Annotated in this window: 51 protein-coding genes; 23 read left to right on the top strand and 28 right to left on the bottom strand. The window is 71.1% G+C overall.

Annotation, left to right across the window (positions count from 1 at the left end; genetic code table 11):
• Positions 1 to 487 precede the first annotated feature (487 nt).
• On the top strand, positions 488 to 1351 hold the full coding sequence (locus AC07AG_RS20685) for an alpha/beta fold hydrolase (protein WP_361049069.1): 864 nt from the start codon (positions 488 to 490) through the stop codon (positions 1349 to 1351).
• Between the two features lie 16 nt (positions 1352 to 1367).
• On the opposite strand, the gene pdxH is transcribed toward AC07AG_RS20685, so the two are convergent.
• Positions 1368 to 2105, bottom strand: a complete 738-nt coding sequence (pdxH, locus tag AC07AG_RS20680; RefSeq protein WP_478757052.1) for a pyridoxamine 5'-phosphate oxidase — start codon at positions 2103 to 2105, stop codon at positions 1368 to 1370.
• Positions 2106 to 2401: 296 nt separating this feature from the next.
• Between pdxH and AC07AG_RS20675 the strand changes: the two genes are divergently transcribed.
• Entirely contained in the window at positions 2402 to 3502 is a 1101-nt protein-coding gene (locus AC07AG_RS20675) for a citrate synthase 2 (protein ID WP_478756509.1), read from the top strand.
• A 124-nt stretch (positions 3503 to 3626) separates the two neighbouring features.
• On the opposite strand, the gene AC07AG_RS20670 is transcribed toward AC07AG_RS20675, so the two are convergent.
• From AC07AG_RS20670 to AC07AG_RS20630, 9 genes are all read right to left on the bottom strand, one after another.
• Positions 3627 to 4226, bottom strand: a complete 600-nt coding sequence (locus AC07AG_RS20670) for a TetR/AcrR family transcriptional regulator (protein WP_478756508.1) — start codon at positions 4224 to 4226, stop codon at positions 3627 to 3629.
• A complete protein-coding gene (locus tag AC07AG_RS20665; protein ID WP_478756507.1) occupies positions 4214 to 4948 on the bottom strand; it encodes an enoyl-CoA hydratase family protein in 735 nt (244 codons plus the stop codon). Before AC07AG_RS20665 ends, AC07AG_RS20670 begins: the two co-directional genes overlap by 13 nt.
• 33 nt (positions 4949 to 4981) lie before the next feature.
• Positions 4982 to 6148 carry an acyl-CoA dehydrogenase family protein gene (locus tag AC07AG_RS20660; RefSeq protein WP_478756506.1) on the bottom strand — a complete coding sequence of 389 codons (1167 nt, stop codon included), beginning with the start codon at positions 6146 to 6148 and terminating at the stop codon, positions 4982 to 4984.
• Between the two features lie 82 nt (positions 6149 to 6230).
• The gene (locus tag AC07AG_RS20655; protein ID WP_478756505.1) at positions 6231 to 8120 is read right to left on the bottom strand and encodes an acetyl/propionyl/methylcrotonyl-CoA carboxylase subunit alpha; all 1890 of its coding nucleotides are present in this window, start codon (positions 8118 to 8120) and stop codon (positions 6231 to 6233) included.
• A 10-nt stretch (positions 8121 to 8130) separates the two neighbouring features.
• Complete coding sequence (locus AC07AG_RS20650; protein ID WP_478756504.1) at positions 8131 to 9732, bottom strand: acyl-CoA carboxylase subunit beta; 1602 nt, start codon at positions 9730 to 9732, stop codon at positions 8131 to 8133.
• Positions 9729 to 11474, bottom strand: a complete 1746-nt coding sequence (locus AC07AG_RS20645; protein ID WP_478757050.1) for an acyclic terpene utilization AtuA family protein — start codon at positions 11472 to 11474, stop codon at positions 9729 to 9731. The genes AC07AG_RS20650 and AC07AG_RS20645 overlap by 4 nt, the downstream gene beginning before the upstream one ends.
• A 44-nt stretch (positions 11475 to 11518) precedes the next feature.
• Complete coding sequence (locus AC07AG_RS20640; protein WP_478756503.1) at positions 11519 to 12319, bottom strand: TIGR03084 family metal-binding protein; 801 nt, start codon at positions 12317 to 12319, stop codon at positions 11519 to 11521.
• A 76-nt stretch (positions 12320 to 12395) separates the two neighbouring features.
• The gene (locus AC07AG_RS20635; protein ID WP_478756502.1) at positions 12396 to 13433 is read right to left on the bottom strand and encodes an EamA family transporter; all 1038 of its coding nucleotides are present in this window, start codon (positions 13431 to 13433) and stop codon (positions 12396 to 12398) included.
• 1059 nt (positions 13434 to 14492) lie between these two features.
• On the bottom strand, positions 14493 to 17348 hold the full coding sequence (locus AC07AG_RS20630) for an FAD-binding and (Fe-S)-binding domain-containing protein (protein WP_478756501.1): 2856 nt from the start codon (positions 17346 to 17348) through the stop codon (positions 14493 to 14495).
• Positions 17349 to 17566: 218 nt separating this feature from the next.
• Here AC07AG_RS20630 and serC point away from each other — a divergent pair, with 218 nt between their 5' ends.
• The gene (gene serC / locus AC07AG_RS20625; RefSeq protein ID WP_478756500.1) at positions 17567 to 18685 is read left to right on the top strand and encodes a phosphoserine transaminase; all 1119 of its coding nucleotides are present in this window, start codon (positions 17567 to 17569) and stop codon (positions 18683 to 18685) included.
• A gap of 147 nt (positions 18686 to 18832) precedes the next feature.
• Here serC and AC07AG_RS20620 read toward each other — a convergent pair whose 3' ends face one another.
• Together AC07AG_RS20620 and AC07AG_RS20615 are read right to left on the bottom strand one after the other, a co-directional pair.
• A complete protein-coding gene (locus AC07AG_RS20620; protein ID WP_478756499.1) occupies positions 18833 to 19687 on the bottom strand; it encodes an ABC transporter permease in 855 nt (284 codons plus the stop codon).
• Entirely contained in the window at positions 19684 to 20703 is a 1020-nt protein-coding gene (locus tag AC07AG_RS20615) for an ATP-binding cassette domain-containing protein (RefSeq protein WP_478756498.1), read from the bottom strand. Before AC07AG_RS20615 ends, AC07AG_RS20620 begins: the two co-directional genes overlap by 4 nt.
• A 113-nt stretch (positions 20704 to 20816) precedes the next feature.
• Here AC07AG_RS20615 and AC07AG_RS20610 point away from each other — a divergent pair, with 113 nt between their 5' ends.
• A complete protein-coding gene (locus AC07AG_RS20610; protein WP_478756497.1) occupies positions 20817 to 21608 on the top strand; it encodes a TetR/AcrR family transcriptional regulator in 792 nt (263 codons plus the stop codon).
• A 46-nt stretch (positions 21609 to 21654) separates the two neighbouring features.
• Here AC07AG_RS20610 and AC07AG_RS20605 read toward each other — a convergent pair whose 3' ends face one another.
• On the bottom strand, positions 21655 to 22653 hold the full coding sequence (locus AC07AG_RS20605; RefSeq protein ID WP_478756496.1) for a TolB-like translocation protein: 999 nt from the start codon (positions 22651 to 22653) through the stop codon (positions 21655 to 21657).
• A gap of 96 nt (positions 22654 to 22749) precedes the next feature.
• On the opposite strand from AC07AG_RS20605, the gene AC07AG_RS20600 reads away from it, so the two are divergent.
• Complete coding sequence (locus tag AC07AG_RS20600) at positions 22750 to 23529, top strand: GDSL-type esterase/lipase family protein (RefSeq protein ID WP_478756495.1); 780 nt, start codon at positions 22750 to 22752, stop codon at positions 23527 to 23529.
• Here the strand turns inward: AC07AG_RS20600 and AC07AG_RS20595 are convergent.
• Positions 23519 to 24298 carry a zinc metalloprotease gene (locus tag AC07AG_RS20595; RefSeq protein ID WP_478756494.1) on the bottom strand — a complete coding sequence of 260 codons (780 nt, stop codon included), beginning with the start codon at positions 24296 to 24298 and terminating at the stop codon, positions 23519 to 23521. The two genes, AC07AG_RS20600 and AC07AG_RS20595, sit on opposite strands and share 11 nt — an antisense overlap.
• Between AC07AG_RS20595 and AC07AG_RS20590 the strand changes: the two genes are divergently transcribed.
• Positions 24297 to 24599 carry a hypothetical protein gene (locus AC07AG_RS20590; RefSeq protein ID WP_478756493.1) on the top strand — a complete coding sequence of 101 codons (303 nt, stop codon included), beginning with the start codon at positions 24297 to 24299 and terminating at the stop codon, positions 24597 to 24599. The two genes, AC07AG_RS20595 and AC07AG_RS20590, sit on opposite strands and share 2 nt — an antisense overlap.
• Positions 24600 to 24753: 154 nt before the next feature.
• On the top strand, positions 24754 to 26028 hold the full coding sequence (locus AC07AG_RS20585) for a DUF418 domain-containing protein (protein ID WP_478756492.1): 1275 nt from the start codon (positions 24754 to 24756) through the stop codon (positions 26026 to 26028).
• A 36-nt stretch (positions 26029 to 26064) separates the two neighbouring features.
• Here the strand turns inward: AC07AG_RS20585 and AC07AG_RS20580 are convergent, their stop codons facing one another.
• The gene (locus AC07AG_RS20580; RefSeq protein ID WP_478756491.1) at positions 26065 to 26571 is read right to left on the bottom strand and encodes a carboxymuconolactone decarboxylase family protein; all 507 of its coding nucleotides are present in this window, start codon (positions 26569 to 26571) and stop codon (positions 26065 to 26067) included.
• Between the two features lie 15 nt (positions 26572 to 26586).
• Here AC07AG_RS20580 and AC07AG_RS20575 point away from each other — a divergent pair, with 15 nt between their 5' ends.
• Both AC07AG_RS20575 and AC07AG_RS20570 read left to right on the top strand, forming a co-directional pair.
• The gene (locus AC07AG_RS20575; RefSeq protein ID WP_478756490.1) at positions 26587 to 27150 is read left to right on the top strand and encodes a MarR family winged helix-turn-helix transcriptional regulator; all 564 of its coding nucleotides are present in this window, start codon (positions 26587 to 26589) and stop codon (positions 27148 to 27150) included.
• A 187-nt stretch (positions 27151 to 27337) separates the two neighbouring features.
• A complete protein-coding gene (locus AC07AG_RS20570; protein WP_478756489.1) occupies positions 27338 to 28330 on the top strand; it encodes an aldo/keto reductase in 993 nt (330 codons plus the stop codon).
• A 178-nt stretch (positions 28331 to 28508) separates the two neighbouring features.
• On the opposite strand, the gene thpR is transcribed toward AC07AG_RS20570, so the two are convergent.
• Entirely contained in the window at positions 28509 to 29078 is a 570-nt protein-coding gene (thpR, locus tag AC07AG_RS20565) for an RNA 2',3'-cyclic phosphodiesterase (RefSeq protein WP_478756488.1), read from the bottom strand.
• Positions 29079 to 29233: 155 nt separating this feature from the next.
• Here thpR and AC07AG_RS20560 point away from each other — a divergent pair, with 155 nt between their 5' ends.
• On the top strand, positions 29234 to 29740 hold the full coding sequence (locus tag AC07AG_RS20560; RefSeq protein WP_478756487.1) for a GNAT family N-acetyltransferase: 507 nt from the start codon (positions 29234 to 29236) through the stop codon (positions 29738 to 29740).
• 13 nt (positions 29741 to 29753) lie between these two features.
• Here AC07AG_RS20560 and AC07AG_RS20555 read toward each other — a convergent pair whose 3' ends face one another.
• Together AC07AG_RS20555 and AC07AG_RS20550 are read right to left on the bottom strand one after the other, a co-directional pair.
• Positions 29754 to 31094: an MFS transporter gene (locus tag AC07AG_RS20555; protein WP_361049011.1), complete on the bottom strand. Its 1341-nt coding sequence runs from the start codon at positions 31092 to 31094 to the stop codon at positions 29754 to 29756.
• A 63-nt stretch (positions 31095 to 31157) separates the two neighbouring features.
• Entirely contained in the window at positions 31158 to 31595 is a 438-nt protein-coding gene (locus AC07AG_RS20550) for a MarR family winged helix-turn-helix transcriptional regulator (protein ID WP_249589249.1), read from the bottom strand.
• Between the two features lie 143 nt (positions 31596 to 31738).
• On the opposite strand from AC07AG_RS20550, the gene AC07AG_RS20545 reads away from it, so the two are divergent.
• Positions 31739 to 31921, top strand: coding sequence for a BrnA antitoxin family protein (locus AC07AG_RS20545; protein WP_249589248.1), 183 nt, complete (start codon positions 31739 to 31741; stop codon positions 31919 to 31921).
• Between the two features lie 59 nt (positions 31922 to 31980).
• Here AC07AG_RS20545 and AC07AG_RS20540 read toward each other — a convergent pair whose 3' ends face one another.
• The gene (locus tag AC07AG_RS20540; protein ID WP_478756486.1) at positions 31981 to 33423 is read right to left on the bottom strand and encodes an NCS2 family permease; all 1443 of its coding nucleotides are present in this window, start codon (positions 33421 to 33423) and stop codon (positions 31981 to 31983) included.
• A 211-nt stretch (positions 33424 to 33634) separates the two neighbouring features.
• On the opposite strand from AC07AG_RS20540, the gene AC07AG_RS20535 reads away from it, so the two are divergent.
• Both AC07AG_RS20535 and AC07AG_RS20530 read left to right on the top strand, forming a co-directional pair.
• Positions 33635 to 33904 (top strand): DUF2530 domain-containing protein, encoded by a 270-nt coding sequence (locus AC07AG_RS20535; protein WP_478756485.1) that lies wholly within the window; start codon positions 33635 to 33637, stop codon positions 33902 to 33904.
• Between the two features lie 114 nt (positions 33905 to 34018).
• Positions 34019 to 36421 carry a cation-translocating P-type ATPase gene (locus AC07AG_RS20530; RefSeq protein ID WP_478756484.1) on the top strand — a complete coding sequence of 801 codons (2403 nt, stop codon included), beginning with the start codon at positions 34019 to 34021 and terminating at the stop codon, positions 36419 to 36421.
• A 26-nt stretch (positions 36422 to 36447) separates the two neighbouring features.
• Here the strand turns inward: AC07AG_RS20530 and AC07AG_RS20525 are convergent, their stop codons facing one another.
• From AC07AG_RS20525 to AC07AG_RS20515, 3 genes are all read right to left on the bottom strand, one after another.
• Complete coding sequence (locus AC07AG_RS20525; RefSeq protein WP_478756483.1) at positions 36448 to 37281, bottom strand: DUF5707 domain-containing protein; 834 nt, start codon at positions 37279 to 37281, stop codon at positions 36448 to 36450.
• A gap of 214 nt (positions 37282 to 37495) precedes the next feature.
• Complete coding sequence (locus AC07AG_RS20520) at positions 37496 to 40681, bottom strand: sacsin N-terminal ATP-binding-like domain-containing protein (protein ID WP_478756482.1); 3186 nt, start codon at positions 40679 to 40681, stop codon at positions 37496 to 37498.
• 176 nt (positions 40682 to 40857) lie between these two features.
• Positions 40858 to 41796 carry a DUF3027 domain-containing protein gene (locus AC07AG_RS20515; protein ID WP_478756481.1) on the bottom strand — a complete coding sequence of 313 codons (939 nt, stop codon included), beginning with the start codon at positions 41794 to 41796 and terminating at the stop codon, positions 40858 to 40860.
• 389 nt (positions 41797 to 42185) lie between these two features.
• On the opposite strand from AC07AG_RS20515, the gene AC07AG_RS20510 reads away from it, so the two are divergent.
• From AC07AG_RS20510 to AC07AG_RS20495, 4 genes are all read left to right on the top strand, one after another.
• Entirely contained in the window at positions 42186 to 43601 is a 1416-nt protein-coding gene (locus AC07AG_RS20510; protein WP_478756480.1) for an MFS transporter, read from the top strand.
• 78 nt (positions 43602 to 43679) lie between these two features.
• Complete coding sequence (locus AC07AG_RS20505) at positions 43680 to 44189, top strand: DUF2771 domain-containing protein (protein ID WP_478756479.1); 510 nt, start codon at positions 43680 to 43682, stop codon at positions 44187 to 44189.
• Complete coding sequence (locus AC07AG_RS20500; RefSeq protein ID WP_478756478.1) at positions 44159 to 44833, top strand: futalosine hydrolase; 675 nt, start codon at positions 44159 to 44161, stop codon at positions 44831 to 44833. The genes AC07AG_RS20505 and AC07AG_RS20500 overlap by 31 nt, the downstream gene beginning before the upstream one ends.
• Positions 44826 to 45719 carry a 1,4-dihydroxy-6-naphthoate synthase gene (locus tag AC07AG_RS20495; RefSeq protein ID WP_478756477.1) on the top strand — a complete coding sequence of 298 codons (894 nt, stop codon included), beginning with the start codon at positions 44826 to 44828 and terminating at the stop codon, positions 45717 to 45719. The genes AC07AG_RS20500 and AC07AG_RS20495 overlap by 8 nt, the downstream gene beginning before the upstream one ends.
• Before the next feature lie 22 nt (positions 45720 to 45741).
• Here AC07AG_RS20495 and AC07AG_RS20490 read toward each other — a convergent pair whose 3' ends face one another.
• Positions 45742 to 46125, bottom strand: a complete 384-nt coding sequence (locus tag AC07AG_RS20490) for a cold-shock protein (RefSeq protein WP_055701393.1) — start codon at positions 46123 to 46125, stop codon at positions 45742 to 45744.
• A 171-nt stretch (positions 46126 to 46296) separates the two neighbouring features.
• Between AC07AG_RS20490 and AC07AG_RS20485 the strand changes: the two genes are divergently transcribed.
• Complete coding sequence (locus tag AC07AG_RS20485) at positions 46297 to 46548, top strand: hypothetical protein (protein ID WP_361048991.1); 252 nt, start codon at positions 46297 to 46299, stop codon at positions 46546 to 46548.
• Here AC07AG_RS20485 and AC07AG_RS20480 read toward each other — a convergent pair.
• Positions 46545 to 47171 (bottom strand): HAD family hydrolase, encoded by a 627-nt coding sequence (locus tag AC07AG_RS20480; RefSeq protein ID WP_478756476.1) that lies wholly within the window; start codon positions 47169 to 47171, stop codon positions 46545 to 46547. The two genes, AC07AG_RS20485 and AC07AG_RS20480, sit on opposite strands and share 4 nt — an antisense overlap.
• A gap of 147 nt (positions 47172 to 47318) precedes the next feature.
• Between AC07AG_RS20480 and AC07AG_RS20475 the strand changes: the two genes are divergently transcribed.
• From AC07AG_RS20475 to AC07AG_RS20460, 4 genes are read left to right on the top strand one after another with little or no spacing between them, the layout of a single operon-like run.
• Positions 47319 to 48287 carry a FecCD family ABC transporter permease gene (locus tag AC07AG_RS20475; RefSeq protein WP_478756475.1) on the top strand — a complete coding sequence of 323 codons (969 nt, stop codon included), beginning with the start codon at positions 47319 to 47321 and terminating at the stop codon, positions 48285 to 48287.
• A 26-nt stretch (positions 48288 to 48313) separates the two neighbouring features.
• Positions 48314 to 49366, top strand: coding sequence for a FecCD family ABC transporter permease (locus tag AC07AG_RS20470; protein ID WP_478757048.1), 1053 nt, complete (start codon positions 48314 to 48316; stop codon positions 49364 to 49366).
• Positions 49363 to 50223 carry an ABC transporter ATP-binding protein gene (locus AC07AG_RS20465; protein ID WP_478756474.1) on the top strand — a complete coding sequence of 287 codons (861 nt, stop codon included), beginning with the start codon at positions 49363 to 49365 and terminating at the stop codon, positions 50221 to 50223. Before AC07AG_RS20470 ends, AC07AG_RS20465 begins: the two co-directional genes overlap by 4 nt.
• A 5-nt stretch (positions 50224 to 50228) precedes the next feature.
• Positions 50229 to 51239 carry an ABC transporter substrate-binding protein gene (locus tag AC07AG_RS20460; RefSeq protein WP_478757046.1) on the top strand — a complete coding sequence of 337 codons (1011 nt, stop codon included), beginning with the start codon at positions 50229 to 50231 and terminating at the stop codon, positions 51237 to 51239.
• 143 nt (positions 51240 to 51382) lie between these two features.
• On the opposite strand, the gene AC07AG_RS20455 is transcribed toward AC07AG_RS20460, so the two are convergent.
• The 3 genes from AC07AG_RS20455 to AC07AG_RS20445 all read right to left on the bottom strand — a co-directional run bounded on the left by AC07AG_RS20455 (position 51383) and on the right by AC07AG_RS20445 (position 53862).
• Positions 51383 to 52168, bottom strand: coding sequence for an ABC transporter permease (locus AC07AG_RS20455; RefSeq protein WP_478756473.1), 786 nt, complete (start codon positions 52166 to 52168; stop codon positions 51383 to 51385).
• On the bottom strand, positions 52165 to 53121 hold the full coding sequence (locus AC07AG_RS20450; RefSeq protein WP_478756472.1) for an ATP-binding cassette domain-containing protein: 957 nt from the start codon (positions 53119 to 53121) through the stop codon (positions 52165 to 52167). The genes AC07AG_RS20455 and AC07AG_RS20450 overlap by 4 nt, the downstream gene beginning before the upstream one ends.
• 66 nt (positions 53122 to 53187) lie before the next feature.
• On the bottom strand, positions 53188 to 53862 hold the full coding sequence (locus AC07AG_RS20445) for a DUF4097 family beta strand repeat-containing protein (RefSeq protein ID WP_478757044.1): 675 nt from the start codon (positions 53860 to 53862) through the stop codon (positions 53188 to 53190).
• Between the two features lie 232 nt (positions 53863 to 54094).
• Here AC07AG_RS20445 and AC07AG_RS20440 point away from each other — a divergent pair, with 232 nt between their 5' ends.
• A complete protein-coding gene (locus AC07AG_RS20440) occupies positions 54095 to 54835 on the top strand; it encodes a GbsR/MarR family transcriptional regulator (protein WP_478756471.1) in 741 nt (246 codons plus the stop codon).
• Between the two features lies 1 nt (position 54836).
• On the opposite strand, the gene AC07AG_RS20435 is transcribed toward AC07AG_RS20440, so the two are convergent.
• Positions 54837 to 55904 carry a hypothetical protein gene (locus tag AC07AG_RS20435; protein WP_478756470.1) on the bottom strand — a complete coding sequence of 356 codons (1068 nt, stop codon included), beginning with the start codon at positions 55902 to 55904 and terminating at the stop codon, positions 54837 to 54839.
• Positions 55905 to 56647: the final 743 nt, after the last annotated feature.

The following is a 56647-nucleotide window of genomic DNA, read 5'->3' as shown; positions in this document are numbered from 1 at the left end:
CTGTCGCGAGAGGCATATGACCTGAGGGCTCTTGACCGTGTCGGCGCCGGGTCTGGCTGCCACGGCCGTGGGAGGGGGCAGGAGGATGTGCCCATCTGGTGAGCGGGAGCGCGTGGGCGAGCGGTGCGTATCGGCACGTCCTGCGCGTGCGTACACATCGGCACGTCCTCTGCGCGCGTGCGCATCAGCACGCCTTGTGCGTACAGAGGGCCCCGGCGCCCTTGAGCGCCGGGGCCTGTCCTCCCCTGTTCTGACCCGGAGCCCCGAGCTCCCAGGGTCATCCCCCTCGGACCGTTTTCCCCGAGCGGCCCGCCTCCCGATGAAGATCTCCCCTCGGCAGCGGCGGCCAATCCTTGAGCGTGGTCACTCGAATGAGGGGTGTTGCCGGCGATCCGGCCGCTTTCGAAAAAGAGTTCGATAGCGTGCGGGGGTGCGTGACAGAACCAGGCGTTCAGCCCGAGAGGATTCAAGGGGGGTGCCAGGAACCATGGTGCGGCGCATTGACGTGACGGGCGCGGGTGGCGTACGCCTTGCCGCCTGGGAGTTCGCCGATCCTCCCAAGTCCAGGGAGACCGACGGATCGCCCGGAGGCGTCCTGTTACTGCACGGCCTGATGGGCCGTGCATCGCACTGGGCGGGCACCGCCCGCTGGCTCGCCGAGCGGCATCGCGCGGTCGCACTCGACCAGCGCGCGCACGGGCAGAGCGACAAGCCCCCCGAGGGCCCCTTCACCCGCGACGCCTACGTGGACGACGCCGAGGCCGCGCTCGTCCAGCTCGGCCTCGCCCCCGCCGTTCTCATCGGCCACTCCATGGGCGCGCTCACCGCCTGGCAGCTCGCCGCGAAGCGCCCCGATCTCGTCCGCGCCCTGATCATCACCGACATGCGGGCCTCCGCACTCGGCGCTGCGTCGCAGCGCGAGTGGGAGGACTGGTTCAGGGCCTGGCCCGTGCCCTTCGCCACGCTCGCCGACGTACGCAAGTGGTTCGGCGAGGACGATCCCTGGGTCGAGCGGCCCAATCCGTCGCGCGGCGAGTTCTTCGCCGAGGTGATGACCGAGGGCCCGGACGGCTGGCGCCCCGTCTTCGACCGCGACCAGATGCTGAAGTCCCGCGAGACATGGGTGTACGACGCGCACTGGGAGGACCTGACCCAGGTCCAGTGCCCCGCCCTGGTCGTCCGCGGCCTGGACGGCGAGCTGGGCCGCGCCGAGTCCCAGGAAATGGTCCGTGTGCTGCCCCGCGGCGCGTATGCGGAAGTGGCCGACGCGGGCCACCTGGTGCACTACGACCAGCCGGAGGCCTGGCGCGAGGCGATCCAGCCGTTCCTGGACGGGGTCCTGACGGGGTAGGACCCCGCAGCCGCGCTCACGGACTGAGGCGCTCCACGGTCCAGCCGTCCCGCTCTGCGGGTACGTACCGCAGGCGGTCGTGCAGGCGGTTCGCCCTGCCCTGCCAGAACTCGACGCTCTGCGGCTCGACGCGGAAGCCGCCCCAGTGCGGAGGCGCGGGCACCTGCTCGCCCTCCGGGTAGCGCGCCTCCAAGTCGGCGTAACTGCGGTCCAGTTCATCGCGCGTGGCGATGACCGAGGACTGGGCGCTGGCCCAGGCGCCGAGCTGGGAGCCGTGCGGGCGGGTGCGGAAGTACGCCACCGTCTCCTCGCGGGCGACACGCCGCGCCGTGCCCGTGACGATGACCTGGCGGGCCATCGGGTGCCAGGGGAAGAGCAGCGCGATGTTCGGGTTCTCGGCCAGTTCGCGGGCCTTGCGGGACTCGTAGTTGGTGAAGAAGACGAAGCCTCGCTCGTCAAAGCCCTTCAGCAGGACCGTGCGCGAGCTGGGGCGGCCCGCGGTGTCCACCGTCGAGACGACCATGGCGTTCGGCTCGTGGAGCAGGCCCGCCTCGGCCGCGGCGAGAGCCTGCGTGAACCAGAGGGCGAAGAGCTCGACGGGCGTGGCGGGCAGCTCCGTCTCGACGAGTCCGTCCAGGCCGTAATGGGCCCGTATGGCGGCGGGATCGGACACGGAGGAGGCAGCGGACGAGGCTCCTGCTGCGTCTGCTGCGGAGGCGGCGGCTCGATCGGTCACGCCGTCATCTTGCCGTATACGAAGAGTCAGCCGCGGGCCGTCGTGCACCACGGGGAGGTGACGTGTGGCACTGAGTGCCGTATGCCATCGCCAAGGGTGGCACCAAGGGATATCGTTCCGCTGCCGAATCGGTTGGGTGACCACCAGCCGGGCGGGGCATCACCGGGGTGACCGATCCGGACCGCGAGTCGAAAGCCGGAAGCCATCGACGTACCGGCATACCGCGGAACCGGACCGCGAATGCCCACTTCTGACACATGGTCACGAGCTGTCTGTCACCACCATCTGTCGTACACATCACGAGGAGCCGCCTGATGTCCGACTTCGTACCCGGACTTGAGGGAGTCATCGCGTTCGAGACGGAGATCGCCGAACCGGATAAGGAAGGCGGCGCGCTTCGCTATCGCGGCGTCGACATCGAGGATCTGGTCGGCCACGTCTCCTTCGGCAACGTCTGGGGCCTGCTGGTCGACGGCGCGTTCAACCCGGGCCTGCCGCCCGCCGAGCCGTTCCCGATCCCGGTGCACTCCGGTGACATCCGCGTCGACGTCCAGTCCGCCCTTGCGATGCTCGCCCCCGTGTGGGGCCTGAAGCCGCTCCTGGACATCAGCGAGCAGGAAGCCCGCGACGACCTGGCACGAGCCGCCGTCATGGCCCTCTCGTACGTCGCCCAGTCCGCCCGCGGCCAGGGCCTGCCGATGGTGCCGCAGCGCGAGATCGACAAGGCCGACACGGTCGTCGAGCGCTTCATGAAGCGCTGGCGCGGCGAGCCCGACCCCAAGCACGTCCAGGCCGTCGACGCGTACTGGACGTCGGCCGCCGAGCACGGCATGAACGCCTCCACGTTCACCGCCCGCGTCATCGCGTCGACGGGCGCGGACGTGGCGGCGGCGCTGAGCGGGGCCGTGGGCGCGATGTCCGGGCCGCTGCACGGCGGCGCCCCCTCCCGTGTCCTCGGCATGATCGAGGAGATCGAGCGGACGGGGGACGCGGTCGCGTACGTGAAGCAGGCGCTGGACAAGGGCGAGCGCCTGATGGGCTTCGGGCACCGGGTGTACCGGGCCGAGGACCCGCGTGCGCGCGTCCTGCGCCGTACGGCGCAGGAGCTGGGCGCTCCTCGCTACGAGGTGGCCCAGGCCCTGGAGAAGGCGGCCCTCGACGAGCTGCACGCCCGGCGCCCCGACCGCGTCCTCGCCACCAACGTGGAGTTCTGGGCGGCGATCGTCCTGGACTTCGCCGAGGTGCCGGCGCACATGTTCACGTCGATGTTCACGTGCGCGAGGACCGCCGGGTGGTCGGCGCACATCCTTGAGCAGAAGCGGACGGGGCGGCTTGTCCGTCCTTCGGCCCGCTACATCGGGCCCGGGTCGCGTGACCCGCGTGCGGTCGAGGGGTACGGGGACATCGCAAGGTAGGGAATCTTCCCCGAACGCCGGACAGGCCGGTTCTTTCAGCCTTTTCGGCGTTCGGGAGCGGGGGTCTGGCGCTCAGCCCCAGTTCCGGGAAGGAGTTGGGGGAAGGGGCGGGACGGGGGAAAGCTCAGCGCAGCGCCCCCTCCACCAGCACCGTCCACTGCGCCACCACCTTCTCCCGCCGGGCCCCGTCATCCGTCAGGAGATTCGCGAGCCCGAGGCCCCGGGCCATGTCCAGGAGGCCCTGGATGGTCTCCCGGACCCCGGGGCGGGACTCGTCGGCGCCCAGCAACTGCACCGCTATCCGGTGCGTCTCGCGGCCCACCCGCGCCTCCAGCTCCGTCACCCGATCCCCCAGTTGGGGTTCGTTCGACGCCGCGACCCACAGATGCAGCGCCGCACGGAAGAGCGGGCCCGTGTACAGGTCCACCAGAGCGGCCACCACCGACGCCCGGTCCTGCGCCGGAAGCTCCCGCAAGGCCGTGGACCGCTGCTCGGCCACGTACTCCACCGCCGCCGTGAAGAGGTCCTCCCGTGTCGGGAAGTGATGCTGGGCCGCCCCTCGCGAGACACCGGCCCGCTCGGCGACCACGGACACCGTGGACCCCGCCCAGCCGCTCTCGGCGAGGCACGCCACCGCCGCCTCCAGGAGCCGCTGCCGCGTCACACGGCTGCGGTCCTGCTTGGGCGAGCGATCGGAGCGATCGGCCGCGGTCACAGCACCCATGGGCACTCCCGTCGTTCAAGGAACGCCCCCATCCCCTCCCGCGCCTCCGCCGAGGCGAAGAGCCGCGCGGACAGGGCGATGAGGGAGTCCGTGTGGTGGTCGAATGCGTCGAGCACCCTAGCCGTGAGCAGCTTCTTCGTCTCGGCCAGGGCCTGCGGAGCCGCCTTCCGCAACCCTTCGAGCAGGGGCGAGAGCTCCCCGTCCACGTCATCCCCCGCCACCGTCACCAGACCCACCCGCGCCGCCTCCGCCCCGCCGAAACGCTCCCCGGTGAGGAAGTAGCGGGACGCCGCGCCCGGGTCGATCCTGGCGAGCAGCGGCATGGAGATGACCGCGGGCGCCACCCCGATCCGTACCTCCGTCAGCGCGAACGAGGCGCCCGGTCCCGCGACCGCCATGTCGCACGCGCCGAGCAGACCGAGCCCACCCGCACGCACATGCCCGTCCACCCGCGCCACCACCGGCTTCGGCAACTCCACGATCTGCCGGAGCAGCGCCACGAAGACGGCCGGGTCCGGCGGCTCCCGCAGGTCGGCGCCGGAGCAGAACGTCGAGCCGGTGTGCGTGAGGACGACCGCGCGTACGTCCGGGTCCTTGGCGCAGTCGTCCAGCAGCTCCGCGAGCCCGGTCAGGAGACCCGCCGAGAGCGCGTTGCGGTTGGCGGGTGTGTCCAGGGTGAGCGTGACGATGCCGCGCTCCGGGGGCGCGTGCACAAGGCCCATGGGTCCTCCAGGAGTTCAGGGGCGAGCAGGGACTCAGTACGACTTGGGCAGGCCAAGCGTCTGGTGCGACACGTAGTTGAGGATCATCTCCCTGCTCACCGGGGCGATCCGCGCCACCCGCGACGCCACGATCAGCGAGGCGAGACCGAACTCCTTCGTCAGGCCGTTGCCGCCCAGCGTGTGCACCGACTGGTCGACGGTCCTCACGCACGCGTCGGCCGCCGCGAGCTTGGCCATGTTGGCGGCCTCACCCGCGCCCATGTCGTCTCCGTCGTCGTAGAGCCGGGCGGCCTTCTGCATCATCAGGCGGGCCAGTTCGATGTCGATGTGGGACTGCGCGAGGGGGTGCGCGATCGCCTGGTGGGCGCCGATCGGGCTCTTCCACACGCTGCGTTCCTTGGCGTACCCGACGGCCCGGGAGAGCGCGTAGCGTGCCATGCCGATCGAGAACGCCGCCGTCATGATCCGCTCGGGGTTGAGGCCCGCGAAGAGCTGGAGCAGACCGGCGTCCTCGTCGCCCACCAGGGCGTCGGCGGGCAGCCGTACGTCGTCGAGGGTCAGCTCGAACTGCTTCTCCGGGGCCTGGAGTTCCATCTCGATCTGGCGCCGCTGGAAGCCCTCCGTCTCGCGCGGGACGATGAAGAGGCAGGGCTTGAGACTGCCGGTCCTCGCGTCCTCCGTACGGCCCACGATCAGCGTCGCGTCCGCGATGTCGACACCCGAGATGAACACCTTGCGGCCGGTCAGGAGCCAGTCGCCGCTCGCCTCGTCCTTGCGCGCGGTCGTCGTGATCCGGTGGGAGTTGGAGCCCGCGTCGGGCTCGGTGATGCCGAACGCCATGGTGCGGGTGCCGTCGGCGAGACCGGGCAGCCAGGCCTGCTTCTGCTCGTCGGTGCCGAAGCGGGCGATGACGGTGCCGCAGATCGCGGGTGACACGACCATCATGAGCAGGGGGCAGCCCGCCGCCCCCAACTCCTCCAGGACTATGGAGAGTTCGGCTATGCCGCCGCCCCCTCCGCCGTACTCCTCGGGCAGGTTCACGCCCAGATAGCCGAGCTTGGCGGCGTCGGCCCACAGTTCGTCGGGGTGGCCCTCGCTCCGGACGACGCGGGTGAGGTAGTCGCGGCCGTAACGCTTGCCGAGTGCGGCGACGGCTGCGCGCAGGGCCTGGTGCTCTTCGGTTTCGAGGACGGTGCTCATACGGACTGTTCCTCCTGTACGACGGCTCAAGCGACTTCAGGCGAGTTCAGGCGGCTTCGGGGGCTTAGAGGGCTTAGGCGGCTTAGGGGACTTCCACACCGTGTACGACATCTGCGGCATCGACGACATCTACGACTGCGAGCAGTGCGCCGACCTCGACCTGGCGGCCGGGCGCGGTGTGCAGGGCGGTGAGCGTGCCGGACGCGGGAGCGGAGATGCGGTGCTCCATCTTCATCGCCTCCAGCCAGATGAGGGGCTGACCCGCGGTGACCCGCGCCCCCTCCGCGAGCCCCTCGGCCAGGCGCACGACGGTGCCGGGCATCGGGGCGAGCAGGGAGCCGGGCTCCTGACGGGTGGTGGGTTCGGGGAGCAGCGGGAGCGAGGTGAGGGCGGTGTTGCCGACGTACACGCGATCGCCGCCGTAGCGACTGACCTCGAACTGGCGCCGCACACCGTCGACTTCGAGCACGACGAGCTCACCGGACACGGAGAGCACCCGCACACCCTCCGCGCTCAGACCTTCCCGCGTGTGCCGGTAGCGCACCTCGTGCTCGGTGCCGTCCGGCTCGCTCCGGAAGAGCTTGATCTGCGGCTGCGACGCGAGGTTGCGCCAGCCGCCGAACCGCGAGCGCCCGTGCGCGTCGGCGAGCGCTGCGGCCAGCGGGGCGTACGGGTCCGGGGCGGGGGCGGCGAGTTCGGCGACGTACCGGTCGTAGAACCCCGTGTCCATGCGGGCCTCGACGAACTCCGAGTGCCGCAGGGACCGGACGAGCAACTCCCGGTTGGTGACGGGACCGTGGACCACCGCACGCTCCAACGCGCCCGCCAGTGCCCGCACGGCCGCCGTACGCGTGGGGGCGTACGCGATGGCCTTGGCCAGCATCGGGTCGTAGTGCACGCCGATCGCGTCGCCGTCCACGTACCCCGTGTCGAGCCGCACGCCCGGCACGGAGAGCCGGTGCAGGGTGCCGGTCTGCGGGGCCCACTGCGCCGCCGGGTCCTCGGCGTAGAGGCGGGCCTCGACGGCGTGCCCGCGCGCGGTGGGCTGCTCTTCCGGGAGGCGTGCGCCCTCCGCGACCTGGATCTGCAGCGCCACCAGATCGACGCCGAACACGGCCTCCGTGACGGGGTGTTCGACCTGGAGCCGGGTGTTCATCTCCAGGAACTGCGCCCGGTCGCCCGCGACCAGGAACTCCACCGTGCCCGCACCGCGATACCCGGTCACGCGCGCCGCACGCACGGCCTGCGCGTGCAACTCCTCGACCAGCTCAGGGGCAAGGCCCGGCGCCGGGGACTCCTCGATGACCTTCTGATGCCTGCGCTGGAGCGTGCAGTCCCGGGTGCCGAGCGCCCAGACGGTGTCGTACGCGTCGGCCATGATCTGCACCTCGACGTGCCGGCCGCCCTCCAGATAGGGCTCGACGAAGACCTCGCCGTCCCCGAAGGCGCTGGCCGCCTCCGCACTCGCGGCGGCCAACTCGCCCTTCAGAGCGTCGAGTTCCCTCACGACCCGCATGCCGCGCCCGCCACCGCCTGCCGCCGCCTTCACCAGGACCGGCAGATCGGCATCGGTGACGTCGTCCACGCCCATCGGCGCGATGCCCATGAGCTCCTTGGCGCGCGTCTTGGAGGCCATGGACTCGATCGCCTCGGGCGGCGGCCCGATCCACGCGAGTCCCGCGTCGATGACGGCGCGCGCGAAGTCCGCGTTCTCGGACAGGAAGCCGTAGCCGGGGTGGACGGCGTCCGCGCCGGCCGCCTGCGCGGCCTTCACGACGAGGTCGCCGCGCAGATACGTGTCGGCGGGCGCCGCACCAGGCAGGCGTACGGCCGAGTCGGCCTCACGGACGTGCAGGGCGTCCGCGTCGGCGTCCGAATACACCGCCACCGTGGCGATGCCCAGGTCGCGGCAGGTGCGGAAGACGCGGCAGGTGATCTCGCCGCGGTTGGCGACAAGGATGCTGCTGATCATGGTGAGTTCCTCACATCCGGAAGACGCCGAAGCCACCGCGCGCGCCCTCGTAAGGGGCGGTGTGGATCGCGGACAGGCACAGGCCGAGGACGGTGCGGGTGTCGCGGGGGTCGATCACCCCGTCGTCGTAGAGGCGGCCCGAAAGGAACATCGGCAGCGACTCCGACTCGATCTGCTGCTCCACCATGGCGCGCAGTCCGGCGTCGGCCTCGTCGTCGTAGGGCTGCCCCTTGGCGGCGGCGGAGGCACGGGCGACGATCGACAGGACACCCGCCAGCTGCTGCGGCCCCATGACGGCGGACTTGGAGCTCGGCCAGGCGAAGAGGAAGCGCGGGTCGAAGGCGCGCCCGCACATGCCGTAGTGCCCGGCTCCGTACGAGGCCCCCATGAGCACGCTGAGATGCGGCACCCGCGAGTTCGACACGGCGTTGATCATCATCGCGCCGTGCTTGATGATGCCGCCCTGCTCGTACTCCTTGCCGACCATGTAGCCGGTGGTGTTGTGCAGGAAGAGCAGCGGGATGTCCCGCTGGTTGGCCAACTGGATGAACTGGGCGGCCTTCTGGGACTCCTCGCTGAAGAGCACGCCCTGCGCGTTGGCCAGGATGCCGATGGGATGGCCGTGCAGCGAGGCCCACCCGGTGGTGAGACTCGACCCGTAGAGCGGCTTGAACTCGTCGAAGTCGGAGCCGTCGACGATGCGGGCGATGACCTCGCGCGGGTCGAAGGGCACCTTGAGATCGCCGGGCACGATGCCCAGCAGCTCGTCCTGCGCGTACTTGGGCGGCTCGACGGCTCCGGCCGGATCGGCGTACGCCTTGCGCCAGTTGAGCCGTTTGACGACCCGCCGGGCCTGCCTGAGCGCGTCCCGCTCGTCCTCGGCTAGATAGTCCGCGAGGCCGGAGGTGCGGGCGTGCATCTCGGCGCCGCCGAGCGACTCGTCGTCGCTCTCCTCGCCGGTGGCCATCTTCACCAGCGGCGGCCCGCCGAGGAAGACCTTGGCCCGCTCCTTGACCATGATCACGTGGTCGCTCATGCCGGGGACGTAGGCGCCTCCGGCCGTGGAGTTGCCGAAGACGACGGCGACCGTGGGAATTCCGGCGGCCGACGACTGGGTGAGGTGCTTGAAGAGCGCACCGCCCGGAATGAAGATCTCCTTCTGGGACGGGAGGTCCGCGCCCCCCGACTCCACGAGATGGATGGACGGCAGCCGGTTGGCGTGCCCGATCTCGTGCGCGCGGAAGGCCTTCTTCAGGGTCCACGGGTTGCTGGCACCGCCGCGCACGGTCGGGTCGTTGGCGGTGATCAGGCACTCCACGCCTTCGACGACACCGATGCCGGTGACCATCGAGGCGCCGACGGGGTAGTCGCTCCCCCAGGCGGCGAGCGGCGACAGCTCCAGGAACGGCGTATCGGGGTCGAGGAGCAGCTCGATCCGCTCCCGGGCGAGCAGCTTGCCGCGCTTTCGATGGCGGGCGACGTACTTCTCGCCGCCGCCCTCAAGGGCCTTGGCCTGCTCGGCGTCGAGCTCGGCGACCTTGGCGAGCATGGCCTCGCGGTGCTCGGTGTACTCGGCGCTCGCGGGGTCGAGCGCGGAGGCGAGGACGGTCACGGTTGTACCTCCGTCGGTTCGACCAACTCAGTTCGTGGTTGGGTCGGTTCAAGGAGCGCGGCCGGTACGTCGAGGTGGCGGGCGCGCAGCCACTCGCCGAGGCCCTTGGCCTGCGGATCGAAGCGGGCCTGGGAGGCGACGCCGGCGCCGAGGATCCCCTCGACGACGAAGTTCAGCGCCCGCAGGTTCGGCAGGACATGGCGTACGACGGTCAATTCGGCGGCCTCGGGGATGAGTTCACAGAACCGCTCGACGGTCAGCTCATGGGCGAGCCAGCGCCAGGCGTCATCCGTGCGCACCCACACCCCGACGTTCGCGTCCCCGCCCTTGTCACCGCTGCGGGCCCCGGCGACGAGGCCGAGGGGGGCGCGGCGCGTGGGGCCCTGCGGGAGCGGCGCGGGCAGGGGCGGCGGGGCGAGGTCTTCGAGGACGCGGGTGCCGCCGGGGGCCAGGACGGCGGTGCGCTCACCGCCGGGCAGTACGGCCACGTGGTCGACGGTGCCGCGCTCGGCGTACGCGGCTTCGAAGACTCCGTAGGGCGCGCCCTTGCCCGGGGGTGCCGTCACGTGGAATCCGGGGTAGCTGCCGAGGGCGAGCTCGATCGCGGCGCCGCTCAGGGCGCGGCCGACGGGGTCCTGCTGCGGGTCGCGCACGACGAGCCGCAGATGGGCGGACGCGGCCTCTTCGCTCGGCGCGTCCGGCCGATCAGTACGAACGAGTTCCCAACGCACCTCACTCGGGCGCGGCTTGGCGCGACCCAGCGCATCCTCGACCTGAGCCCGCACAAGTTCTGCCTTCGCCTCCACATCGAGCCCGGTGAGGACGAAGACGACTTCGTTGCGGAAGCCGCCGAGGCGGTTGAGGCCGACCTTCAGGGTCGGCGGCGGGGCCTCCCCGCGCACGCCCGCGACGCGCACCCGGTCGGGCCCCTCCTGGGTGAGGGTGACCGTGTCGAGCCGGGCGGTGACGTCGGGCCCCGCGTACCGGGCGCCGGAGGTCTCGTACAGGAGCTGCGCGGTGACCGTGCCGACGTCGACGAACCCGCCCGTGCCGTCGTGCTTGGTGATGACGCTGGACCCGTCCTCGTGGATCTCGGCGAGCGGGAAGCCGGGCCGGAGCAGTTCGTGCGGCGAATGCCCGCCGAAGAAGGCGTAGTTGCCCCCGGTGGCCTGTGTCCCGCATTCGAGGATGTGCCCGGCGACGACGGCTCCGGCGAGCCGGTCGTGGTCACCGTCCTCCCACCCGAAGTGCGCGGCGGCCGGCCCGCTGACGAGGGCGGCGTCGGTCACGCGCCCGGTGACGACGACGTCGGCACCGGCGCGCAGGCAGGCGGCGATTCCGGCGCCGCCGAGATAGGCGTTGGCGGTGAGGGCGTCCGGGAAGCGCGCGCCCAGGTCGTCGCCTTCGACATGCGCGACCCGCACTCCGACCCCGAGCCGTCCGGCCAACTCCCTCACAGCATCGGCGAGTCCGGCCGGATTGAGCCCACCGGCATTGGCGACGATCTTCACGCCCCGCTCCCGGGCGAGCCCCAGGCACTCCTCCAGCTGCCGCAGGAAGGTCTTCGCATAGCCGCGTGAGGGGTCCTTGAGCCGGTCGCGCCCGAGGATGAGCATGGTCAGCTCGGCGAGGTAGTCGCCGGTGAGGACGTCGAGCGGGCCGCCGGTGAGCATGTCGCGCATGGCGTCGAAGCGGTCGCCGTAGAACCCGGAGGCGTTGCCGATACGCAGCGGACGGGGCACTTCCCGCTCCCCCCGGCCGATCACCGTCCGCTCTCCTTGGCCGGTCACGGCAGCTCCCCGCTCTCCTTGGCTGGCCGTCCGGGACCCGGGGGCCCGGCGAAGGCCTGCGCGATGCCGAGCCACCGATCGGCGTCGGCGCCTTCCGCGTGGACGGCGAGGTCGTCACGGTGCGCGCGCTGCGTGACGAGGAGACAGAAGTCGAGGGCGGGCCCGGTCACGCGCTGATCGGCTTCCTCAGGCCCGCTGACCCACAACTCCCCACTGGGAAGCACCAGTTCGACGCGGAAGGCGGCTTCCGGCGCCGTCAGCTCTCGTACGCCGAACGAGAAGTCCCGGGCCCGGACACCGATATGGGCCACGTGCCGCAGCCGGTCCGTCGGCACCCTCACCACACCCAGGGCGTCGGCGACGTCCTGGCCATGGGCCCAGGTCTCCATCAGCCGGGCGGTCGCCATGGAGGTGGCCGACATGGGCGGCCCGTACCAGGGAAACCGGGTGCCGCGCGGGGCGGCCGTCAGGGCTTCCCGCAAGGCATCGCGTCCGGCGCGCCACCGGGAGAGCAACTCGGCGGGCGGCAGCGCGGCGCCTTCCTCGGCCCCGTCGTCGACGAACGAATCGGGAGCCGCGAGGGCCTCCTCGACGAGCCGCCCGAAGGCGTCGCCGTCGGTGACGGCGATGAGCGCGGCCCGGTCGGTCCAGGCGAGATGGGCGATCTGATGGGCGACGGTCCAGCCGTCGGCGGGGGTGGGAAGCGCCCAGCGCTTCTCGCTCAACCCCTCGACCAGCTGGTCGAGTTCCTCACTCTCACGGCGCAGATCGTCGAGTACGGGCACAGCTTCGGACACGGAGCGCTCCCCTCGGGGCACGGCGGTGTGCCCCGGAGCATGGCAGCGTCCAGAGAAACAAGCAAGCGTGCTTGCATTACTTTCCGGACGTCTCCGGAACGGGCTCCTCGGCATCAGTGATGTCGGCGACGTCCTCAACGCCCTTGGCGTGCCCGGCGGCCCCATCGGCGGGGAGCAGCACGGCATCCGGAGTGGCCCCGGAGACGACATCCCCGGGCTTACGGGCCTTCCCACGCCCGACCTGGGTCCGGACGGCACCCATGCTGGCGGCGATGACCAGCGAGATCGCCAGGGCCTCGTTCACGGAGAGGGCCTGGTTCAGGACGAGGAACCCGGCGATGGCCGCGATGGCCGGTTCCAGACTCATCATGATCGCGAAGGTGGAGGCGGGAAGCCTGCGCAGGGCGAGCAGTTCGAGGGTGTACGGCAGCACGGAGGACATGACGGCGACGGCCGCACCGAGCGCGAGGACCTCGGGCCGGACGAGCTTGTCCCCCGACTCGATGAGGCCGAGCGGCAGGAAGAGGACGGCCGCGACGACCATCGCGAGGGCGAGCCCGTCGGCCTGCGGGAAGCGACGCCCCGTACGGGCACTGAAGAGGATGTACGTGGCCCACATGACACCGGCGCCAAGGGCATACGCGACACCGACGGGATCGAGCCCGCTGAAGCCGCCGCCACCCCCCAGCAGAAAGACGCCACAGAGGGCGAGCCCGGCCCACACCAGGTTCACGGCGCGGCGCGAGGCGAAGACGGACAGGGCGAGCGGCCCGAGCACTTCCAGCGTCACGGCGGGCCCCATGGGAATCCGGGCGACGGACTGATAGAAGAGCCCGTTCATCCCGGCCATGGCGACCCCAAAAGCGACAACGGTCCCCCAGTCGGCCCGGGAGTGCCCCCGGACCCTGGGCCGGCAGAAGATCATCAGCACCAGAGCGGCGAAGGCGAGCCGCAGGGTCACGATGCCGAGGGCCCCGGCCTTGGGCATCACGCTCACGGCGATGGCCCCGCCGAACTGAACGGAGACCCCGCCCGCGAGCACAAGCCCGACGGGCCCGAGGGCACCCCACCGCCCACCGGGTGCGGCCTCCTGCCCACTCCTCGACGCGTCCACAGCCAACCCTTCCACTTCTTCAACCTCGGCCAGTCCACTCACCTGAACTACTCCGTCCAAGGTAGTAGACCACGTCAGGATTGTGGAGCCCTTTTACTGCTGTACGCAAATGACGTCCACATTCCGAAGCTACGAGGCGGGGCGGGGCGCGTGAAATGCCGATTGAGCGCTGGTTATGCGCGGCAGGCATGACGGGGAGGGCCGGGGGCGGGAGGAGAGCTGCGGCACCTCGGGCGCAGCAGCGAAGCCCCCGGGCAGCCGGGCAGCCGGGCAGCCACCCGATCACCCAGGGTGCGGCACGCGGTGCGGCACGGTCATCCGATGCTGATCTCGTAGCGCAGGCGCTGGCGTGCGGCGGGCATGGTCATCAGGTCGGCCTGGATCGGTCGACCCTCGCCGTCCGGTCGCCGGACGCTTGACGAAACCGGCACCCACCCCGAAGCGACCGCGCACCACGTCCCGTGACGGCCACCCCGGAAGATCCGGTCCGCACCCGGCAACGAAGCAGGACGCCCCGAACAGGGGTGTCCGTAGAGCCTCACCCCTGGGCCGCCCGGTCGCCGTCCACGCGCGGTGAAGGGGCGGGTGTCAAGGGTGGCCCGCAGGGTCATCGGCGAAGCCGACGCGACGCAGGAGCGCCCTTGACTCCCGTCCCGGAACCGCCAACCTCGCACCAGCCGGGCGGCCCCGGCGCCGACTGCACCGCAGGCACACCAAAGCTCGGGCACCGGGCACCCTCACGCCGCGGGTGCACCAACCCGCGGCTACCGCGGCCCGGTCCGGCTGCCCGAACCGGAGGGGCGGGCGGGTGAGGACGAGGCGGCACCGCACCGTGCCGGGACACCGATGCCGCAGCCAGCGACCGCAAACCGCAGCCGCAGTCAGCGCCTCAGGGGCGGGATGCCCGACTGGGTAGGGGCGGGTGAGTGGGGACGAGGCGACGCGCCCGCACCGCAGGGCGCTGACACCACCCCCCGCCCGCCCGCACCGCAGGGCGCTGACACCACCCCCGCTCCACCGCGCCCCGCGAGCCCCTCCACCGCGCCCCCGCGAGCCCCCTCACCGCTCCCCCAAGCCCTCAGCCAACACCTCCGCCAAATGCCTCCCCCGCGCCCCATCCCCCAACTGCTCCAGCTGCGTCCGGCAGGAGAAGCCGTCCGCGAGGACCACCGGGCCGCCCTGCCCCTCCGGCACGGAGCCCCGTACCGCCGGCAGCAACTGCTCCTCCGCGCACGCCACCGACACCTCGTAATGCCCCGCCTCGAAGCCGAAGTTCCCCGCGAGCCCGCAGCAGCCCCCGCTCAACTCGCCCTCCAGGCCCGCCTTCTCGCGCAGTCGGCGCTCGGCCCCGTCCCCCAGGACCGCGTGCTGGTGGCAGTGGGTCTGGCCCACCACCTCCCGGTCGATGCGCGGCGGCGACCACTCCGGGGCCAGTTCCTCCAGGGCCTCCGCGAACGTCCGTACCCGCCCGGCCAGTTCGACCGCCCGCTCAGCCACCCTCGCGTCCCCGCCCGCGCCCGCCCCGACCAGCTCCACCAGATCCGTCTTCAGCGCCGCCGCACAGCTCGGTTCGAGGACCACGAGCAGCGCCCCCGAATCCAGCAGCGGCCCCATCCGCTCCAGCGTGCGCCGCATCACCGCGCGCGCCCGGTCGAGCTGGCCCGTGGAGACGTACGTCAGCCCGCAGCACACATCCCCCGGCGGTACGACGGGACGCAGCCCCGCGTCCTCCAAGACCCGCACGGCCGCCCGCCCCACACCCGGCGACAAATAATCCGTGAACGTGTCCGGCCACAGCACCACCGCCGGACCCACCGGACCCCCCGAAGCCCCCGAAGAATCCGCCCGTCCCCTGAACCATCCCCGAAACGTCTCCCCCGCCAGCCGCGGAATCTCCCTCTCCGGCGCGATGCCCCCCACCCGCTTCGCCAGCGACGCCAACACCCCCACCCGCGCGAGCGCATTGGCCACCCCCGACGTCCGCGTCCGCGAGGCGAGCCGCAGCCACATCGGCAGCCAGCCCATCGCGTAGTGCGCCGCGGGGCGCCTGCGGCCCTCGTAGTGGTGGTGCAGGAACTCCGCCTTGTACGTGGCCATGTCCACGCCCACCGGACAGTCCGACCGGCAGCCCTTGCAGGACAGGCACAGGTCGAGCGCGTCCCGCACCTCCTCCGAACGCCACCCGTCCGTCACCACCTCCCCCGCGAGCATCTCGTGCAGGAGCCGGGCCCGGCCCCGCGTGGAGTGCTGCTCCTCGCCCGTCGCCCGGAAGGACGGGCACATCACCCCGCCGCCCGAAGCAGGCGCAGTCGTACGGCACTTGGCGACCCCCACACACCGCCGCACCGCCGCCGAGAAGTCCCCGCCGTCATGGGGGTAGCCGAAGGCCACGTCCACCGGCTTGCGCGGCAGCGGGTCGAACCGCAGGTTCGTGTCCAGCGGCGCAGGCCGCACCAGCATCCCCGGATTCAGCAGGTCCGCCGGGTCCCACACCCCCTTCACCCGCTCGAACAGCCGGATGAGATCGGCCCCGTACATCTTCGGCAGCAGTTCCGCCCGCGCCTGGCCGTCCCCGTGCTCGCCCGACAGCGAACCCCCGTGCGCGACCACGACCTCCGCAAGCTCCTCCGAGAAGCGCCGGAATCGCCGCACTCCCACCTCGCTCATCAGGTCGAAGTCGATGCGTACGTGGATGCAGCCGTCCCCGAAGTGCCCGTACGGAGTCCCGCGCAGGCCGTGGTCGGCGAGCAGCCCCCTGAAGTCCCGCAGATACGCCCCGAGCCGCGCGGGCGGCACCGCGCAGTCCTCCCAGCCCGGCCACGCCTCGCTGCCGTCCGGCATCCGCGTCGCCGTCCCGCTTGCGTCCTCGCGCACCCGCCACAGCGCGCGCTGCCCCGCCGGGTCGGTCACGACCACGGCGTCCACCGTGTCCCCGGAGGCCGCCCGCGCGATCGACTCCGCACGCGCGCGTGCCTCGCCCTCGCTCGCGCCGCCCGTCTCCACGAACAGCCAGGCGCCGCCCTTGGGCAGCCCGCTCGTCCCCCGTACGAGGTCGGCCGCCATCCCCTCCACCGTCAGCGGGCCGTGCGGAAGGAGTCCGGCCGCGGCCTCCGCCGCCGCGCTCTCGTCGGCGTACCCGAGGACCGCGAGCGCACGCGCGCGTGGCGCGTCGACGAGGCGTACGACCGCCTCCGTCACCACGCCCAGCGTGCCCTCCGACCCGCAGAACGCGCGCGCCAGGTCCACGTCCCGCTCGGGCAGCAGCGCGTCGAGGGCGTAGCCGGAGATACGCCGCGGAAGCTCCGGGAAGCCGGTGCGCAGGAGCTCCAACTCGCCCTCCACCAGCGGGCGCAGCCCTTCCGGCGCCCCGGCCCAGCCCTGGCCGAGAGCCAGCCGTGCGCCCGCGCCGCTCACGACCGAGAGCGAGGCGACGTTGTCGGCGGTCGTGCCCCAGGCGACCGAGTGCGATCCGCAGGAGTTGTTGCCGATCATTCCGCCCAGGGTGCAGCGGTTGTGGGTGGAGGGGTCGGGGCCGAAGGTCAGGCCGTGCGGGGCCGCCGCGCCCCGCAGGCTGTCGCAGATCACGCCCGGCTGTACGACCGCGGTCCGCGACTCCGCGTCGAGGGACACGATCCGGTTCATGTGCCGGGTGAAGTCGAGGACGAGCCCCGTGCCGGTCGCCTGCCCGGCGATGGACGTACCGGCGCCGCGGGCCACGACGGGCACCCCGCGCTCCCGGCACACGGCGAGCGCCGCCGCCACGTCGTCCGCGTCGCGCGGGGCGAGGACGCCGAGCGGCACGCGACGGTAGTTGGACGCGTCCATGGTGTTCAGGGCCCGCGCGGTGACGGAGAAGTCCACCTCCCCCCGCACAGCAGCCCGCAATTCCGCTTCCACGCCTCCGAGATCGCTCATGCCCATATCCATGCCCTCAGGATGCATCCGCCAAGGCCCTCACCCGCCGCAGTCAAACGCCCGACGCGGAACGACCTGCACGACCTGTACGAGCTGCCGGTGCGGCTCGGCACCTGAGCCTGAGCCTGGGCCCTCGCGGCGTCCACCCTGTGGTGCGGCGCGATCTCAGCCGCCGGACGCCCGGATGACGGCCCGTCCTGAGCCGTTAGGCTCCTCCCGTGGCTGAGATCCAGATTCCCGCTGACATCAAGCCCGCCGACGGACGTTTCGGCGCGGGCCCCTCCAAGGTGCGCACGGAGGCGCTGGACGCGCTCGCCGCCACCGGTACCTCCCTGCTCGGCACCTCCCATCGCCAGGCCCCGGTCAAGAACCTGGTCGGCAAGGTGCGCGAGGGTGTGCGCGACCTCTTCTCCCTCCCCGAGGGGTACGAGGTGATCCTGGGCAACGGCGGCTCCACCGCCTTCTGGGACGTCGCGACGCACGGCCTCATCGAGAACAAGTCGCAGCACCTCAGCTTCGGCGAGTTCTCCTCCAAGTTCGCCAAGGCCTCGAAGCTCGCCCCGTGGCTCGCCGAGCCCACCGTGATCACGAGTGAGCCGGGCACGCACCCGGAGCCGCAGGCCGAGGCGGGCGTGGACGTCTACGCGTTCACGCACAACGAGACCTCGACCGGCGTCGCGGCCCCCCTCAAGCGGGTGGCAGGCGCCGACGCGGGGTCCCTCGTTCTGGTGGACGCGACCTCCGGTGCGGGCGGCCTCCCGGTCGACATCGCCGAGACGGACGTCTACTACTTCGCCCCGCAGAAGTCCTTCGCGTCGGACGGCGGTCTGTGGATCGCCGCGTTCTCCCCGGCCGCGATCGAGCGTGCCGAGCGGATCCACGCGTCCGGCCGTCACGTCCCGGAGTTCTTCAGCCTCCCGACGGCGATCGACAACTCCCGCAAGAACCAGACGTACAACACCCCGGCGCTCGCCACGCTCTTCCTGCTCGGTGAGCAGCTGGACTGGATGAACAGCCAGGGCGGCCTGGACTTCACGACCGGCCGCACGGCCGCCTCCTCGCGCACCCTGTACGGGTGGGCCGAGGAGTCCAAGTACGCGACGCCCTTCGTCACGGACCCGGCCAAGCGCTCGCAGGTCATCGGCACGATCGACTTCGCGGACGAGATCGACGCCGCCGCGGTGGCGAAGGCTCTGCGGGCCAACGGGGTCGTCGACACCGAGCCGTACCGCAAGCTGGGCCGCAATCAGCTGCGCGTGGCGATGTTCCCGGCGATCGACCCGGCGGACGTCGAGGCGCTCACCAAGTGCATCGACTACGTGATCGACAAGCTCTAGCAGTTCCTACGCGAAGGGGGCGCCCGGCAGGTGAGACCTGCCGGGCGCCCCCTTCGCGTAGCCGAAGCTCAGTCCTCACCTGCGGGTGCGTCGTGGCTGGGCGCGCAGTTCCCCGCGCCCCTTCGGGGCGCTCGCCCCCGCCAGTCCTCAGCGGCTCAGCTGCTTGAACTTCCGTACCGCGAGCGGCAGGAACAGCAGCGAGATCGCCACCGGCCACACCACCGCCATCAGCACCGCGTTCTGCTCGACCCAGCTCGCCCCGCCCGCCCCGGGGTTGCCGAACAGCTCGCGGGCCGCCGTGCCCGTGGAGGAGACCGGGTTCCAGGCGGCGATCGGAGCGAGCCAGTCCGGCATCAGGGACGGCGCGACGAAGACGCTGGAGATCATGGTGAGGGGGAAGGCGACCGCGTAGAGCCCGCCCGCGGCCTCCGGGGTCGGCACCACGAGGCCCAGGAACACGCCCACCCAGATCAGGCTGAACCGCAGGAGCAGCAGCAGGCCGAAGGCGGCCAGGGTCTCCGGCAGCCCGGCGCTCGACCGCCAGCCGATCGCGAGCGCGGTGAGCGCGAGGATCGTCAGCTCGGCGCAGGCCACGATCAGGTCGGCGAGGCCGCGCCCCGCCGCCACCGCCGACGGGGCCATCGGCATCGAGCGGAAGCGGTCGATGACGCCCTTGGTGGAGTCCGTGACCACCGCCATCGCGGTGTTCATGAAGCCGAAGGCCATGGTCATCACGAACATGCCGGGCATCAGGAACTGCTTGTAGTCGCCGTCGTCGCCCCCGCCGGGCACCTTCATCGCCTCGCCGAAGACGAACCCGTACAGAAGCACGGAGATGATCGGGAAGCCCAGCTGCCAGGCGATGTTGACGGGCTGGCGCTGGAACTGGGTGAGGTAGCGGCGGGTGACGTTCCAGGTGTCGGAGAGCGCCCAGTAGAGGCGTCCGTGGGCGGGGTGCGTGTCCGTGGCGTCCGTGGCGTCCGCGGTCAGTACGGCGCTCATGCCGCGACTCCCGTCTTCTCGTCGATTCCGGCGGCGGCTTCCGCGGGAGCGGTCGCGTCTTCCTCGTCCTCCGTGCGGTGTCCCGTGAGGCGCAGGAACACGTCGTCGAGGCTGGGTCTGCGAAGGCCGATGTCCTCCACCGCGATCCCCTGGTCCTGCAGGGTCCGCGCCACGTCCGTCAGGGCGCCGACCCGGTCGGTCACGGCGGCCTGGACGCGCCGCTCCAGGTCGACGGCCTCGGGCACGCCATCCGCGACGCGGGCGACGGCCTTCATGGCCGCCGGCAGATCGGCGGCCTCGCGCACCACGACCTCCAGATAGCTGCCGCCCACCGTGTTCTTCAGGCCGTCCGGGGTGTCGTCGGCGATGGCGCAGCCCCGGTCGATGACGGTGATCCGGGACGCCAGCTTGTCGGCCTCCTCCAGATACTGCGTGGTGAGCAGGACGGTCGTGCCGTCCGCGACCAACTTCCGTACGGTCTCCCAGACTTCGAGGCGGCCCCGCGGGTCGAGCCCGGTGGTCGGCTCGTCCAGGAAGAGGACGGCGGGCGCGAGGATCATCGACGCGGCGAGGTCGAGCCTGCGCCGCATGCCGCCGCTGTACTGGCCCGCGCCCTTGCCTGCCGCGTCCACCAGGTCGAACTGCTCAAGGAGCTCCTGGGCGCGCAGTGCGGCCCGCTTTCCGCCCAGGTGGAAGAGGCGGCCGAACATCTCCAGGTTCTGCCGCCCGGTGAGCACCTCGTCGACGGCCGCGTACTGGCCGGTGAGGCCGATGCGGCCGCGCACGACGGCGGGGCTGCGCACGACGTCCGCGCCCGCGACCTCGGCCCGGCCGCCGTCGAGGCGCACCAGCGTCGCGAGGATGCGTACGGCGGTGGTCTTGCCCGCGCCGTTCGGGCCGAGAAGGCCGTGCACCGTGCCGCGCTCCACGCGCAGATCGAAGGCGTCCAGGGCCCGCTTGTCCCCGTAGCGCTTGTCGAGCCCCTCGGCCCGCACCGCGTATTCGTTCTCGCTCACTGCCCCTCCAGATCTCACCCTCTGGGTACACCGTACCCAATGAAGAGTACACCGTACTCAGTTTCTTGGGTACGGTGTACCCAATAGGTGGTCCGACGATTAGGCTGAGCGCCATGACGAGCACGAACGGCGGCGACACCCAGCGCACCGGCAGCGACATCTCCCGCAGCCTCGAACTGCTCTGGGGCGAGGGCGAACGCCCCACGCGGGGCCCCAAGCCCGGACTCACCCTGGACCGGATCGTCACGGAGGGGGTGCGCATCGCGGACGCCGAGGGGCTCACGGCGGTCTCGATGCGCCGCCTGTCCACGGAGCTCGGCACCGGCACGATGTCCCTGTACCGCTACGTCCCCGGCAAGGGCGAGCTGCTCGACCTGATGCTGGACCGCGTGTACACCCCGTCCGCCGACGCCGACGCCGGGCCTCCCGGCGGCGGCTGGCGCGAGGCCGTGGAGGCGTACGCCCGCGAGACGCTCGTCCTCTACCGCGACCACCCCTGGCTGCTCCAGGTCAACCAGGCCCGCCCGGTGCTCGGCCCCGGCTCGGTCGGCGGCCTTGAGCGGACCCTGTCCGGGATCAGGTCCATGGGCCTGACCGACCCCGAACTGATCGGCGTGATCGTCATGGTCGAGGGGTACGTCACCGGGGTCGCCCGCACCCAGGTGCACGAGGTGGAGGCGGTGAAGAAGAGCGGCCTCACGGAGACGGCGTTCTGGGAGGCGCAGTACCCGACCCTCGAACGGATCATGAAGAGCGGCCGCTACCCCCACCTCGCCGGTCTCTCCGACGACGCGTTCGGCTCACAGTTCGACCATTTCGAGTTCGGACTTCAGCGCCTGCTCGACGGCCTTGACGTCCTGGTGGCAGGGCGCGAGGCGAAGGGACCCGGCGCGCGGAAGGCATGACACGGCTCAGGCCGGAGCCGCCCGAGCGACCCGCGGCCCCGTCACCTCACTTCCGCCGGAACATCCGCTTCAGCCCGAAGAAGCCGACGAGCACGGCGAGGGCGATCGCGCCCAGCTTGACGCCGCCGCCGACCCCGGAGTCCCCTCCGGCCCCCGCCTCACCTGAACTGCCGCCACTGGAACCCGAGTCGGAGCCGCCCGCCCCCTCGACCTCGACGGGCTCGACGTCGCTCTGCCCGCCCTCGGTGCCGTACATGAGGGTCGTCCCGTCCAAGGTGTACGTCACGGACTCGCCCTGCCGCTGGAGCGGAACGCTCAGCCGTCCCTCGCGCTCGGGCTTCTTCCCCTCGCCCTTCCACGTGTACGAGACCCCGCCGAGGTAGCCGCGCAGCGCGAGCTGCTTCCCGTCGGGCGAGAAGGCGCCGTCCGTGGTCCAGAGCCCGGTGTCGCCAAGACGCTTGAAGACGTTGACCCCGGAGGCGGACATCTGCGCGGGCCCTTCGTAGAGCCCGCCGCCCTCCTCCTTCTTGTCGGCGATGTAGATCCGCCCGGTCTTGGGGTGCACCATCAGCGCCTCGGCGTCGCGCGCCCCGTCCGCGTACTTCACCGTGTACTGGGTGGCGCGGACGGTCCGGTCGCCCAGCTTCTTCGGCTCGGGCAGCTTGTAGATCCACACGTGGGACCACGTGCCGCCGAGGTTGTCGCCGATGTCGCCGACGTAGATGTTGCCGTCGCTGCCCACGGAGACGGCCTCCACGTCGCGGGGCGTGCCGACGCCGGTCATGGTGATGGTGGCGACGGTCTTGCCCGTCCTGCCGTCCACCGCGTAGAGCAGCGCACCGTTCTTGTCCTGGTCGTTGTGCGTCCAGTAGACGCCCGGGTGGGCCCGGGACGCGGCCAGGCCGCTGGACTCGATGATGCGGGGGTCCTTGATGACGAACCCGTCGTGGCTGTCGCCGTCGGCGGCGGCAGGACCGGTGGCGCCGGCGAGGACGAGCAGGGCTCCGGCACCGACGGCACCCATCGAAGAACGCAGTGAACGCATGGGCCAAGCCTGCCACCCCGGCGGCGGGGGCCGGACGTTCGGCGGGTGTTCAGCCTCACATCGCAGGCCGGGGCCTTGATCCGGGATGATGAGCGGATGCTCAGGTTCATGTTCGTCGGTGACTCGATGACGATCGGCAGCGCGGGGGAACACACCTGGCGCCACCGGATGTGGCAGCACTTGCTGACGTCGCTCGCCGACACGGATTTCGCCGTGGTCGGCCCGCGCAGGGCGCTGCACGACAAGGTCTCCGGCGAGCCGGTCTCGTACGACTACGCCTGCACGGACCCGGCCTTCCCTCGCCACCACTTCGCTGGCTGGGGCGAGGGCTGGCTGCACATGGCGCCGCAGATCGCGGACGCGGTGCGGCGGGACGGCGCCGACATCCTGCTGATCTCGCTCGGCCTGATCGACCTGGGCTTCTACACGAACGCGGAACAGACGGCGCAGAACGTGCGCCGCTTCGTGGCTCAGGCCCGCTCGGCGAACCCCCGCATCCGCCTCGTCATGCTCCCGGTGATCCCGAACATACGGGCCCGGACGGACGCCCCGTTCGCGGCGGAGGTGTCGCGCTTCAACGTGCTCCTCGCCAAGGCGGTGGCGGACCTGGACACGGGCGCGTCGCCGCTGCTCCTGGCCTCGACGCCGCCGTCGTACGACATCGACGTCGACACGTACGACGGGACGCACCCGGGCGAGAGCGGCGAGCACAAGCTGGCGGCGGCGTTCGCGGACGCGATGCACCAGGCGTGGGGCCTCGGAGCACCGTACGCCCCGAAACCCCAGCTCCAGCTCCCGCTCTCGGCCCCGCTCCCGCCCCCGCCCTCGCCCTCGCCCTCGCCCTCGCCCCTGAACGAGCTGACGGCTACCGGCTGAAGTTGGCCTTCAGGGCCTTGAGCCCGGCGATGTCCCACTTCGTGTACTGCCCGGCGTACTTCTTGCCGCGGGTGACGCTGCCGCCCTTGCCCATGGCGTGGCCGCCGTTGGGGGAGCACAGCACCGGCAGGTCCTTGCTGCTGTTGGTGACGCACTCGTAGCGGTCGGCGGTGTTGTTGGCGTCCGGGCCGTCCACGTTGGCATGGTCGAGTCCGATCGAGTGCCCGAGCTCATGGCTGATGAGGTTCTTGAGGCGGTACTGGTCGATGTACCACGAACCGTTCCAGTACTCGCTGTCCATCCATATCCACCCGCCCCAGGCGCTCTTGTTGCCGCTGGCCGTGCAGGGGTGGGCCTGGGACGTGCCGGGCTTGTTGCCGGGCATGAAGGGCCGGTACTTCATGCCGACGGCGATGACGTGCCGCTCCGCGGTGGAACAGGCCGTCACCTCCTTCTGATATCCGGCGGCCACCGTGAACTTGGTCCCCGTGACCGAGGTCAGCTGGGCGGCGCTCTTCTTCAGCTGCGCGCGCAGCTGGGACTCGGCGGTCTTCTTCTGAGCGGCCGTCAGCTTGCTGGAGGCGGTGGGCTTCACGATCTTGATGACATACGGATCGGGGCTGAGCGACTGGATCCCCTGCCCGGTCAGGATCCGCCAGCCGGTGCCCTTGTAGACATCCCCCGCGGCATACGCCGGATTGCTCAACGCCACGAGACCCGCGGCGGCGGCGACGACCCCGAGGGAACGGACGATCTTCTTCTTGGTCATGAACGGCATCATCACGGAGGGCGCCAACATCTCCCCAACGGGGCGGCGCCGCACAGTGATTCCCCAACGGGGCGGCGCCGTACGGCGATACGGCATGATCGCCCGCATGAATCACCAGGAGCGCAGGCTTCAGCGAGTCGTCTGGACCTACACGGGTTTCACCATCATCGGCATCGCCGTCGGCTTCGGCCTCGCCGTCCTGCTCGGCTTCGGCGACACCGCCCGGTCCGTCTCCGTCGGCGCGTGCGCCATCCTCGGCGTCGGCGCCGCGGTGGCGTATCTGCTGCGATCGGCGGACTGACGACGCCCATGACACGGCGGACTCGCGGCGTCCTCGCGCCGTCCTCGCGCCGTCCTTAAGTCGCGCGACAGGGACGTGGACCGTATCCCTTCGGCCGCCGCGGGCAGCCGGAAGACGGATGTCCGCCCCGGGGCCGTCTTCCTAGCGTTCAGGCATGACGGTCGAGAGCACTGACGAAGCCCCACCCGGTTCCGCGCGGACCCTGCCCCGACGTACGGGCGTTCTCCCCGGCGAGCGGGCTCTCGCGCCCGATCTCGCGCGCGGTCTCATGCTGCTGTTCATCGTGCTGTCCAACACCGCGTTCCACCTGACGGCGGCCCGGCACGGGCCGTCCGGGTGGCAGCCGGTGGACGGCGGGTGGGTCGACCATGCCGTGCAGTTCACTATGATCACCGTCCTTGACCTGCGCATCTATCCGCTCTTCGCGTTCCTCTTCGGGTACGGGATGATGCAGCTCTTCCTGCGGCAGACGGCCGCAGGGACCTCGGAGCGCGAGGCCGTGCGGCTGCTGCGCCGGCGCAGTCTCTGCCTGATCGTCATCGGGCTTCTGCACGCCACACTGCTGATGGCGGGGGACATCGTCGGCTTCTACGGAATCATCAGCCTCGCCCTTGGCTGGCTCTTCCTGCGGCGCGGCGACCGCGCGCTGAAGTGGTGGATCTGGATCGCCACCGCCCAGCTCCTGCTGCTCGCCGCCGAGCCCGTCGTATCCGCCCTGCTGTCGGGCGAGTTGGGCACGATGGGCGACGCGGGCGCGGATCCGGGAGCGGACGCGTACGCGGCGGGCGAGGGGAACTGGCTGACGGCGGCGGGGACCCGCTTCACGAGCGGCCTGTTCGTCACCTTCGCGGCGGCTCCGCTGTCGCTGGTGGGCGGCGTGTACGTGATCTTCCTGCTCGGCTTCTGGGCGGCGCGCAAGCGTGTGCTGGAGGAGCCTGGGCGTCACTTGCCCCTCCTGCGGTGGACCGCCGCGATCGGCATCACGGTGGGGTGGCTGGGCGCGCTGCCCGCGGCGCTTGCCCACGTCGGCGCGATCACCGTCCCTGACGACGCGCAGAGCGAGGGCGGGGTCCTGACCCTGCTGCGGGATGTCACGGGGAACGCGGCGGGCCTCGGATACGTGGCGGCTGTGGCGTTGTTCGTCCACTGGTGGACGCGGCGCGCGTCCCGCAGGGGATCGAGAGCGGTCGCGGCCGTCTCCGCCGTCGGCAAGCGCTCCCTCTCCTGCTACCTCGCCCACTCCCTGCTCTTCGCCCCGGTCCTCGCCGCCTGGGGCCTCGGCCTCGGCGAACATCTGACGAGCGCGACCATGGCGCTGTTCGCGGTGGCGGTGTGGCTGGTGACGGTGGCCGGGGCGTACGCGATGGAGCGGGCGGGGCGGCGGGGGCCGGTGGAGGTGGCGCTGCGGCGGGTCATGTACCGGAGGTGAGGGCGCCGTCCGCCCGACCGGGGCGGGAGGGCGGCCTCACGTGGCGCGCGTCAGCCGGTTCGCCAGCGTCGACATCGTGTACGTACCGATCCCCATCACGACCTCCAGGGCATTGCGCTCCGTGTGGCCCGCCGCAAGGAACCTCTTCAGCTCCTCGTCACCGACGCCGCCCGCGGTGGCGAGCACCTCCAGCGTGAACTGCCGTACCGCCTCCAGTCGTTCATCGCCCAGTGCCCGCCCCTCGCGCAACGCGGCGATCACCTCGGTGTCCGCACCCAGCTTCCGCAGCTTGGCGGTGTGCATGGTCACGCAGATGTGGCAGTCGTTGCGTACGGCCACGGTCATGACGACGGTCTCGCGGGCCACCGGCTCCAGCGTCGTCCGCTCGAAGGACGCGCTCAACTCCAGGAAGCCGTTGAGCAGTTCGGGCGACTCGGCGAGCCGCGCCACCGCACCGGGCGTCTTCCCGAAGGCGGCGGCCGTGCGCTCCATCGCGGCGCGGGACTCCGCGGGCGCGGTTTCCACGGTGTGCTCGGCGAACAAGACGTACCCCCTACGATGGACAACGTGGTTGACGAAAAAAAGGTAAACCAGGTTGTCGATCCCCGCAAGGGTGTTCCGTCGGAGGCGTCGGAGAAGGGGCGCGAGGAACCGGATCCCGACGGGCGCGGCTACGAGCTGCCGCTCCTCCTCTTCGCCGGGTTCCGCACCCTCATCGACCGGCTCCACGCCGAGCTGGCCCGCCAGGGCCACCCCGACGCACGCCCGGCCCACGGCTTCGCGATGCAGGCCATCGGCCTACAGGGCGCGAGCGCCAGCGAGGTCGGCCGCCGCCTCGGCGTCTCCAAGCAGGCCGCGGGCAAGACGATCGACCGCCTCATCACCCTCGGCTACGCGGAACGCACCGACGACCCGGCGGACGCCCGCCGCAAGCTGATCCGCCTCACCCCGCACGGCATCGACGCGCTGCGCCGCTCGGCGGCGATCTTCGAGGAACTGCACGCGGAGTGGTCGAGGCAACTGGGCGCGCGGCGCCTGCACGCGATGGAGGAAGACCTGCGCACGGTCGTACCGCCGGACGCGTTCCGCCTGGACGCGGCGGGCTGGCTGGGCGGCTCGTGACCTCGCCTCCGTGCGTATCGTTGCACTGCGCGGCCGCACTCGACCGGGGACGGCCGGGGAGGAGCGCCACGATGACCGTCGTAGAGACCGACAGGATCGCCATGGCCGACGATTTCCCCCGCGATTGACCTGGGCCGTCCCCAACCCCCTTGCATAGAGCCCACTCCAAGTCGTTGGCTGGGCAACCATGAAGTACACGCAGCTGGGACGCACAGGACTCAAGGTCAGCCGACTCGCGCTCGGGACCATGAACTTCGGGCCGCTGACGAACGAGCCCGACAGCCACACGATCATGGACGCCGCGCTCGACGCGGGCATCAACTACTTCGACACAGCCAATGTCTACGGGTGGGACGAGAACAAGGGCCGCACCGAGGAGATCATCGGCACCTGGTTCACGCAGGGCGGCGAGCGGCGCGACAAGGTCGTGCTCGCCACCAAGATGTACGGGAACATGGCCCTCGACGGGAAGCCTGCCTGGCCCAACCACGATCTGCTCTCGGCGGTCAACATCCGCCGCTCCGTGGAGGCTTCGCTCAAGCGGCTGCAGACCGACTACATAGACATCTACCAGTTCCACCACATCGACCGCCGCACTCCCTTCGAGGAGATCTGGCAGGCCATCGACACTCTCATCACGCAGGGCAAAATCCTCTACGCGGGTTCATCGAACTTCCCCGGGTACAAGATCGCCCAGGCCAACGAGATCGCCAAGCGCCGCGGCAGCTACGGCCTCGTCAGCGAGCAGTGCCTCTACAACCTCGCCGAGCGCAGCGCCGAGATGGAGGTGATCCCGGCCGCCCAGGACTACGGCCTCGGCGTCATCCCGTGGTCGCCGCTGCACAGCGGACTGCTCGGCGGCGTGCTCAAGAAGGAGGGCGAGGGCTCACGGCGCACCAGCGGCCGGGCCGCGTCCGAGCTCGCCAAGCCCGAGGTGCGCGCGCAGGTCCAGGCGTACGAGGACCTGCTCGACAAGCACGGCCTCGAGCCGGGCGAAGTGGCGCTCGCCTGGCTGCTCACCCGGCCCGGCATCACCGGGCCGATCGTCGGTCCGCGCACATCGGAGCAGCTCACCAGCGCTCTGCGCGCGGTCGAGCTCGACCTCTCGGACGAGCTGCTCGGCGCCCTGGACGAGATCTTCCCGGGGCCGGGCCCCTCGCCGGAGTCCTTCGCCTGGTAGCGGGCGGCGGCAGCTGACGGCAGCGGCTCTACGCGACCGCCGTCACGGCAGCGGCTCTACGCGGCCGCGGTCATCGCCTCACTGGCCGACCGCGGCCGCCACGGCCACCACGACGAACATCACTACGAGCACACCGGCCATGATCCGGTTCCTGGTTTTCGGGTCCACGTAGTCGAGGTTAACCGGCTCCGCCCAGCGGCCATCGACCGACCACCTCATAGCGGGGCCGCTCCCCCGGCACTCCGCTCCTCGGCAGATTGCTTCGTACGAGGGTCAGCTCGGCCACGGTCCACTCCTCGCCCGCGAAGTCCGCGAGGGCGTCGACGTACGGGCGCAGGGACGGCTCCCCGTGGCCTCGGGCCAGCGTCAGGTGCGGGCGGTAGTGGCGGTGCTCCTCCATGGTGATGCCGGACTTGCGGGCCGCGGCGTCCGCCCGCTGGGCGAGGAGGCGCAGGGTGTCCACGCCGCCCGCCGCCCCGGCCCACAGGGCTCGGTCGCCGAAGTGGCCCGAGCCCCGGAGGGAGAGGGGGAAGGCAGCGGTGCGGTGCGCGGCCCGCTCCAGGCGGGTGGAGAGCTCCGGCAGCGTCTCGTCCGGTACCTCGGACATGAAGGCGAGCGTGAAGTGCCAGCTCTCGCGGAGCGTCCAGCGGAGGTCTTCGGCGCCCGGCAGGGGCTTCAACTTGTCCACTGCGTGGGCCAGTTCGTCCGCTGCGGCATCCGGCGGCAGCACCGCCGCGAAAAGTCTCATGCGGTGAGTCTCACCTCCGGCGGTCCCTCTCCCCAACCCCGCCCCTTCCCACGAACCCGCTCGGCGCGGGAGCCTCGGTGGCCGTCATCACCGGCTCCGCCGAGTTCGTCCTCAAACGCCGGACGGGCCGAAAGACCCTGGGCGAGGATGACCGCATGGATCACATAACCATCCGCCCCGCCGGCCCCGACGACATCCCCACCGTCCTCGCCCTCTTCGACGACGCCGTCGCCTGGCTCGTCTCGCAGGGGCGCACCGGGCAGTGGGGCGATCAGCCCTGGTCGACGCGGCCCAAGACCGTCGCCCTGGTCGAGAAGTACCTCACCACCGGCTCCGCCTGGATCGCGGAGATCGACGGGGAGCCGGTCGGCACGCTCACCCTCACCGACGGGCCGGGGTCGTACATCGCGCCGGTGGACGAGCCGGAGCAGTACATCCATCTCTTGACCGCCCGGTACGGCTCCGGCGCGGGCGCCGCCCTCCTCGCGCACGCGGCAGCAGAAACCCGGAGCCAGGGGATCTCCCTGCTCCGGGTCGACTGCTACGCGGGCGGTGACGGCAAGCTCGTCGCGTTCTACGAGCGCAACGGCTTCACGCGGACCGAGGCCTTCGTCGAGCAGGACGGCACCTGGCCGGGCCAGATCCTGGCCCGCCGAGTGTGACCCCACCGGGGGCTCACGCCGCCGTCGCCAGCTGCTCCCGCGGCACGAACTGCACGTGCTGCTGCCCGCGCCGCAGATCCACCTTCAGCCGCAGGTTCGCGGCGCGGGCCAGCATCAGGCCGACGCCGACCGCGGCCACGGCGCATATGAGGCCACCGGCGGCCATGCTGAGGCGCACTCCGTACGCGTCGGCGAGCCAGCCGAAGAGCGGTCCGCCCAGCGGCGTACCGCCGGTGAACACCATCATGAAGAGCGACATGACGCGACCGCGCATCTCCGGGTCCGTGGCCATCTGGACCGAGGAGTTGGCGGTGACGTTCACCGTCAGGCCGAGGATGCCGATCGGGACGATCAGGGCGACGAACATCCACAGCTCGGGCGCGAACGCGGCCACGATCTGCAGCACACCGAAGGCGATCGCGGCCCCGGCGAGCAGCCGCAGACGCGAGGTGCCACGGCGCGCGGCGAGCAGTGCCCCGGCCAGGGAGCCGATCGCCATCAGGGTGTTGAAGAGCCCGTACATCCCCACGCCGCCGTGGAAGATGTCGTCCGCGAAGGCGCTCAGCCAGATCGGGAAGTTGAACCCGAAGGTGCCGATGAAGCCGACGAGGACGATCGGCCAGATCAGCTCGGGGTGCTTGGAGACGTAGTTCAGGCCTTCCCTCAGCTGTCCCTTGCCGCGCGGCTTGCGCGGGGTGTGGTGCAGCTCGCTCGTGCGCATCAGGAGCAGGCCGGTGAGCGGCGCGAGGAAGGACAGACCGTTGGCGAGGAACGCCCAGCCGGGGCCGACTGCGGCGGTGAGACCACTCGCCACGGCGGGGCCGATGAGGCGCGCGGACTGGAAGTTCGCCGAGTTCAGCGAGACGGCGTTGCGGACCTGGTCGGGTCCCACCATCTCGGACACGAAGGACTGCCGGGTCGGGTTGTCGACGACCGTGACGAGGCCCGTGAAGAAGGCCGCGAGGTAGACGTGCCAGACCTGGACGTTGCCGGTCAGGGTGAGCGTGGCGAGGAACAGGCCGCTGATGCTCATCGCGCCCTGGGTGCAGAAGAGCAGCTTGCGCTTGGCGAAGCGGTCGGCGATGACGCCGCCGTACAGGCCGAACAGGAGCATCGGCAGGAACTGCATCGCGGTGGTGATGCCGACCGCGGCCGAGGATCCCGTGAGGCTCAGGACCAGCCAGTCCTGGGTGATGCGCGCCATCCATGTGCCGGTGTTGGAGACAACGGCGCCGGAGGCGAAGAGCCGGTAGTTGCGGATCTTCAGCGAGCTGAACATCGACGACTTGGCGGCGGGGGACTTGTCGAGGGCGGTTGGTGCGGGGGCGGAGTCTGCTCCGGATCCCGTACTCAAAGTGGGTTCGCCTCCTTGGCGTCGTGTGGCACGGCGGCGGCCGGGGCCTGCCTCGTGCGCTCTCTACAGATGGGCGAGCTTCTCCAGGACGGGGGCGGCGGCGCGCAGTCGCGCCCACTCGTCCTCGTCGAGGTGCTCGGCCAGACCGGCCAGCCAGGCGTTCCGCTTGCGGCGGCTCTCCTCGAGCATGGCCTCGGCCGTCTCCGTCTGGGTCACCACCTTCTGGCGGCGGTCCTCGGGATGCGGCTCGAGCCGGACGAGACCCTTGGCTTCGAGCAGCGCGACGATGCGGGTCATCGACGGCGGCTGCACGTGTTCCTTGCGGGCCAGCTCACCGGGGGTGGCGTGGCCGCAGCGGGCGAGGGTGCCGAGCACCGACATTTCGGTGGGGCTCAGCGATTCGTCGACCCGCTGGTGCTTGAGTCGACGGGACAGGCGCATCACGGCGGAGCGCAGGGAGTTCACGGCGGCGGCGTCGTCACCATGGGAGAGGTCCGGCATGTTCGTTAGAGTAACTCATTACTCTAACTAAAGACCACTCGATTCCCTCATCACGCGCCACAGAACCCTTTCGTCACCCATATGAGTGAGGTGACTTCGGAAAGTGAGACACGGCCCGCCGGACGGCAGGGACCCTGGCACGCATGGGATCGACAGTGCTCAGCCTGCGAATAGACGGGGAGCTGCTGGACCGGCTCCGGCAGCACGCCGCCAAACGGGGAATGAGCGTCCAGGACTATGTGGTCGGGACGCTCATCAGGGACGACTTCGACGAACGCTTCCAGAGCGCCGTCGAGGAGACGGAAAAGTTCTACGGGGCGGCCTGACGGCCGCCCCGCATGTACTGACGCGACAGGACCCGGCGCACCGACGCGGGCCCGGTCGGCTACGTGAGACCCAGCGCCGGCATCAGGTAGTAGAAGCCGAAGACGGCCGCCACGACGTACATCGCGACCGGCACCTCACGGCCGCGGCCCGCGGCGAGGCGCAGCACGGTGAAGCTGATGAAGCCGATGCCGATGCCGTTCGTGATCGAGTACGTGAACGGCATCATCAGCATCGTCAGGAACGCCGGGATCGCGACGGTGAAGTCGGTCCAGTCGATCTGGGTGATCGAACCGGACAGGATCAGGAAGCCGACCGCGAGCAGCGCGGGCGTGGCCGCCTGGGACGGGACCATCGTCGCGATGGGCGTGAGGAACAGCGCCACGGCGAAGAGACCGCCGGTGACGATGTTGGCGAAGCCCGTACGGGCGCCTTCGCCGACGCCCGCCGTGGACTCCACGAAGCAGGTGGTGGCCGACGAGGACGAGGCGCCGCCCGCGGCGACCGCGATGCCGTCGACGAACAGGACCTTGTTCATGCCGGGCATGTTGCCGCTCGCGTCGGTCAGCTTGGCCTCGTCGCCGATGCCCATGATCGTGCCCATGGCGTCGAAGAAGCAGGACAGGAGCACGGTGAAGACGAAGAGGACGCCGGTGAGGAGTCCGACCTTGTCGAAGCCGCCGAACAGGCTGACCTGACCGACGAGGCCGAAGTCCGGTGTCGCGACCGGGTTGCCGGGCCACTCGGGCGTCGTCAGGCCCCAGGAGGGCACCGTCGCGACCGCGTTGATGATCATCGCGACGATCGTCATGACGACGATGCTGATGAGGATCGCGCCGGGCACCTTGCGCACGAGCAGGCAGAGCGTGAGCAGCGCGCCGAGGACGAAGACGAGGACGGGCCAGCCGTTGAGGTGGCCGTCGCCGCCCAGCTGCAGCGGCACCGTGGTGTGCGCGGCGTCCGGGATGCGCGAGACGAAGCCGGAGTCGACGAGGCCGATCAGCATGATGAAGAGGCCGATGCCGATCGCGATGCCCTTGCGCAGGCTCAGCGGCACGGCGTTCATCACGCGCTCCCGCAGGCCGGTGGCCACGAGCAGCATCACGACGAAGCCCGCGAGGACGACCATGCCCATCGCGTCGGGCCACGACATGCGCGGCGCGAGCTGGAGGGCGACCACGGTGTTCACGCCGAGACCGGCGGCGAGGGCGATCGGGACGTTGCCGATGACGCCCATGAGCAGCGTGGTGAAGGCGGCGACCAGGGCGGTCGCGGTCACCAGCTGACCGTTGTCGAGCTGGTTCCCGTACATGTCCTTCGCGCTGCCCAGGATGATCGGGTTCAGCACGATGATGTAGGCCATCGCGAAGAAGGTGGCGAAGCCGCCGCGGACTTCCCTGACCAGGGTCGAGCCCCGTTCGGTGATCTTGAAGAAACCGTCGATGCCACCCTGCGGGGGCGTCGGCGGCTTGGCGTCGACCGGGGCTGTGGCCGAGGAAGGCATGCGGGACCTCGTGGACTCAGAGAAGGGGAAGATCGTTAAGTGGCGGGCATTGATCGATTTGTTTGTTCTTACGAAAACAACCAGCCATTAACGAGCCGTTTCAGTATGAATACATGAGAGGGAATTCGCTATCTCCGCGCGTAGACCCTTGGGGCGCCTGGCCGTACAAGCCCCCGCGGGACCCCGCGCCGCGTACTCGTAAGCTGTGCGCATGGAGAAGTGGACCCCAAAGCACGACGCGCCGGAGCCCCTGGAGGGCCCCGTCGTCGCCACCATCACGGGCGGCACGATCCTCTGGTTCGTCCTCTTCCTGGTGCAGCTGCCGTTCTACGGCTGGTTCGACGACCGCGACGCCACCTGGTGGGTGTGGACCTGCCTCGCCGGAGCCGGCCTCGGCCTGATCGGCATCTGGTACGTGCGGGGCCGCGACGCCGCGATCAAGCGGGACGCGGAGAGCAAGGCCGCGACCACCTCCGAGTAGCGCATCCCGCGGGGAGCCGCCCGTACGACCACGGGACGGTCCATGTCCTACCGTGGTCGGATCTTTGGGCCACTCAAGGGGTGAACCCCCCATCCCGCCCGTACCGTCGATGCCATGACGCATATCGACGCGGGCGCCGAGCTCGACCCGGTCCACCCGGCGGCACCGCCCACCGGACGCGCGGCGGGTCTGAGTGCCGCCGAGGTCGCCGAGCGAGTCGCACGCGGCGAGGTCAACGACGTACCCATCCGCAGTTCACGGTCCACCACCGAGATCGTCCGGGCGAACGTCTTCACCCGCTTCAACGCGATCATCGGCGTGCTCTGGGTGATCATGCTCTTCGTCGCGCCGATCCAGGACAGCCTCTTCGGCTTCGTGATCATCGCCAACACGGGCATCGGCATCATCCAGGAGCTGCGCGCCAAGAAGACCCTGGACGGGCTCGCGGTCATCGGCGAGGCCAAGCCCACCGTGCGGCGCGACGGCACCGCGGCCGAGATCTCCACCTCCGAGATCGTCCTCGGCGACCTGGTGGAGCTGGGGCCCGGCGACAAGATCGTCGTCGACGGCGAGGCGGTCGAGACCGACAGCCTGGAGGTCGACGAGTCGCTCCTGACCGGTGAGGCCGACCCGGTCATCAAGAAGCCCGGCGACAAGATGATGTCGGGCTCGTTCGTGGTCGCGGGCGGCGGCGCCTTCACCGCCACGAAGGTCGGCCGCGAGGCGTACGCGGCGCAGCTCGCCGAGGAGGCAAGCCGCTTCACGCTCGTCCACTCCGAGCTGCGCTCCGGCATCTCCACGATCCTCAAGTACGTGACGTGGCTGATGATCCCGACCTCGATCGGCCTCATCATCAGCCAGCTCGTCGTCAAGGACGACAACTTCAAGGAGTCCATCGCCTACACCGTCGGCGGGATCGTCCCCATGATCCCGGAGGGGCTCGTGCTCCTCACCTCGGTCGCCTTCGCGATCGGCGTGATCCGCCTGGGCCGCCAGCAGTGCCTGGTCCAGGAGCTCCCCGCCATCGAGGGCCTCGCCCGCGTCGACACGGTCTGCCTCGACAAGACCGGCACCCTCACCGAGGGCGGCATGGACGTCACCGAGCTGCGCCCGCTGAACGGCTCGGACGAGACGTACGTACGCACGGTCCTCGGCGCCCTCGGCGAGTCCGACCCGCGGCCGAACGCGTCGCTCCAGGCGATCATCGACGCCTACCCCGACGGCGAGGAGTGGCGCTGCACCGAGTCGCTGCCCTTCTCCTCGGCCCGCAAGTACAGCGGCGCATCCTTCAGCGAGGGCGACGGCAACAGCTCGACGTGGCTGCTCGGCGCCCCCGATGTGCTGCTGCCCGCGGACGACCCGTCCCTCGCCGAGATCGAGGACCTCAACCAGCAGGGCCTGCGCGTGCTGCTGCTCGCCCGCGCCGCCGGTGAGCTGGACGACCCGGAGGTGGCCGCCGGAGCCCGCGCCACCGCCCTGGTCGTCCTGGAGCAGCGCCTTCGCCCGGACGCCGCGGACACCCTGCGGTACTTCGAGGAGCAGGACGTCAGCGCCAAGGTCATCTCCGGCGACAACGCGGTCTCGGTGAGCGCGGTCGCGGGGAAGCTGGGCCTGCCGGGCGCGGAGAACACCGTGGACGCCCGCAGGCTGCCCACGGAACAGGGCGAGATGGCGGAGGCGCTGGACGCCAACTCCGTCTTCGGCCGCGTCACCCCGCAGCAGAAGCGCGACATGGTGGGCGCCCTCCAGTCACGCGGCCACACGGTCGCGATGACGGGCGACGGCGTGAACGACGTGCTCGCCCTGAAGGACGCCGACATCGGCGTCTCGATGGGCTCGGGCTCGGAGGCGACGCGGGCGGTCGCCCAGATCGTGCTCCTGAACAACAGCTTCGCGACGCTGCCCTCGGTGGTCGCGGAGGGCCGCCGGGTCATCGGCAACATCACGCGCGTGGCGACGCTGTTCCTGGTGAAGACCGTCTATTCGGTCGTCATCGCACTGCTCGTGGTCTGCTCGCAGGTGGAGTATCTGTTCCTGCCGCGCCACCTGACGCTGCTCTCGACCCTGACGATCGGCGTCCCGGCGTTCTTCCTCGCCCTCGCGCCCAACAAGGAGCGGGCCAAGCCCCACTTCGTACGAAGGGTCATGCGGTACGCGATCCCGGGCGGTGTCGTCGCGGGCGTCGCCACCTTCTGTACGTACCTCCTGGCGCGCCACCACTACGCGGGCGCGGGAGCACGGGAAGCCGAGACCAGCGCGGCCACCCTCGCGCTGTTCCTGATCGCCATGTGGGTGCTCGCGATCATCGCCCGCCCCTACACGTGGTGGCGGATCGGGCTGATCGCCACGATGGGTCTCGGCTTCCTGCTGGTGCTCACCGTGCCGTGGCTCCAGGACTTCTTCCAGCTGAAGCTGGTGGGCACGACGATGCCGTGGGCGGCGGTCGCGATCGCGGCGGTGGCCTCACTGGTCATCGAGGTCATCTTCCGCTGGGTGGGCCGCCGCTTTCCGGCCTAGTCGGTACTGGTCGGCACTGGTCGGTACTAGTTGACGTCCACGAAGTCGGCGGTCGACGTGACGGCCGGGGTCGTGGACGTACCGGCGAAGACGTAGCGGAAGTAGCCGTCCGCGGAGGCCTTCACGGTCGTCTTCAGGTTGCCCTTGGAGTCCGACGTAACGGTCTTCAGGGTGGAGTAGGAGGCCGCACCCTTCTTCTTGTACTGCAGCGTCACGGACTGCTTGGTGTAGCCCGCGTACTTCGAGGTGTCCCAGTTGGCGCGGGTCAGGGCGCCGGTGACGGTGAGGGTCTTGCCCTTCTTGACGGGCTCCGGGGAGGCGTTGGTGGTGAGGCGGGCGTTGCGCTGGATGCTGGCGTAGCCGACCGTGTCCTTGCTGACGGAGTCGGCGTCGTTGCCGATCGCGTACGCCGACACCTTCCACTTGCCGGCCAGGATGTTGCTGTAGAGGTCGAGCGTCGGGTCGACCGTGACGTTGACCGTGCAGGTGGAGGTGGTCGCGTCGACGACCTTGCAGGTGGCCCCGGCCTCATCGGAGAAGAGCAGGCCGTCGATGTCGGTCTCGATGTCCGAGCCGTGCCACAGCGAGGCATCGGCGTCGTAGATGCCCTCGGGGTCCGTCGCCGTGATGGCGACGGTGAACTTCTTCTTCTCGGTGGTGCCGACCACGATGTTCTTGCCGCCGTTGACGGTGACCTTCGTGATCTTGGTGTCGCCTACGACCTCGTCGAGCGGCACGTTGGAGGCGAAGGGCGCGAGCTTCGGGGCGTTCGGCTCGTCGGCCGCCTGGGCGGCGGGAACGACGAGAGCGGACAGAGCCAGGGTGCCGGTCAGTACGGCCACGGTGGCACGGATGCGCATGTGTTTCCCCACTTGGGAAGGGGCTCTGCGGTGCGTGGGGGCTGTCACGCGGGGCCCGGTGATCTAGGAGTCTGTTGACTCGGAAGATCAGACCCGCGACCCGCCCCGCTGGTTGTACGAGAAGTGAAGATTTTGTGACCGGGAAGGGGAGCGGGGGCTTCCGGCAGTGTTCACCGGAAGCCGGTCGTCAAGCGAGCGGTCCGCTCCCCGCTCCTCAGTCGAACCAGCGGTCCCGCTCCAACTCATCCGTCCGCGAGGGATCTTCCAACAGCGCCGCGACCTCGAAGCGGCGCGGCCACTGGCCCGCGGCCCAGGCGAGCCCGGCGGCGACACCCTCCAGCGTGGCGGCGTGGACGGTGCCGTCCGGGGTCCTGCGCCAGTCCAGCTCCACTCCCCCGGCGATCAGTTCCTCGTGCTCGATGTACGTCTCCGGGGTGGCCGCCCCGAGCAGGATCCGCACCGCCTCCGGCACCGGATGCTCGGCCCCCTCCCCCGCGGGCTCCACGGCCGCCGTCTCGCTCAGCCTGCGCACCTGGAACAGCTCGGCCAGATCGCGCGCCTTGCGGGGCGCCACGGGCAGCAGGGCCACACCCTCGGTCAGCGGCAGCAGGTCAGGGGCGTCGGCGACGACCGCGTCCGCCACGTCGACGACCACGACCTCGCCGTCCACGACGGCCCGCACCTCGTCCGGCAGCGTCACCTGCTCCGGGTCCAGATCGGCCAGGGCGCCGTACAGCGCGTGCAGTTGGGCCGCCGAAACGGTCCTCTCCGGGTCCGCGAGCCGGTCGAGCAGCTCGGCGGCGCCGCCGGGCTCCTCCAGGAGGGCGGCGACCGACGTGCGGACACCGAGTGCGCGCAGCACCTGCTCGTCGTCGAACCCGGAGGCGTCGGCCGCGTCGTAGAGCCCTTCGAGCAGCGGGTCACTGCCCGAGGCCCGCAGACCGGCGGGTCGCCGCCCGCCGAGGACGGGATTGCCGCGCAGCCACCAGGCCGTGTACGACCGCACGGTCTCCGTCGTGCCGTCCGGCAGCAGGATCCGCAGCGGCTGCGTCAGCGCGTCCCGCAGCGGCGGGCGCGAGAGCATCGCCAGGGCCTGCGGCCAGCAGTCGTCGTCGACCAGATCCAGATCCCGTACGGCGATGATCTCGGTCGCGACCGGCGGAACGGGCGTCTCCGGAAGCCGGTCGAGCACGTCCTCGCACCACACGTCGACCGCGTCGAGCAGACCGGCGTCGTCGGGCTCGGCGAAGTCGCCGTCGCGCGGCTCCAGTTCGTCCGGGTCGAGCACGATGTCCGTGGCGCGGACCAGCGCGAACGTGGCGAGCACACCGCAGGCGGCGAGCGGCTGCTCGCCCCAGCGCTCGGCGAGCTCCGCGTCCACCGTGGCGAGTTCGTCCTCGCTCATGATCTGGGCGAAGGGGCTGCCGGGAAGGACGAGTTCCCCGGCGGGAGCGAGGTCGCCGTCCTCGTCGTCGGGCAGGGCGAGCGCGCCGAGCCAGGGCTCGTCGCCGGGCGCGAGGTTCGCGTCGCGCACGAGCGAGAGCACGATGTCCGCCAGCTCCTCGGCGTCCACGGCGTCCTCGTCCCACGTGTCGTCGTCGAGTGACGCGGCGACGGCGGCGCGGACCTGCGGGGTCGTCAGGACGGCGCGGGGCGTGGCGGGCAGGGCGCCGAGCTTCTCCAGGAGGGGATGCACGGCGTCGGGGTGCGCGACCTTCAGGCCGAGCCGGACGAGGGCGGCGGGATCGCTGTCGTCGCCGATGACGGGCAGCAGGACCTGGCGTGGCCCGATGGTGGTGCGCCCTCCCCCGGAGCCGAAAGCCTGGGAGGTGCCCCCGGCGAGCGGGACGGGAAGCCCGGTCAGGCGGTCGGGATCGACACCGGCGAGGGTGTCGTAGAGCCGCCGCCACCAGCCCGGCTCCCGCTCCAGACCCGCGAGGCGGTCGATCGCCTCGGTCAGCGCGACGCGGGCGACACCGAGGGTGCGCAGCTCGGCCCGCCGCTCAAGTCCCGCGGGCAGCAGGCTCGGCAGCACATCGGCGAGCACGCGTACGGTGTCGGCGCCCGCGCCCTCCACGACCTCCGCGTCACGCGGCCGCAGCGCGACCGGGACCTCCCACTCGGGTACGTCGGGGTCCTGTTGCGGGACGGCCTCGACCGCGGGCGGCAGGAAAGCCGTGCGGGGCAGCCGGTCCAGGATGGCCTGGCGCAGCGCGCCGTCGAGCTCGCTCTTGCCGAGCGGGCCGGGGACGAGGCTGATGATGCCTTCGCCGACGGGCCGCCAGCCGGCCAGGAGTTCGGCGTACGCGTCGGCGGCGCGCTGTACGAGGAAGTCGGTGAGGGGGCCGGGCGCCGCGTGCCGCCGGGTGGTGTCGAGCGGGAACGAGGCGATGAGCAGGGCGGGCACCCCGAGCGGCTCGTCGCTGGGGGTCGGCGCGTGCAGGACGGGGGTGCTGCTGGGCGGCTTCGGGGCGCCTTCGCGGTCGGTGGGCACGGCCCAGGTGACGGACCAGTGGGGCCGCAGCCGCTCTTCGACGGGCCGGTCGGCGAGGAGGTCGGGCTCCAGGGATCCTTGCCTGCTGACGACCCGCCAGCGAGTGCCGGCGTCACCATCACCGTCATCGTCACGGCTGTCGAAGACATCCACGTAGCCGGGCTCGGCGGTGCGGCGGAGGGTGCGGGGAGCCTGGTCCCCGACCTGGACGACGACTTCTTCGAGCCCGGGAAGGGCAAGGAGAAGGGCAGCGTCGATGCCGTCCAGCAGCCGCACGACGAGATCTTCGGCGGCGGCGTCGCGCAGGGGCAGGATCACGACGGTGTCGTACCCGTCCGGGGCGGATCCTTCGGCGGCGAAGGGCAGCCGCAACAGCGGCACGTGCCCGTCACGCCTGCGGACCTCGTCCCCGAGTCCCGGGCTGAACCGGGCGGTGTCGGCGGCGAGTTCACGGGCCTCGCCGAGAGACCAGCGGACGCCGCCGGTCCGTCCGACGAGGGCGGGCTCGTCGGAGACGGCGAGCACGGCGGCGAAGCCGACGCCGAACCGCCCGACGGCGCCGTTGTTCTGCTCCTCGCGCTTGGCGGAGGCGCGGAGGGTGGAGAGGGACTCGACGCCGGTGGCGTCGAGAGGGGTGCCGTTGTTGGCGGCGGCGAGCACTCCGTCCCGGAGGGTGAGGGCAAGACGTCCCGGGGCTCCGGCGCGTGCCGCGGCGTCGGCGGCGTTCTGGGCGAGCTCGACGATCAGCCGGTCCCGGTAGCCGCCGAGGGCGAGGTCCTCCTCGGCGTTGGCGTCCTCCCGGAACCGGGCGGGACTGGCCGCCCAGGCGTCGAGGACCCCTCGCCGGAGCCGTGCCGTGCCGAACGGGTCAGTACCCTCGGCCGCCGGCCGCACGGTCTTGCTCACGGTGTCGTCTCCCTCGCTCGGTTCGCGGGGCGAACGGTACCGCGTCCCACGGCTGACCCCGTGCTACGGGGCAATCGGGTGGGTAGGTGGGAGAGATCCCGCGCGGAGCGCGGGAGAAAAGACCCACCGAGCCGCAGGCAGCAAAAGCCAGCCACCCCCCAGCGGGAGCTCAGAGCTCAGCTGTGGCCGAGCTCCTCCGCGGCCCCCTCCAGCGGCACCGAACCCGAGTCGGGCGCGGGCCGCAGCGGCAGGACGTCCACCCGGGTCTCGTCGAGGACGGGCGCGGCGGGCCGCGACGGCTTCGGCATCACGGCAGCCTCCGAGTGGCCCCCGCAGCCGTACGCGAGGGACACCACATGCCCGTCCGCCGGACCGAACTCATTCGCGCACACACCGAACGCCTGCCCGAGCGATCCGCCGATCGGGGCAAGGAAGCCACAGCTGACGCAGGAAGCGGGCGCCGCCTGCGCCATCGCCGTCTTCGCGCCGTGCGACTCCTCCCAGCGGTCGGCCGCGGCATGCAGGCCGTACCGGGACAGGACGCGCGCCCTGCGCATGCCCAGCTCGTCGGCGATCGCGGCGATCGAGCCACGCGCGGGCGCCGGCGGCACCTCGGCGGAAGGCTCCGCGGTGATCTCGGCGTCCTCCGCCTCGACCAGCTCCGCCATCTCCTCCGAGAACACGGAGTTCGGCGGCGGCTCCTCCTCGCCCGAGTAACCGGGCTCCAGGCGCAGATCCTCCGCGTCCGTGGGCAGCAGGTCCCCCGGGCCCATGTCACCGGGGCGCAGCCGCTCGCTCCACGGCACCCACTCGGGGGCCAGCAAGGCGTCAGGGCCGGGCAGCAGCACCGTCTCGTCGAGCGTGACGACCTTGGCGCGCGAGGCACGGGCCACCGTCACGGCCCAGCGCCAGCCCCGGTAGCCGAAGTCCTTGCACTCGAACAGGTGCGTGACGACGCGGTCGCCCTCGACCACGGCCTCGACGTGCTCACCGACCACACCGGGTGCGGCGGCCTCCTCGGCCGCGTCCCGGGCCAGTCCCACCGCCTCGGCGCACAGGCGGTCGGGAGTACGCGGGGTACGCGGGGTACGGCTTCGCGTTGTCGCTGCGCTCACAGGTATCGCTTCTCCATTACGCCGTCTCACGAGTGCGCCACCCATACGCGGGAGTGCGGACGGAGCGGACCGGAGGGCCGCGTCGACGTCCGCGCCCGAACGTCCTCGGGCGCACCTACGTCATCCATTCTGCGGGATGACCGAGAGGCGCGCGGCCAAGAACAACCGCCGCAGGCGCGCTACGCACGCTACCTTCTCCTGGCCCCTGGGCCTACACCGGCGTGCCCGGCCCTCTGCCCGGGGGGCGCTCCGGCGCCGCTTCGCGGCTGTTTTCCCGCCCACTCGCCCGATTGCCCCGGAACTGCCCCGGAGCAGATTTCGCGCCCCCCGCCCGATTGCCCCGCAGCGTATGCGCACTAGTGCCCCCCTTTAAGGGGCACTATGACGGAGTGGCTGCCGCAAGGTCGTCGTCCCACGGAGTCAGCGGACAGGGCCCGGTGCTGAACCGGGCCGCCCGCTGGATCGGCCGCGCCCTGCACCTGCCCTTCACCGGCACCGCCCGGGGCATCCGCAAGGCCACGCACGCGCACGGCGCGGGCGAGTCGGGGCTCGGCAAGCTCATCGAGCTGCACGCCGTGAACGGCGCGGGCGACGTCATGATCACCATCGCGCTCGCGTCCACCGTCTTCTTCTCCGTCCCGACGGACGAGGCCCGCGGCCGAGTCGCCCTCTATCTCGCCATCACCATGGCGCCCTTCACTCTGCTCGCCCCCGTCATCGGTCCCCTCCTGGACCGCCTCCCGCACGGCCGCCGCTATGCGATGGCCGCCGCGATGCTGGCACGCGCCCTGCTCGCCCTGCTGCTGTCCGAGGCGGTGATCACGGGGAGCCTGGAGCTCTATCCCGCCGCGCTCGGCGTCCTGGTCGCCTCCAAGGCGTACGGAGTCGTGCGCAGCGCCGTGGTGCCCAGACTCCTGCCCAAGGGCTTCTCCCTGGTCAAGGCCAACTCCAGAGTCACGCTCGGCGGGCTCCTGGCCACCGGTATCGCCGCTCCCATCGGGGCGGGGCTGCAGGCGCTCGGGCCGCGCTGGCCGCTCTACGGCGCCTTTGTGATCTTCATCGTCGGGATGTTCCTCTCCCTCTCGCTGCCGCCCAAGGTGGACTCGGCGAAGGGCGAGCACAAGGCGCTGCTCGCGGCCGACGAGGAGCATCTGCACCTGCACGCGCGCGCCGAAGCCGCCACGGACACGTCCAAGAAGCGGCGCCTCGGACTGCGTACGGTCGGGCCCGCCGTCACCCACGCCCTCACCGCCAACGCCTCGCTGCGCTGTCTCTCCGGGTTCCTCATCTTCTTCCTCGCCTTCCTGCTGCGCGAGGAGCCCCTCGGCGGCCAGAGCGCCGCGGTGTCCCTGGGGATAGTGGGTGTCGCCGCGGGCGTCGGGAACGCGCTCGGCACGGCCGTCGGCGCCGGGCTGAAGTCACGGGCGCCTGAGGTCATCATCGTGACCGTCGTCGCGGTCGTACTCGGCGTGGCGATCACCGCAGCGGTGTTCTTCGGCGCGATCGGCGTCGCCTGCCTCGGCGCGGTGGCGGGCTTCGCGCAGGCCATGTCGAAGCTGTCCCTGGACGCGCTGATCCAGCGTGACGTGCCGGAAGAGGTGCGGACCTCCGCCTTCGCGCGCTCGGAGACCATCCTTCAGGTGGCGTGGGTGGTGGGCGGCGGAATCGGCATGGCCCTGCCGCTGGTCGGGTCACTGGGGCTCTCGGTGGCCGCGGGGATCGTCGCCCTCGGCTGGCTGACGACCGCGCGGGGCCTGCTCTCGGCGGCCCGGCACGGCGGGAAGCGCCGCCGCCGGGTGGCATGAGCCCGCCACATTGACGGGAGCGGCACGCCGCGACCCCCACGTGGCGAGACGGCACGGGGTGCCCGATAGCCTTCGCCCATGACCTCCCTGCTCCGCGGCGGAGCCGCACTCGTTCACAGCTCGGCGCGCCGTCGCCGCTCCGTGGCCGCCCTTGGCGCTGTCTCCGCCGGACTCCTCGTCCTGTCGGCCTGCGACAAGCCGACGCCGCTCGCCACCATCACGGTGGGCAGCAACTCGGTGAACTCCGAGGCCTCCTGCTACAACGACGGCAAGGAGCTCAAGCAGTCCCAGCTCCAGGGCTGCCTCAAGGACACGGACGTCAAGTCCATCAAGGTCGACCCCGACGAGAAGGTCCGCTTCGGCGTCGACCCCGAGGTCGCCGAGAAGGGCTGGACGCTCCTGATGAACGGTCAGCCGCTCACCGAGGCCAGCAAGAAGACGTACGTCGTCATCCCCGGCAGCGTCTTCTTCAACCAGCAGTACGGCGGCGGCACGAACTCCACCACCGTCAGCCTCCTCGAAGGCGGCAAGGGCTCCACCGCCAAGGCGACCGGCCTGTGGTCGTTCAAGCTCAAGAAGGACGCCTGACCCCCCTGCGTGTCCTGGTGGCCACCGCCGTCCCCGCCGAACGGGACGCGGTGGCCGCATCGCTGCCCCCGTACGCCGACGCCGTCGCGGTCGGCGTCGGGCCCGCGGCGGCCGGGGCGCACACGGCGACCGCCCTCGCACGCGCCCCGTACGACCTGGTGATCTCCGCCGGAATCGGCGGCGGCTTCCAGCCCGACGCGCCCATCGGCTCCCTCGTCGTCGCCGACGAGATCACCGCCGCGGATCTGGGCGCGGAGACACCCGACGGCTTCCTGCCCGTCACCGAACTCGGGTTCGGCGCCGTCACCCACCGGCCGCCCCCGTCCCTCGTACGGGACCTGGCCGCCGCCTGCGGCGCGCGCACCGGCACCGTCCTGACCGTCTCCACCGTGACCGGCTCCGCCGGGCGCGCCGCCGAGCTGCGGCGCCGCCATCCGCGGGCCCTCGCCGAGGCGATGGAGGGGTTCGGGGTCGCCGAGGCCGCCGCCGCCCACGCACTGCCCGTCCTGGAGATACGCGCGGTCTCCAACGCCGTCGGACCGCGGGACCGCGGAGCCTGGCGGATCGGCGAGGCACTCGGCGCGCTCGGGGACGCGTTCGGGAAATTCGCGCCCGTACTGGAGAGTTGGAACCGGCATGACTGAATCGCCCGCATCCCCCGCATCGCCCGCGCAGGACGCGAACGCCCTGCAGATCGCTTACTCCCCCTGCCCGAACGACACGTTCGTCTTCGACGCCTGGGCCCACGGCCGGGTGCCCGGCGCGCCCGCGCTCGACGTGACGTTCGCGGACATCGACATCACGAACGGCATGGCCGAGCGCGGCTCGTGCGAATTCGACGTACTGAAGGTGTCGTACGCCGTGCTGCCCTACGTCCTCGACGAGTACGCGCTGCTGCCCTGCGGCGGCGCGCTCGGGCGCGGCTGCGGGCCGCTGGTCCTGACCCGGGAGGCCGGGGTCGACCTCACCGGCAAGACGGTCGCGGTGCCGAGCGAGAAGTCGACGGCGTACCTGCTGTTCCGGCTCTGGGCCGCGGACACCCTGCCCAGCGGCGTGGGCGAGATCGTCGTGCTGCCCTTCGACCAGATCATGCCCGCGGTGCGGGACGGCAAGGTCGACGCGGGCCTCGTCATCCACGAGGCCCGCTTCACGTACCAGAACTACGGCCTCAACTGCCTCGCCGACATGGGCGAGCACTGGGAGAACACGACGGGTCTGCCCATCCCGCTGGGCGCGATCATCGCCAAGCGGTCGCTCGGAGCCGAGCGCCTGCGGCAGCTCGCGGACGCCGTCCGCACCTCGGTGCGCATGGCCTGGGACGACCCCGAGGCCTCGCGCCCCTATGTGCAGGAGCACGCGCAGGAGATGGATCCGGCCGTCGCCGATCAGCACATCGGCCTGTACGTGAACGAGTTCACGGCCGACCTGGGCGAGAACGGCTACGCGGCGATCCGCGGGCTGCTCACGCGAGCGGCGGCGGAGGGGCTCGTACCGCCCCTCGCGCCGGACGCGCTCGCATACGACCGGTAACCGACGCGTAGCCGACGGGCGACTACACGTCCAGCTGGTCCGCTACCGCACGCAGCAGACCCGCGATCTTCGCGCCCGACGCCTTGTCGGGGTAGCGCCCCTTCTCCAGCATCGGCGTGATGTTCTCCAGGAGCGTCGTCAAGTCCTGGACGATGGACGCCAGTTCATCGGGCTTGCGCCGCTGGGCCGCCGCCACGGACGGCGTCGGGTCGAGGATCGTCACCGAAAGAGCCTGGTCACCGCGCTGGCCCGCGACGACGCCGAATTCGACGCGCTGGCCGGGCTTGAGTGTGTCGACACCTGCGGGCAGTACGGAGGAGTGCACGAAGACGTCGCCGCCGTCATCGCGGGAGAGAAAGCCGAAGCCCTTCTCGCTGTTGAACCACTTGACCTTGCCGGTAGGCACCTGAAGTCCTCGTCCTCGTACTTGTCGTCGTACGCGTCTATGCCGCGGAAAACGGCTCTGGATAGCACTACAGCGGGTCGCCCGACCCGCCAGCACCAAGACTATTGGTCCGTGAGCCGGTGACAAGACGTCCCCGGATTCTTCCTTCGCGCTGGGAACTACCCTGGTGGGGTGCGTGACAAAACCCAAGCGAATTCCGCCGGACCGGGCGATGGCCTGGTCCGGACCGGAGCAATCGTTTTCTTCGTCGGAGCCGTGGCCACTCTGGTCACGGTGGCCCCACTGTTTCTCGGCACCGACCCCTTCCCCTCCATCGCATACGCGGTGTGCATGCTGATGGGCGTCGGATTCCTCATCGCCGGGGCAGGAGTGCTGCGCGGTATCGCCGTTCAGCGCCGTCAGGCGAAATCCGCGGCCACTTAGGCGGCGCCGCCCGCGACGTACGCGTCGAGCCAGGCGGGGAACTCCGTCAGGTCGGTGAGCACGACGTCCGCGCCCGCCGCGCGCAGTTCCGCTGCGTCGCACGGCCCGGTCGCCACCGCGACGGAGAGCGCGCCCGCCGTACGCGCGCCGCGTACATCACCGGTGTGGTCACCGACGTACACCGCCGCGTCGTGCTCGCGCAGCGCGTCCGCCTTCGCCTCGGCCCACAGCCAGCCGATCACCGCGTCCGCCTCGATGCCCAGGTGCGCCAGGTGGAGCTTCGCGTTCGGCTCGTGCTTGGCGGTCACCAAGATCGCCCGGCCGCCGTGGGCGCGCACGGCCGCGACCGCCTCGGGGGCGCCGGGCATCGCGAGCGTGGGGGCGATGGCGTATGTGGGATAGATCTCGCGGTAGCGGTCGCCCATCGCCTGGATCCGGTCGTCCGGGAACCACTGGCGCAGCTCGTCCTCCAGGGGAGGGCCGAGCCGGGTGATCGCGAGATCGGCGTCTATGTACGTCCCGGTCTCGGCGGACAGGGCCAGGTAGGCCTCCCTGATGCCGGGCCGGGAGTCGATCAGGGTCATGTCGAGGTCGAAGCCGACCGTCAGAGCGCGTGCAGTCATGGGGCCATTGTGCCGAGGCCCGACGCCCGGGTGGCGGGCCTTGAGGTCGCCCTTACGCTTGGCCAAGCCTTACCAAGCTTCCCGTTCAGCCCCACCGAACCGAAACGAGCTCAGCCGATGCGTGTGCCGGCCAGACGCGCTGTCGCGATGACGGCGGCCGTCGTGGCCCTGCTGCTCGCGGTCCTGCTCAGCCTCTCCGTCGGCGCCCGCGCGATCGCCCCGTCCGCCGTCGTCGACGCCCTGCTGCACGGCGGGCACAGCGACGCGGCCGAGGTCATCCGCGAGATGCGGGTGCCGCGCACGCTCATCGGCCTGATGGTCGGCGCCGCGCTCGCCCTGGCCGGCACGGTCCTGCAGGGCATCACCCGCAACCCCATCGCCGACCCCGGCATCCTCGGCGTCAGCCAGGGCGCATCGGTGGGTGTCGTCATGGCGATCGCGTTCGCGGGCGTGCACACCCTCACCGGCTACGTCTGGTACGCCTTCGTCGGCGCGGGCATCGCGTCCGTCGCGGTGTACGCGATCGCCGCGAGCGGACGGGGCGGCGCGACCCCCGTGAAGCTCGCGCTCGGCGGCGCCGCGATCAATGCCCTGCTGGTCTCCGTGACCACCGGGATCCTCACCACCAAGGCCTCCGCCCTGGACGAGTTCCGCTTCTGGCAGGTGGGCTCGCTCTCCGGACGCGACGCGGAGATCGTCGGCCAGATCTGGCCGTTCCTCCTGGTGGGGCTCGTGCTCGTGCTGTCCGTGGCACGCGGGCTCGACGCGCTCGCCCTGGGCGAGGACGTGGCCAAGGGGCTCGGGCAGAAGGTCGCGACCGTGCGGATCGTCGGGGGGCTCGGGGCGACCGTGCTCACCGGCGCGGGCGTGGCGGCGGCCGGTCCCATCGCGTTCATCGGGCTCGCGGTCCCGCACATCGCTCGCGCGATCGTGGGCAGCGGGCATCGCTGGGTGCTGCCGATGGCCGCGGTCCTCGGGCCCGTCATGCTCCTCGTCTCCGACACGGTGGGGCGCGTGATCTTCCCGCCGAGCGAGGTGCCCGCGGGTGTGATGACCGCGCTCATCGGGGTGCCGTTCCTTGTGACCCTGGTGCGCCGGAAGGCGGTGGCGGCGTGACGGCTTCCCTGGATGCGGGCCGGCCGATGAAGCTGCGTCCAGCGGGGTATTCCGTACTGCGGCTACGGAAGGCCGCGTTCCTGATGCACCGCAGAGCAGCCGCGGTCGCCGTACTGCTGACGCTGCTCCTGGCGGCGAGCTGCCTCGCGTACCTCTGCGTCGGCGAGTCCTTCGTCGCGCCCGGCGAGGTTCTGAAGGTCCTGACGGGGCAGCCCTCCCCCGACGAACTGGTCGTGGGAACGCTGCGCGAACCCCGCATGGCCGTCGGCCTCCTCGTCGGCGCAGCCTTCGGCGTCGCGGGCGGGCTCATCCAGACCGTCGCCCGCAACCCCCTGGCCAGCCCCGACATCATCGGCATCAGCCAGGGCGCGAGCGCCCTGACGGTGGGCGCGATGACCCTCGGGGTCACCTCCACGACCGTCCTGCCCTACCTCTCGGTGCTCGGCGGCATCGCGGCCGCCGCGCTCGTGTACGTCTTCGCCTGGCGCGGCGGCCTGCACGCGACACGCTTCGTGCTCATCGGCATCGGCTTCGCGATCGCCCTGCGCTCCATCACCACGCTCTTCATGACCAAGGGCGACTATCTCGTCGCCCAGCAGGCGCAGATCTGGATGACGGGCTCGCTCAACGGCCGCGGCTGGGCGGAGGCCACGCCGCTCGCCTGGACCCTGCTCGTGCTGCTCCCGTTCGTCTTCTGGGCCGCCCGCGCCCAGCGCTCGGTGACCATGGACGACGACACGGCGACCGCCCTCGGGGTGCGCCTGGGACACGTACGCCTCGGTCTCGTGCTGCTCGGCGTCGTCCTCGCCTCCGTGGCGACCGGCGCCGCGGGTCCCGTCGACTTCGTGGCACTGCTCGCCCCGCAGATCGCCCGCCGCATGACCCGCACCGCGCAGATCCCGCTGCTCTGCTCGGCGCTCATGGGCGCGCTGATCGTGGTACTCGCCGACCTGCTGGCCCGGCGGCTCTTCTCGCCCACCGAGCTGCCGGTGGGCGTGCTCACGGCGGCCGTCGGAGCCCCGTACCTGATCTGGCTCATCGTTCGCAGTCGTTCCGTCCGCAATGGAGGCACCTCGTGACCGCCGCCCGCCTCAGCGCCCGCGAGCTGACCCTCGCCTACGAGGACCGCGAAGTCGTGCACGAGCTCGAACTCACGGTCCCCGACGGCAAGGTCACGGTCATCGTCGGCCCCAACGCCTGCGGGAAGTCGACCACCCTGCGCGCGCTCGGCCGCCTCCTCAAGCCCAAGAGCGGCGCGGTCCTGCTCGACGGCGACGCGCTCGCCAAGCTGCCGACCAAGAAGATCGCCCAGCAGATCGGACTGCTCCCGCAGACTCCGGTCGCGCCCGAGGCGATCACCGTCGCCGACCTCGTCGCGCGCGGACGCCAGCCGCACCAGCACTGGTGGCAGCAGTGGTCCGACGAGGACGAGCGGGCCGTGACGGAGGCGATGGAACGTACCGATGTCGCCGCGCTCGCCGAGCGGTCCGTGGACGAGCTGTCGGGCGGTCAGCGCCAGCGGGTGTGGATCGCGATGGCCATCGCGCAGGAGACGGACATCCTGCTCCTGGACGAGCCGACGACGTATCTCGACATCTCGCACCAGGTGGAAGTACTCGACCTGGTGCGCCAGTTGGCCGCACGGACTCACGAGGGCGAGCGCGGGCGGACCGTGGTCGTGGTGCTGCACGACCTCAACCAGGCCGCCCGGTACGCCGATCACCTCGTCGCCATGAAGGCGGGCCGGATCGTCGCCGAGGGCGCGCCCGCCGATGTCGTCACCGAGGATCTCGTGCGCGAGGTGTTCGGTCTGGAGTGTGTGGTGGTACCGGATCCGGTGACGGGGTCGCCCCTGGTCGTCCCCGCGGCCCCGTGGGCCGCCGAGCCGCGCCCGCACCCCTCGCCCGCCGATCGAAAGGTGGCCCAGAAGCCATGACCGCCATGACCGCCAGCATCAGCTCCACGCACCGCCGCCGCGCACTCACCGCCGGGGCCCTCGCTCTCGGCGGCGCGCTCGCGCTCTCCGCCTGCGGCTCGTCGGACTCGGACTCCGGCTCGGACGGTGGCTCCGGCTCAGGCTCCGGCTCCGGCTCCGGAAAGACGCACGTCGTGAAGACCGCCATGGGCGACGTGAAGGTCCCCGTCGCGCCCGAGCGTGTCGTCGTCCTCGACACGGCCGAGCTGGACTCGGCGATCACGCTGGGCGTGCGGCCGGTCGGCTCCACGCACGTCGAGGCGTCGTCGGGCTACCCGAGCTATCTGCCCGAGGACAAGGTCAGCGGCATCAAGGACGTCGGCGAGATGCTGAACCCGAACATGGAGGCCATCGCGGCCCTCAAGCCGGACGTCATCCTCACCAGCAAGATCCGGCACGCCGCGAAGTACGACCAGCTCAAGCAGATCGCGCCGACCGTGATGACCGAGAACACCGGCCACCCCTGGAAGGAGAACTTCCAGACGCACGCCGACGCGCTGGGCAAGAAGGCCGAGGCGAAGAAGGCCGTCGCCGACTACGACGCACACGCGGAGAAGGTCACCACCGCCGTCGGCGGCCCGGAGAAGGCCAAGGTGACGGAGGTCAACGTCGTCCGCTTCGTGGAGGGCGCGGACATCCGCATCTACGGCGAGAAGACGTACATCGCCACGCTCCTCAAGGACGTGGGTCTCGGCCGCCCCGCCATCGCGGCCAAGGCCAAGGACGGCTTCTCGTACGACGTGTCGCCCGAGAAGATCGACCTCGCCGACGCGGATGTCATCTTCCGCTCCACGTACGGCGATCCGAAGAAGTCCAAGCAGACGCAGACCGTCGGCAGCAGCCTGTGGAAGAACATGGACGCGGTGAAGAAGGGCAATGTCCACACCGTCGACGACGAGCTGTGGATCCAGGGCATCGGCTACACGGCGGCGAACAAGATCCTGGACGAGATGCAGGCGGACCTGACGAAGAAGTAGCCGCCGCGCCCGCGTCCCGCCCCGCGCACGTACAAGACACGTACACAAGACACGTACAAGAGCGGCGTACGCCGACGGGATGTCGGAGTACGCCGCTCTGGGTGGGACGAGTTGCGGGAGAGTGCCCCGCGCTGTCACGGCGGTTACTTCGGGTCGTTGTTGAACTTCGCCTTCGACCAGAAGTAGCCGAGCAAGGTCAGCCCCAGGCACCAGGCGATGGCGATCCAGCCGTTGTTGCCGATCTCGCTGCCGAGCAGCAGGCCGCGCAGGGTTTCGATGGCCGGGGTGAAGGGCTGGTACTCGGCGATCGGCTGAAACCAGCCCGGCATCGTGTCGACCGGGATGAAGGCGCTGGACAGGAGCGGCAGCAGGATCATCGGCATCGCGTTGTTGCCGGCCGCCTCGGCGTTCGGGCTGACCAGGCCCATGCCGACCGCGACCCAGGTGAGCGCCATGGCGAAGAAGACGAGCAGTCCGAACGCGGCGAGCCACTCCAGGACCGTGGCGTCCGTCGAGCGGAAGCCGATGGCCACGCCGACCGCGCCCACGAGGACCAGGCTCATCACGCACTGGAGCACGCTGCCGACGACGTGTCCGACGAGCACGGAACCCCGGTGGATGGCCATGGTGCGGAAGCGGGCGATGATGCCCTCCGTCATGTCCGTGGAGACGGACACCGCGGTGCCGATCGTGGTGCTGCCGATGGTCATCAGCAGGATGCCGGGAACGATGTAGGCGATGTAGTCGGCGCGGTCCGTGCCGCCGATGCCCGCGCTCATCACGTCGCCGAAGACGTAGACGAAGAGCAGCAGCAACATGACTGGTGTGAGCAGCAGGTTGAGGGTGAGGGACGGGTAGCGCCGGGCGTGCAGGAGGTTGCGGCGCAGCATCGTGGACGAGTCGCGCGCGGCGAGGGAGAGGGAGCTCATCGGACGTTCTCCTTGGTCTGGTTGGGGATGCCGGCCGGGCCTGTCAGGGCGAAGAAGACGTCGTCCAGGTCGGGGGTGTGCACGGTCAGTTCGTCCGCCTCGATGCCGGCGGAGTCCAACCGGTCGAGGATGGCGCGCAGTTCGCGCTGGCTGCCGCCGCTGAGGATCTGCAGGGACAGGGCCTCGTCGTCCTTCGCGGCCTCGTCGAGCGCGAGGGCGGCGGACCGATAGGCGGCCGGGTCGGTGAAGCGGAGCCGGACGTGCCCGCCCGGGATGAGGCGCTTGAGCTCTTCCGCGGTGCCCTCGGCAGCGATCTTGCCGTCGTTGAGTACGGCGATGCGGTCGGCGAGTTCGTCGGCCTCTTCCAGGTACTGCGTGGTGAGGAGGATGCTGACGCCGTCGGCGACGAGCTCGCGGATGATCTGCCACATGTTGTGGCGGGAGCGCGGGTCGAGTCCGGTGGTCGGCTCGTCGAGGAAGATGATCCGCGGGTCGCCGACCAGCGTCATCGCGATGTCGAGGCGGCGCTTCATGCCGCCGGAGTAGGTGGAGGCCGGCTTCTTGGCCGCCTCGGTGAGGTCGAAGCGTTCCAGCAACTCGGCGGCGACCCGCCGCCCTTCCCTCTTCGGCAGGTGGTGCAGGTCCGCCATGAGGAGCATGTTCTCCTCGCCGGTGATCAGGCCGTCGACCGCGGAGAACTGCCCGGTGACACCGATCGCGGCCCGCACGGCCTGCGGGTCGGCGGCCAGGTCGTGCCCGCCGACGCGCAGTTCCCCGGCGTCGGCGCTGATGAGGGTGGAGAGGATCTTCACGGCGGTGGTCTTGCCTGCGCCGTTCGGACCGAGCAGCGCGAAGATGGTTCCTTCGGGGACGGTCAGGTCGATGCCGTCGAGGACGACCTTGTCCCCGTAGGACTTGCGCAGCCCGTTCGCCGCGATGGCCAAGCTGGTCATGGTGAATGCTCCTTGAGTGACTGTCAGAGGCTTTCAGGGGCTGTCAGGGGCTGCGGGTGGCGGAGGTCAGAGGCTGCGGGCGGTGATGTCGCCGTAGCCGGTGGTCGCGTGGATGGTGAGTTCGGCGGTGGCGCCTTCGGAGTTCTTGAGGGAGTTGTGGATCCGGCCGTAGGAGGTGCCGGCGTCCAGGGACGCGGAGACCCCGCGGGCGGCGCCGACCGAGATCGCGCCCGCCTCGGTGCGCAGCTCGACCTTGCCCTGCACGGCCTCGGTGACGGTGAGGTCGCCCTTCTGGGTGCTGATCTCCGCGGGTCCGCCCAGGCGGCCGACCGAGACGTCGCCGGCCTGGAGGGTGAGGCGGGCGCTCGCGGTCTCGTCGAGCTTGACCACGCCGTGCGCGCCCTCGAAGACGACGTCACCGAGCCGTCCGACGCCCCGGAAGTCGGAGCTCGCGGCCTTCGCCTCGACGCGGGAGCCGGCGGGCAGCTGGACGGTCACCTCGACGGATCCGGAGCCGCTGCCGAGGATCCGGTTCTTCGCCGGTGCGGCCTCGATCCGCAGGACGCCGTCGCCGTACTGGACCTCGACCTGCTCGGCCGCCTTCACGTCGCGGCTGCTCGAGGAGTCCGAGGGGATGACCTCGACCGCGGTGTCGGCACGGTCGGCGGCGATGAACCGGATGTGGCCGACGGGGATGTCGAGGACGGCGGCGATCGGGGCGGGGGTGTCGAAGTTCTGCATGGTGTGCTCCTCGGGGTTTCCGTTGCTGTGTGTTTCCGACATGGGAAAAGCTACGTTGCGTTCACAGATCCGACAACAGCTTCGTTGCGTAGAGATTAGATATGCACAGGTCAAGGCAGCTTAATCGTTGCAATGGCCCAAAAGATAACGCAACAGCAACCCCACATGCGTTGCAATGGATTGAAGGTGAACGCTATGGTGGAGGCACCCGAGGAGTACGAAGGAGATCGCGATGCCGGGCGGCAGACTCACCCAGCAGGAACGTCAGCAGATCGCGCTGGGACTGGCCGAAGGCCACGCCTACGCGGAGATCGCCAGACGTCTCGAACGTCCGACCTCGACGATCACGCGCGAGGTGATGAGGAACGGCGGCCCCACCGCGTACCGCGCCGACCTGGCCCACCGCGCCACCGAGCGCCGCAACCACCACCGCAAGCAGGCCGCGCCCCGAGGAGCGGAGGCGCCCCCGCAGGCCCACGGGCGCGACGCCGAGGCCGTGCAGGAGTACGTGGAGACGCTCACCACCGTCTTCATGCAGTCGGGGATGTCCAAGATGACGGCCCGGGTGCAGGCCTGCCTCTGCACCACCGACGAGGGCCGCCTCACCGCGTCCGAGCTCGTCCAGCGCCTTCAGGTCAGCCCGGCGTCCATCTCCAAGGCGATCACGTTCCTGGAGAGCCAGGGGCTCATCCGCCGGGAACGGGACGAACGCCGCCGCGAGCGCTATGCCGTCGACGACGACGTCTGGTACCAGTCGATGATGGCCAGCGCCCGGTCCACCGCCCAGATCGTCGAGACCGCACGGCAGGGCGTCGGCACCCTCGGCCCCGACACTCCGGCAGGCGCCCGCCTCGAAAACATCGCCCGCTTCCTCGACTTCGTCAGCGAGAGCACGGCTCGCGCCGCGGACCAGGCCCGCGAGATCCTCCACACCAAGCCCGCGGCAACGACGCCCGGCCCGGATCGCGGATGACTCAGGGCCGTTGCCGCTGCGATCTCCACACCAGGTAGAGCGCGGAGGCGACGGCCGCGCCGCGGACGACCCACGGCCAGGTGTCGGCCATCGCGTCGCTCATGTGACCGTCGCGGATGGGATCGCCCCAGCGGCCTTCGTTCCTGCCCCACAGCCAGGTGATCCCGGCCGCGACGGAGAGGCCGGGAAGACCGATGACGGCCCACTTCGCCTCGGCGCGGCTCAGCCTGCGCGAGGCGTAGGCGAGGAGCCAGCCGCCGCCCAGGGCAAGCCAGTTGCCGAGGATGGCGCCGACGGTGAGGAGGGCTGCGGCGAGCAGGAGGAGGGGGTTGGTGAAGCGTGGGGTGGCTGCGGATGCGGGGCGGCGGATACGGATGCGACGCCGCCGTCCGGCGGGCTCACCGGCTTCCTCCCACGCTTCGTCCCCCTCGCCCTCTCCGTCACCCTCTTCGTCCCCCTCCCTCTCTCGCTCCCTTTCTCGCTCCCGCTCCTCTTCTTCGAGGCGCTTCTGCTGCGGGGGCTTGAGGATTTCCGGGATCTCTACGCCGCCGGTGAAGCCGGGCACGCTGTCGGCGAGGCCGAAGGGACTGCTGTCCACCCGCCACCAGTCGGGCTCGGATCCGCTCTCGCCGAGCTCGTCCGTGCTCGCGAGGTGCGGCGGGGACGGCCCGGGGTCCTCCTCGGGCAACTCCGGTTCCTCCGCCGCCGGGCGGGGGCGGGGCACGATGCGGCGCAGGCGCTTGGGGCGTTCCTTCGGCTCCGAGGTGCGTTGGGTGGGGACGGCGGGGGGACGGGGGGTGGCCGTCTTGGGTACGTCATCGGGGCGGCCCCCCGTATCCCCGCCTGTACCGGCGGCTTCGACCAAGTCCTCGGGGGTGCCGAGGCGGTCCAGGATGCGGCGTATCGCGGCCGGACTGTCGCCCGTGGTCCTCGCCCGGCTCCGGTCGATCTCGTTCCGCAGGGCGGAGACCAGGCGCATGCGGGTGCCTGACGGCAGCTGGTGCTGCTGGGCCAGGTCGCCGACGCGGCTCAGATAGTCGAAGACGAGCTGATCGCTCTCGATCCCCACGAAGTCCCCTCCGGGGCGGCCTCGTTGACGAACCGCCCTTTGTACCCGGTGAGTCGACGTTACCGCGTCCCCCGGGCCCCGGGGGCAGGCCCCTCCCCGGCACCCCCCCAAAGCCCCAATCCCCGAACACCCTTCCCCACCCACCCACCCGATCCCCCGCACCCCACCTGCCCGAACAAGCCTTCCCACCCACCCGCCCGATTGCCCCGCGGTGGCAAGGGATTCCATACGGATGAGGGGGGGTGGGGAACGTACAGGTGGGGTGGGTGGGAGACAGAGCCTCAGGGGGGGTGGGGAGCGGGCCCTCGGGGTGGGGTGGGGAGCGTCGTATGAGCAGGGGTGGGCCGGGGAGGGCGGGCCTCGGATGTGAGTTGGGGACGGGTAGGCGGGGGTGGGTTTCGCAGGGCCTGAGGGGGACGGATGGGGGGTGTGTGCGGGTTCTGGCCGCCGATGCCCGCAGTCGGCAGCGCGCCGGAGGGGACGGGCCGGTATGTCCGCCCGGAGCACGGCTCCCGGCGCTCCAGCAGCGAAGCAGCAACACGGCCACCGGACGATAGCGAGGACGGACATACCGGCGCGGCCCCGCACCCACAGACGGACCAGACCCGCAGCAGCCCCCACGCACCCGCAGACGGCCACGCACCCGAGGGGACGGGCCGGTATGTCCGCCCGGAGCACGGCTCCCGGCGCTCCAGCAGCGAAGCAGCAACACGGCCACCGGACGATAGCGAGGACGGACATAC

This window comes from Streptomyces sp. NPDC044044 (genome assembly GCF_056434405.1).
Note: the sequence above shows the minus strand (reverse complement) of the source record. Positions and strands in the feature narration are given on the sequence as shown.

Bases quoted from the DNA above. Each gene is read 5' to 3' on its own strand.
- AC07AG_RS20685 (WP_361049069.1), top strand. From the start codon at position 488: ATGGTGCGGCGCATTGACGTGACGGGCGCGGGTGGCGTACGCCTTGCC.
- AC07AG_RS20675 (WP_478756509.1), top strand. From the start codon at position 2,402: ATGTCCGACTTCGTACCCGGACTTGAGGGAGTCATCGCGTTCGAGACG.
- AC07AG_RS20670 (WP_478756508.1), bottom strand. From the start codon at position 4,226: ATGGGTGCTGTGACCGCGGCCGATCGCTCCGATCGCTCGCCCAAGCAG.
- AC07AG_RS20665 (WP_478756507.1), bottom strand. From the start codon at position 4,948: ATGGGCCTTGTGCACGCGCCCCCGGAGCGCGGCATCGTCACGCTCACC.
- AC07AG_RS20660 (WP_478756506.1), bottom strand. From the start codon at position 6,148: ATGAGCACCGTCCTCGAAACCGAAGAGCACCAGGCCCTGCGCGCAGCC.
- AC07AG_RS20655 (WP_478756505.1), bottom strand. From the start codon at position 8,120: ATGATCAGCAGCATCCTTGTCGCCAACCGCGGCGAGATCACCTGCCGC.
- AC07AG_RS20630 (WP_478756501.1), bottom strand. From the start codon at position 17,348: ATGAGCGATCTCGGAGGCGTGGAAGCGGAATTGCGGGCTGCTGTGCGG.
- AC07AG_RS20620 (WP_478756499.1), bottom strand. From the start codon at position 19,687: ATGAGCGCCGTACTGACCGCGGACGCCACGGACGCCACGGACACGCAC.
- AC07AG_RS20610 (WP_478756497.1), top strand. From the start codon at position 20,817: ATGACGAGCACGAACGGCGGCGACACCCAGCGCACCGGCAGCGACATC.
- AC07AG_RS20605 (WP_478756496.1), bottom strand. From the start codon at position 22,653: ATGCGTTCACTGCGTTCTTCGATGGGTGCCGTCGGTGCCGGAGCCCTG.
- AC07AG_RS20600 (WP_478756495.1), top strand. From the start codon at position 22,750: ATGCTCAGGTTCATGTTCGTCGGTGACTCGATGACGATCGGCAGCGCG.
- AC07AG_RS20590 (WP_478756493.1), top strand. From the start codon at position 24,297: ATGAACGGCATCATCACGGAGGGCGCCAACATCTCCCCAACGGGGCGG.
- AC07AG_RS20595 (WP_478756494.1), bottom strand. From the start codon at position 24,298: ATGACCAAGAAGAAGATCGTCCGTTCCCTCGGGGTCGTCGCCGCCGCC.
- AC07AG_RS20585 (WP_478756492.1), top strand. From the start codon at position 24,754: ATGACGGTCGAGAGCACTGACGAAGCCCCACCCGGTTCCGCGCGGACC.
- AC07AG_RS20575 (WP_478756490.1), top strand. From the start codon at position 26,587: ATGGACAACGTGGTTGACGAAAAAAAGGTAAACCAGGTTGTCGATCCC.
- AC07AG_RS20570 (WP_478756489.1), top strand. From the start codon at position 27,338: ATGAAGTACACGCAGCTGGGACGCACAGGACTCAAGGTCAGCCGACTC.
- thpR (WP_478756488.1), bottom strand. From the start codon at position 29,078: ATGAGACTTTTCGCGGCGGTGCTGCCGCCGGATGCCGCAGCGGACGAA.
- AC07AG_RS20560 (WP_478756487.1), top strand. From the start codon at position 29,234: ATGGATCACATAACCATCCGCCCCGCCGGCCCCGACGACATCCCCACC.
- AC07AG_RS20550 (WP_249589249.1), bottom strand. From the start codon at position 31,595: ATGCCGGACCTCTCCCATGGTGACGACGCCGCCGCCGTGAACTCCCTG.
- AC07AG_RS20545 (WP_249589248.1), top strand. From the start codon at position 31,739: ATGGGATCGACAGTGCTCAGCCTGCGAATAGACGGGGAGCTGCTGGAC.
- AC07AG_RS20540 (WP_478756486.1), bottom strand. From the start codon at position 33,423: ATGCCTTCCTCGGCCACAGCCCCGGTCGACGCCAAGCCGCCGACGCCC.
- AC07AG_RS20535 (WP_478756485.1), top strand. From the start codon at position 33,635: ATGGAGAAGTGGACCCCAAAGCACGACGCGCCGGAGCCCCTGGAGGGC.
- AC07AG_RS20530 (WP_478756484.1), top strand. From the start codon at position 34,019: ATGACGCATATCGACGCGGGCGCCGAGCTCGACCCGGTCCACCCGGCG.
- AC07AG_RS20525 (WP_478756483.1), bottom strand. From the start codon at position 37,281: ATGCGCATCCGTGCCACCGTGGCCGTACTGACCGGCACCCTGGCTCTG.
- AC07AG_RS20505 (WP_478756479.1), top strand. From the start codon at position 43,680: ATGACCTCCCTGCTCCGCGGCGGAGCCGCACTCGTTCACAGCTCGGCG.
- AC07AG_RS20495 (WP_478756477.1), top strand. From the start codon at position 44,826: ATGACTGAATCGCCCGCATCCCCCGCATCGCCCGCGCAGGACGCGAAC.
- AC07AG_RS20480 (WP_478756476.1), bottom strand. From the start codon at position 47,171: ATGACTGCACGCGCTCTGACGGTCGGCTTCGACCTCGACATGACCCTG.
- AC07AG_RS20475 (WP_478756475.1), top strand. From the start codon at position 47,319: ATGACGGCGGCCGTCGTGGCCCTGCTGCTCGCGGTCCTGCTCAGCCTC.
- AC07AG_RS20470 (WP_478757048.1), top strand. From the start codon at position 48,314: ATGAAGCTGCGTCCAGCGGGGTATTCCGTACTGCGGCTACGGAAGGCC.
- AC07AG_RS20460 (WP_478757046.1), top strand. From the start codon at position 50,229: ATGACCGCCAGCATCAGCTCCACGCACCGCCGCCGCGCACTCACCGCC.
- AC07AG_RS20455 (WP_478756473.1), bottom strand. From the start codon at position 52,168: ATGAGCTCCCTCTCCCTCGCCGCGCGCGACTCGTCCACGATGCTGCGC.
- AC07AG_RS20450 (WP_478756472.1), bottom strand. From the start codon at position 53,121: ATGACCAGCTTGGCCATCGCGGCGAACGGGCTGCGCAAGTCCTACGGG.
- AC07AG_RS20445 (WP_478757044.1), bottom strand. From the start codon at position 53,862: ATGCAGAACTTCGACACCCCCGCCCCGATCGCCGCCGTCCTCGACATC.
- AC07AG_RS20440 (WP_478756471.1), top strand. From the start codon at position 54,095: ATGCCGGGCGGCAGACTCACCCAGCAGGAACGTCAGCAGATCGCGCTG.